Genomic DNA, 46550 nt, shown 5'->3' on the forward strand with positions numbered 1-46550 from the left:
GCCGCCACAGGGTGGGCCAGTGGGCGTGCCGCCGGTAGGTGAGGACGGCGAGCACGTCCCCGGTGATCAGGACCGGCAGCAGCACCCCGGTGGAGGCGCGGGCCGGAAGTACGGCCGCGAAGATCGCGAGGCTGACCGTGTTGGCCCCGCTGACGGCGGTCTTGGAGAAGCCGACCAGCAGGGCCGCGAAGGCGAGCGCCGCGAAGTCCCAGCCGGATATGTGCCAGAGCGTCATCGTGTCCATGCCGAGGCCCGATGCTATGTCCGGACAAGCACCGGGCGAAAGCGCTGTCTCACCAGGTGGCCGCCCGACCGCCGCATCCCGTGGCCCTCTCTCGGCTCAGGCCTCCGCGTACCGCGCCCGCAGCTCCCGCTTGAGCACCTTCATGCTCGGTCCCAGCGGCAGCGCGTCCGTGAACTCCACACGCCGCGGATACTTGTGACGCCCCAGCCGCTCCTTCGACCACGCGGTGACCTCGGCCGCCTCCGGGCGCGCACCGGGCGCGGGGACGACGACGGCGCACACCTCCTCGCCGTGCAGCTCGTCCGGCAGACCGATGACGGCCACCTGGTCGATGCCGGGGTGGCGCAGCAGGACCTCCTCGACCTCGCGCGGGTAGACGTTGTAGCCGCCGCGGATGATGACGTCCTTCTTGCGGTCGACGATCCGCAGGAACCCCTCGTCGTCCTTGGTGCCGAGGTCTCCGGTGCGGAACCAGCCGTCGACCAGCGCCTCGGCGGTCGCCTCGGGACGGCCGAGGTAGCCGGAGAAGACGTTGTGGCCGCGGACGACGACCTCGCCCAGTTCGCCGGGCGGCAGCAGTTCGACGCGCTCCTCGACCTCGGCGCGGGCGATCTCCACGTCGACACCCCACAGCGGGTGGCCGATGGTGCCGGGTTTCGCGCCGAACACCGGCTGGTTGACGGCCGCCGCCGGGGAGGTCTCCGACAGCCCGTAGCCCTCGTAGATCCTCGCGCCGAACGCCGCCTCGAACCGCTCGAGCACCGCGACGGGCAGGGAGGCGCCGCCGGAGATGCACACCCGCAGTTCGGGGAGCACGTCGGCGTCGGCCGCCGCGGCGGCGAGCGAGACGAACATCGTCGGCACGCCGTGGAAGGTGTTCACGCCCTCCTTCACCATCAGCTCGATGGCCCGCGCCGCGTCGAAGCGCGGCAGCAGCACGAGCGTCGCTCCGGCCCGCCAGGTGGAGTTCAGCGACACGGTCTGGCCGAAGGCGTGGAAGAGCGGCAGTGCGCCGAGCGCGATGTCGTCGGGCCGGATGTCGTTGGCGTCGAAGGCGTTGACGGTCGCGTTCATCACCAGGTTGAAGTGGCTGAGCACGGCGCCCTTGGGGACGCCGGTGGTGCCGCTGGTGTAGAAGATCACGGCCGGGTCGTCGGCGGCGCGGGTGACGTAGGACGGCAGCGGGTCGGCGTCGGCGGCGAGCTTCTCCAGCTCGGCGCCCAGCGTGACGACGTCGACCCCGACCCGGCGGGCGGCGGCGGTGCCCGTCTCCGCCTGCGCCGGGTGGCACAGCAGCAGGGCGGCGCCGCTGTCCTTCAGGACGTGCTCCACCTCGGCCGCCGACAGCAGCAGGTGCACGGGGACGACGACCGCGCCGGCGGCGGCGATCGCGTAGTACGCCTGCGGGAACTCGGCCGTGTTCGGCGCCATCAGCGCGACCCGGTCCCCCGGCCGGACGCCGAGGCCGACGAGCGCCCCGGCCTGCGCGCGGGCCCGCTGCCAGACCTGGGCGAAGGTGAGCCGCAGGTCGCCTTCGACGAGGGCGGTCTTGTCGGGGCGGCGCCGGGCGTTCTCGGCGAGGATCGCGGCGACGGAGAGGGTTGCCATGGAGGGGTACTTCCTTTTGGTGCGGCTTCGTTGCGGCTCGGGTTCCCGATGTCCCTTGGTGGCTGATGGCTGGTGGCCCGTGGCTAGTGGCGTTCGACGAGCACGGCGGTGCCCTGCCCCACGCCCACGCACATCGTGGCGAGCCCGCGGGCCGCGCCGGTGCGGCGCATGCGGTGCAGCAGGGTGGTCAGGATGCGGGCGCCGGAGCAGCCGAGGGGGTGGCCGAGGGCGATGGCGCCGCCGCTCGGGTTGACCAGGTCCTCGTCGATGCCGAGCTGGTCGACGCAGGCGAGGGCCTGGGCCGCGAAGGCCTCGTTGAACTCGGCCTCCTGGACGTCGCCGATGCTCCAGCCCGCGCGGGTGAGCGCCTTGCGGGTGGCGGGGACGGGCCCGATGCCCATGACGTCGGGGTGGACGCCCGCGGAGGCGCCGGCGACGTAGCGGCCCAGGGACTCCAGGCCCAGCTCGTTCAGGGCCTCCTCGCTGACCAGGAGAAGGCCGGCGGCGCCGTCGTTCATCGGGGAGGCGTTGCCCGCGGTGACCGTGCCGCCCGCGCGGAAGACGGGCTTGAGGCGCGCCAGCTTGTCGTAGGAGGTGTCCTCGCGGATGCACTCGTCGCCCGCGACGACCACTCCGTCGGGGCGCTCGACGGGCAGGAGTTCGTGGTCGAAGTGGCCGTCCTTGCGGGCCTGCGCGGCCAGCCGGTGGCTGCGCAGCGCGAACTCGTCCTGGCGTTCGCGCGCGATGCCGTGGCGCGCGGCCACCTCCTCGGCGGTCTCGCCCATGGACAGCAGCCCGTGCAGGTCCTTCATGGCCGGGTTGACCAGGCGCCAGCCGAGCCGGGTGTCGTGCGTCTCGACGCGGTGCGGCAGCGCCTCGTCGGGGCGGGGCAGCACGAAGGGGGCGCGGCTCATCGACTCGGAGCCGCCGGCGAGCACGATGTCGGCCTCGCCGGCGGCGATGGTGCGGGCCGCGGCGGTGACCGCCTCGAGGCCGGAGGCGCACAGCCGGTTGACGGTGGCGCCGGGCACGGACTCGGGGAGCCCGGCGAGCAGTGCGGCCATGCGGGCGACGTTGCGGTTGTCCTCGCCCGCCTGGTTGGCGGCTCCCCAGTAGACGTCGTCGACGCGGGCCGGGTCGAGCGCGGGCACGTCGGCGACGAGGGTACGGATCACGGTCGCGGCCAGGTCGTCGGGGCGCACGGAGGACAGGGCTCCGCGCAGCTTGCCGATCGGGGTGCGGCGGGCGGCCGCGAAGTGGACGGGGCGCACGACAGGACTCCTCAGACGGCTCACGGCCACACCGGCCATTAATTAGCACTGCTAGTTTTGGACTATAGACCTCGGACCGGCCCCCTGGGAAGATCCCCCCGAAGATCACCGCGGAGCCGCCGACGCTGCTGGAGGAACCATGTCCGACGCCCGCGAGCACGTCCTCGCCGGAACCCGGGGCACGCTCTTCGTGCACGAGTGGCCGCACCCGCACCCGCGCTACGTCGCCCTCCTGGTCCACGGGTACGGCGAGCACGCCGGGCGGTACGAGGAGGTGGCGGGCGTCCTCCGGGAGCACGGCGCGGCCGTGTACGCGCCCGATCACATGGGCCACGGCAGATCGGCCGGCGAGCGCGTGGTCGTCGCGGACTTCGAGGACGTCGTGACCGACGTGCACACGGTCGCGGACCTGGCCCGGGCCGCGCACCCGGGGCTGCCGCTCGTGCTGGTCGGCCACTCCATGGGCGGCCTGATCTCGTCCCGCTACGCGCAGCGGTACGGCGAGGAGCTCACCGCGCTGGTGCTGTCCGGCCCGGTCATCGGCGGCTGGGAGCTGCCCGGGCGGCTGCTCGCCCTCGACGAGATCCCCGACACTCCGGTCAGCCCGGCCGCGCTCTCCCGTGACCCGGCGGTCGGAGCGGCCTACGCGGCGGACCCGCTGGTGTGGCACGGGCCGATGAAGCGGCCCACGGTGGAGGCGTTCGCACGGACCCTGGGGACCGTCGCCGAGGGCGGTGACGTCGGCCGGCTCCCCGTGCTGTGGCTGCACGGCGACGACGACCGGCTGGTGCCGCTGCCCGGAAGCCGGATCGGCGTCGAACGGCTCACCGGCGGCGGCTCCCGCGGCGGCCTGACCGAGCGGATCTATCCGGGTGCCCGGCACGAGGTGTTCCTGGAGACGAACCGGGCCGAGGTGTTCGCGGACGTGACGGCCTTCCTGGACCGGATCCTCGCCGCCCGAGCCGCCTGAGCGGGCTCACGGGGACGTGCGGGCCGCGCCTCGCCCGCCGTTGTTTGCGGTGGTACGCGCGGGGCACCCGCCCGTTACCGCCGGAGACGACTCCCCAAGGAGAACCGCCGTATGACTGTCGTGAAGAGCACGATCCCCGACTCGGCCCGCCAGGTCACCGGGGAGGCGTTGCAGAGCACGCTCGTGGATCTTCTCGGGCTCTCGCTGATCGGGAAGCAGGCGCACTGGAACATCGTGGGACCGCGCTTCCGCTCCATCCACCTGCAACTCGACGAAGTGGTGGCGGCGGCCCGCGAGTTCGCCGACACCGTGGCGGAGCGCGCCGCGGCCCTCGGCCTGCCCCCGGACGGCCGCCCGGAGACGATCGCCTCGGCCTTCACACTGCCCGGTCCGAAGGACGGCTGGGTGCGCGACACCGATGTCGTGGAGGTGATGGTGGAGTCCCTGGAGGCCGCCATCTCCCGGCTGCGCGAGCGCATCGAGGCGACCGCGACGCCCGACCCGGTCACCCAGGACCTGCTGATCACGGTCACCGCCGAGCTGGAGAAGCAGCGCTGGATGTTCGCCGCCGAGAACGTGTCCCGGGAGGACTGAACCGGCGCCCCGCGCCCGCTCTGCGCGCGGCACGGACGAAACGAGCCCGCTCTCCGCGCACCATGCACGAAAGGGGCACCCGATGAGCGACGCCCTCGAAGACGACGCGCTGTGGGACGAGTTCCACCGCGTGGTGAACATGACCTCGCAGGAGCTCGCGGCCTGGCTGCGGGTCCAGGACTCCGGCGAGCGGACCGAACCCCTGCCCGACGAGGCCGGCTCGCCGATCGGGCAGCACGTCCTCGCCATCCTCCAGAAGCGGCGCATGGACCTGACCGACGGCGACGTCCGCGTGATGCGCGAGGTGGTCGACCTCGTCACGTCGCAGGCGGACCTCGCGAACGAGCCGGAGCCGGAGAGCGCCGAGGAGACCGGCCGCCGGCACCGGCTGATGACCCTCGGCCACGACCCGCTGAAGGCGACCCGGTGAACGCAGCCCGCGACTCCGGCGGCTCCCGCGAGTCCCGGGTGCTGCACGAGCTGATCGACGCGCACGGCGAGACGTTCGCCGAGGAGGCCGGCATCACGCTGAAGGACACCCCTCAGCCGCTGTACCGGCTGCTGGTCCTCTCCGTGCTGCTCAGCGCCCGGATCCGCGGTTCGGTCGCCGTCGCCGCGGCCCGTGAGCTGTACGACGCGGGGCTGCGCGACGCGCGCGGCATGGCCGGGTCCGACTGGCAGGACCGCGTGGACGCGCTCGGCCGCGGCGGCTACCGGCGCTACGACGAGCGCACCGCCACCCAGCTCGGGGACGGCGCCGAGCTGGTGGCCGAACGCTGGGGCGGGGATCTGCGCCGGCTGCGCCGGGAGGCCGACGGGGACGTCTCCACGCTGCGCGAGCTGCTCCAGGAGGTACCGGGCCTGGGCCCGGCCGGCGCGGACATCTTCCTGCGCGAGGTCCAGCACGTCTGGCCCGAGGTGGCCCCCTACCTGGACGCCAAGACGCTCTCCGGCGCGGAACGCCTCGGGCTGCCCAAGGACCCCGGCCGGCTCGTGGAGCTGGCCGGTGACACGGAGCCGGACACCCTGGCGGCGGCGCTGGTACGGGCCGCGCTGGACAAGAAGGTGGCCGAGTCCGTCACCTGATCCTTCGCTCCCTGGGGTCAGGCAGCCGCCCGCGGCAGGTGGAGCAGCCGGGCGATGGTGCGCAGCACACCGTGGTCGTTGTTGGAGGGGGCCAGGTGCCGCGCCCGCCGGACGACCTCTGGGTGTGCGTTGGCCATGGCGAACGACCACTCGGCGGCGTCCAGCATCTCCAGGTCGTTGAGGTAGTCGCCGAAGACCAGGGTCTGCGCGGGGGTGATGCCCAGGTCCCGCTGGAGCCTGCGCACGGCGGCGCCCTTGTCGGCGGTGCGGTTCATGACGTCGACCCAGTGCTCGCCGGAGACGACCACTTTGTGGGTGGCGGCGAACGACGCCAGGGCCGGGGCGGTGGTCCGCTCCGCCGACCCGAAGTCGAACAGGGCGACCTTGATCACGTCGTCGTCGACGGCGGCCACGTCCCGCACGACCCGGTGCCGGACGTAGTACTTGCGGACCTCGGCGAGAAAGGCCTCGTCGGTCCGCTCGACGTAGGCGGACCGCTTGCCGCAGACGACGGCGCCCACATCCACGCCCTGCGCCGCGAGGTCGCGCACGGCCTCGACGAGACGCACGGCGACGGCCGTCTCCAGCGGGTCCGAGCTCAGCTCCTCGCCGTCACGGACGACGTACGTGCCGTTCTCGGCGATGAAGACCATCCCCTCGTCCGCGTCGGCGAACTGCTCGGCCAGCGTGGCGTACTGCCGGCCGCTCGCCGGGCTGAACAGCACCCCGCGGCGGCGCAGCTCGGCCAGCATGGGCCACAGGCCCGCCGGGATCCGCTGGGCGTCGTCGAGGAGCGTGCCGTCCATGTCGGTGACGATCAGCCGTATGTCGACGGGGCCGTCGGCGGCCTCGGGGCCGGTCCCGGCGTCGGTCGCGGGGGTGGTGAGCGGGGGCGAGGAGGTGCTGGGCATGTCCGGGTCTCTGTCGGGGGCGCGAGGGGCGCGCCGGGGCGGGCGGTCGTGCGCCGGCGCCGGCGCCGTGGGTGACGGCGCCGCGCCGATCCCCGAGGCAAACACGTCCGAGGGCTCCGGAGCAAACACGTCTCACGCCCCCGGGGCAACACTCCCGCCGCACTCCCGTCGCGCTCCCGCAGCACTGCCGACCGCACTGCCGAGGGCCCGTCGCCGTCCTCTGCGCCGATTCCCGGGACAGGGTGATCACCGGACGGCACAATGGCGGCGACGGCACCGACGCATCCGCGAGACCGACGACACGGCCGACCACGACACGGGAGCGCAGACGTGAGCGAGAGCCACTCCCCCTCGGGCGAGCCGCCGAGCGTGGACACCGGTGTGGCGCACAACGCGCGCGTGTGGAACTACTGGCTGGGCGGCAAGGACAACTACCTGGTCGACCGGCAGGTCGGCGAGCACGTGGCGGGACTGTTCCCGGTGATCCGGGAGGTGGCCCGCGCGGACCGGGGGTTCCTCGGGCGGGCGGTCCGCTTCCTGGCCGCCGAGCGCGGGGTGCGGCAGTTCCTCGACATCGGCACCGGGCTGCCGACGGCCGACAACACCCACGAGCTGGCCCAGAGCATCGCCCCCGAGTCCCGGATCGTGTACGTCGACAACGACCCGATCGTCCTGACCCACGCCCGCACACTGCTGACCAGTGCTCCCGAGGGCCTCACCGACTACGTCGACGCCGATGTGAACGACCCGGACGCCGTCGTGGAGCGCGCCGCCGCGACCCTGGACCTCGGCCGGCCGGTCGCGGTCATGATGCTCGGCATCCTGAACTTCGTCCTGGACACGGGCACGGCGCGCGACATCGTCCGCCGTGTCATGGCCGCGCTCCCGTCCGGCAGCTGTCTGGCCCTGACCCACCCCACCTTCGACGCCGACCTCGGCGGCGAGGGCAACGTGGCGGCCATGCGCTTCTGGAACGAGAACGCCACTCCTGCGATCACCGCTCGTCCCCGCGCCGAGGTCGCCGCCTTCTTCGAGGGCCTGGACCTGGTGGATCCGGGCCTGGTGCCGTGTTCACGGTGGCGGCCCGAGGCGGGCGTCCCCGCGGCGGTGCCACAGTTCGGCGCGGTGGCCGTGAAACCCTGACGCAGGGCCGCGCACCGCGCCCGAGCCCCGAGGAGGACGCATGACCCGCCTTGCCGATCCCGTCCCCGGCGGGCGTCCCGGTGACGTCGAACGGGCCGGCGCGCTCGCCGGCGAACTGGCCGGCCGGGGCGTGCACGGGGTCGTCCTGGCCTATGTCGACACCGCCGGCATCGGCAGGGTCAAAACGGTCCCGGTGGCGAAGCTGCCCGCGGCGGCGGCCTGGGGCGTGGGAATGTCGCCGGTGTTCGACACCTTCCTGGCCGACGACTCGATCGTCACCACCGACGTCCTCGGCTCCCCGGACGGCGACCTGCGGCTCTACCCGGACCTCGACCGCCTGGTGGTGCTGTCCGCGCAGCCCGGCTGGGCCTGGGCGCCGGTGGACCGGATCACCCAGGAGGGCGAGCGGCACCCCGGCTGCGGCCGTACCTTCCTGCGGCGGATCGCCGCCGACGCCGAGCGGCGCCACGGTCTGACCTTCAGGGCGGCCGTCGAGATCGAGTGGGCCGTGGGCCGGGCGAGCGCACCGGAGGGCGAGTTCGAGCCGGCGGTGTCGGGGCCCGCGTACGGGGCGATCCGCCAGGTGGAGCTGAGCGACTACGGCGCCGACCTGCTGGCGGCCTGCGCGGCGCAGGGGGTGGACGTCGACCAGTTCCATCCCGAGTACGCCGCCGGGCAGTTCGAGATCTCGTTCGGCGCCCTGGATCCGGTGGCGGCGGCCGACCGGAGCGTGCTGGTGCGGCAGACGATCCGGGCGGTGGCCCTGCGGCACGGGCTGAGGGTCTCCTTCTCCCCGGCCGTCCGCGACGTGGGCGTCGGCAACGGCGGCCACGTCCACCTGTCCGCGTGGCGCCGGGGGGCCAACCTGCACGCCGGCGGCGAGGGCCGGTACGGCATGACGGCCGAGGCGGAGTCCTTCACCGCCGGTCTGCTGGAGCGCCTGCCCGCGCTCACCGCGGTGACCGCGCCGAGCCCGGCCAGCTATCTGCGCCTGAAGCCGTCCCGGTGGGCCGGGGTGTTCACCGCGTGGGGCCGGGAGACCCGCGAGGCCGCGCTGCGGGTCGTCACCGGGACCCTGGGCGTGCGCGACCGGGCCGCCAACCTGGAGATCAAACCCGTCGACCTCGCGGCCAACCCGTATCTGGCGCTCGGCTGCCTGATCGCCGCCGGTGTGGACGGGATCACGTCGTCGTCGCCGCTGCCCGAGGAGACCACCGGCGACCCGGCACGGCTGGACGACACGGAGGCGGCGGACCGGGGTGTACGGCGCCTGCCGACCTCCCTCGCGGAGGCCGTCGCCGTGTTCCGCACGGACGAAGTGCTGCGCGCCGCCCTCGGTCCCGTCCTGGCCGACGCGGTGACCGCCGTGCGCGAAGGGGAGATCGCGGCCGTCGCGGGACTCGACGACGAGCAGGTGGCGGCGGCCTACCGGTGGAGGTACTGATGGGTGCGCCGGCCGGAGCCGGGCCGGTCCACGAGGCGCTCGCCGCGCTGCGGCTGGTGGACCACCACTGCCACGGTGCCGTCACGGCCGACCTCACCGACGAGCAGTTCGCGTCCCTCATCACCGAGGGCGAGGCCTGGCCCGGCGTCTCGCCCTTCGACAGTCCCGTCGGCGTGGCCGTACGCCGCCACTGCGCGCCCCTGCTGGACCTCCCCCGGCACGCGTCACCGGCCGACTACCTGGCCCGGCGCGCGGAGCTGGGCTGGCAGGAGGTCAACCGCCGTTTCCTGACCGCCGCGGGAGCCGGGACGTTCTGCGTCGACACCGGCTACGCTCCGCACCCGGTCACCTCCCCCGCCGAACTGGGCCGCAGCGCGGGCGCCGTCGGCCGCGAGGTCGTACGGCTGGAGCAGATGGCCGAGACGGTGGCCGCGCGGGGCGTCGAGGCGGGCGAGTACGCGGCCTCGGTGCGGTCGGCCGCCGAGGAGGCCGTACGGCGGCCCGGTGTGGTGGCGGTCAAGTCGGTGGCGGCCTACCGCACCGGATTCGCCCTGGACCCCGCGCGACCCTCGGACACCGAGGTGACCGGGGCGGCCGCCCGCTGGCTCGCACACGGCGGCCGGCTCACGGACCCGGTCCTGACCCGGCACCTGCTGTGGACGGCCGTCGACCTGGGCCTGCCCCTGCAACTGCACACCGGTTTCGGCGACGCGGACGTACGGCTGCACCGCGCCGACCCCGCGCTGCTCACCGACTGGCTGCACCTGACCGCCGGCACGATCCCCGTCCTGCTGCTGCACTGCTGGCCCTACCAGCGCCAGGCCGCCTATCTCGCCGCGGTCTTCGAGCAGGTGTACCTGGACGTCGGTCTGGCGCTGCACTACACCGGCCCGGCACGCTCCCGCGCGGTGCTGGAGGAGGCGCTGGAGATCACCCCGTTCCGCAAGCTGCTGTACAGCTCCGACGCCTACGGGGTGGCCGAGTTCCACCACCTGGGTGCCCTGTCCTTCCGGCAGGGCCTCGCCGCTCTGCTGCAGAGCCGCGTGGACGCCGACGAGTTGAGCCTGCCCGACGCCCTGCGGATCGCTGCCTGGACGGGCCGCGACAACGCCCGCCGACTCTACGGCCCGCCCGTGTCCGAACCGGCCCGCGACCCCAGCGGGCGCCCCACCCGGAAAGTATGATCAAGCAATGTCTGACATGACCGAAACCACGCCCGGTTGGCTGACCAGCGACGAACTGGAGTCGGCGCGCGCCCGTATGCCGATCCTGTACGTCGAGGCGGTTCCCGTGCGCGTCGACGACAGCGGCGAAGTGACCAGCATCGGCCTGCTGCTGCGCATCGGCCCGGACGGAACGGTCAGCCGGACCCTGGTCTCCGGCCGGGTGCTCCACCACGAGCGGGTCCGCGACGCCCTGCTGCGCCACCTGGAGAAGGACCTCGGGCCGGTGGCGCTGCCCCGTGTACCCGCCTCCCTCCAGCCGTTCACCGTCGCCGAGTACTTCCCGACGGCCGGTATCACGCCCTACCACGACCCGCGCCAGCACGCCGTGTCGCTCGCCTACATCGTGCCGGTCACCGGCGACTGCCGCCCCCGGCAGGACGCCCTGGACCTGGTCTGGTTCAGCCCGCAGGAGGCGGCCTCCCCGGCGGTGCAGAGCGAGATGCCGGGTGGGCACGGGGTGCTGCTGAAGCAGGCGCTCGCGCACGTCGGTTACGTGTACTGAGCCCTCTGTCACGCGTGCTCGGCCCTCGGCCCCGCTCTCAGGGCAGCAGGCGCTGCTCCTTGGCGACGGCGACGGCGCCCGCGCGGGTGTCGACGCCGAGCTTGTCGTAGATGCGGCCCAGATGGGTCTTGACCGTGGCCTCGCTGAGGAAGAGGGCCTTGGCGATGTCGCGGTTGGTCAGCCCGCGGGCCAGCTGGCCGAGGATGTCGCGCTCGCGGTCCGTGAGGCCGGGGCGCGGGCTGCGCATGCGGGCCATGACCCGGTGGGCGACGGGCGCGGACAGCGTGGTGCGGCCGGCCGCGGCGCTGTGGATGGCCGTGAACAGCTCCTCGGGGCGCTCCGCCTTGAGCAGGTAGCCGGTGGCTCCGGCCTCGATGGCGCGGGTGATGTCGGCGTCGGTGTCGTAGGTGGTGAGGACGAGGACGTGCACCGCGCCGGCGGAGTCGGCGGTGATCCGCCGGGTCGCCTCCACGCCGTCCATCCCGGCGCCGAGTTGCAGGTCCATGAGGACGACGTCGGGGACGAGCTTGGCGGCGAGCGCCACGGCCTCCGCCCCGCTGTCCGCCTCTCCGACCACCTCGACGCCCTCGGCGCTGCCGAGCAGCGCGCGCAGTCCGGCGCGGACCACGGCGTGGTCGTCGCACAGCACGAGCCGGACGGGCCCGGTGGAGGACCCGTGCCGCTCGGGGCCGGATTCCGGGTGTGCGTTCGGTGCGGCGCGGTTCATGGCGTGGGGACCTCCACGGTGGCGGGGTGCAGCGGCACGGCCGCGGACACCACGGTGCCCTCGCCGGGCGCGGACTCGATCGTGAGGGTGCCGCCCAGCTGGCCGACGCGGGCGCGGATCGCGGGCAGTCCGTGCCCGCGGACCCCCTCGGCGCGCTCCGGCAGTGCGGCCGGGTCGAGGCCGCGGCCGTTGTCGGCGATGTCCAGACGGACCTGGTCGCCGAGGTGGGTGAGGGTGAGCGCGGCCCGGGTGGCACCGGAGTGCTCCCGGACGTTGGCGAGGGCGCCCTGGGCGATGCGCAGCAGCGCGGAACGCACCCGGTCGGGCAGCGCGCCCGGCGCCAAAGCGCCGTCGACGACGCAGGTCACGGTGCGTGCGGCCGTCGTCTCGCGGGAGGCCAGGCCGCGCAGGGCCGCCTCCAGGCCGCCGCCCTCGGCGAGGTCGGCGGGCGCGAGGTCGTGGACGAAGCGGCGGGCCTCCGCCAGGCTGTGCTCGGCAATGGAGGCGGCGCTGCGCACATGCTCCCGGGCGCGTCCCGGATCGCCGTCCCACAGCCGGTCGGCGGCCTGGAGCAGCATCCGCTGGCTGGACAGGCTCTGGGCCACGGTGTCGTGGATCTCCATGGCGAGGCGCTGGCGCTCGGCGAGAGTGCCTTCACGGCGCTCGGTGGCGGCCAGTTCGCGGCGGGTGCGCACGAGATCGTGGATCAGGGCGGCCTGGCGGGTCGCCTGCCGGTCCATGTGGGTGAAGACCGCGGTCGCCAGGACGGCCACGACCGGTGGACCGGCCACCACGTCCACCTCGAAACGGTCGGCGAGGCGCAGCTGGGCGAAGACCACGAAGGCGGTGAAGAACGCAACGAGCGCGTAGGCGGCGCGCGGCGGGAGGGTGCGCAGCGCGGTGTAGAAGAGGGGCACCGCGCACCAGGCGAAGCTGGGCGCCAGGCCGACCAGCACGGCCCAGACCGCGACCAGCACGCCGAGCCGGGCCATGCCGGAGGCGGTGCGGCCGGCGCCCGCCGTCGTACGGCGACCGACGACGTACAGCACGGCGAGGACGCCGGCCAGGACGAGGACGGCGGGTGCCTCGGGCTGGGCCCCGTGCCGCTGCACATAGCGGGCGAGGGAGGAACCCAGCAGCAGGAAGAACGCCAGATGGACGACGAGCGCCGGGGTGCGGGCCTCGCGGACCTCGTGCGCCTCGCGGGCCTCGCATGCCTCGTGGTCGGTGGCCGGTGGGCCGCCTGGGGAGGTCCGGCTCCTGGACGGCATGGGCTGCTCCTCGCTGCTATCTGCCGAGCCCGGACACCCGCTGAGCTCGGCGAACACTGTCATTCTCGCCCGGGTGCGGCAGAGGCGGGGTCAACCGTTCGGATGACCCCGTCCCCGCCTCGGAGCGGTCTCACGTCCCGGCGCGGCCCTCGCGCGCCTGCCGGTGGAACCGGTGGTGCAGGTCGCGCAGCCGTGCGGCCAGGGCCGGGACGGGCCCTTGCACCGGGAGACCGGGCACCACGTCCTGGATCGCCAGGCAGCGCACCGGGGACGGCTCCACGCCCAGCTCGGCCAGCCACTCGCCGAGCTGGGCCGCCGAGTGCGCGTAGACGATACGGCCCAGTCCGGCCCAGCCGTGGGCGGCCGAGCACATGGGGCAGTGTTCCCCGGAGGTGTAGACGGTGGCCGCCGCCCGCTCCTGTGCGGTGAGGTGGGTGGTGGCCCAGCGGACCAGTTCGAACTCCGGGTGGCGGGTCCTGTCGGCGAGGGTGCGGACCCGGTTGCGGTCCTCCGCCAGGACCTGACCGTCGGCGCCGACCAGGACCGAGCCGAACGGCTCGTCCCCGGCCCGCAGCGCCTCCTGCGCCAGTTCCACGGTGCGTTCCAGGTGCCGCGTCTCCGCGGCGCTCGGCTCGGTGGGGGTCACGACAGCTCCTTCAGGAGGCGGTGGGGGCGCCGGTGACACGGCGCTCGCCGCCGTTGCGTTCCTGCCACAGCCGGTAGACCTCGACCGCGCCGTCGTGGGGCTCGTGGCGCATGGGCAGCCGGCGCTCGTCCCAGCTCTTGGCGAACTCGTCGTAGAAGTTGTCCAGTTCGAAGTACTTGCGGTCGTCGACGTAGTACGGCGCGTAGGCGTCCCGGGTGGTGAGGAAGACCACCGCGTCGGGCGAGCAGTAGTACAGCGCCCCCAGGCACATCGGGCAGGGCTGGGCGAGCACGTAGATCGTGGTGCCGACCAGGTGCTCCGTGCCCAGCTTCGTGCACGCCTCGCGGATGGCGAGGATCTCGGCGTGCGCGGTGGGGTCGCCGGTCTGGGCGACCCGGTTCGGGCTCTCGGCGAGGATCTCGCCGTCCTTGACGATGACGGTCGCGAACGGGCGTCCGCCCTCGGTGACGTTGCCCCGGGCGAGGTCGACAGTGCGTTGCGCGAAGTCCATGAAATGTGTCCTTCGGTCAGGGGAGGTTCAGAAGGGCTTGGTGGGCAGGTACTTGCCGTCCAGGGTGATCACCGCGCGCTCGCCGCCCTCGGGGTCGGCGACCTTCTTCACGTCGAGCCGGAAGTTGATCGCGGAGATGATGCCGTCGCCGAACTGCTCGTGGACCAGCGCCTTGAGCGTGGTGCCGTAGACCTGGAGCATCTCGTAGAAGCGGTAGATGGTCGGGTCGGTCGGGATGCCGCCGGGGATGGAGCCGCGCGTCGGGATCGCCTGGAGCAGCCGCACCGCGTCGGCGTCCAGGTCCAGCAGCTCGCCGACGGCCCGCGCGGACCGCTCGGGCAGGGCGTGCTGGCCGAGCAGGGCGGCTGTGGTGAACGCGACCGACAGGCCGGCCGCGTCCGCGATCTGCTGCCAGGTGAGGTCCTTGCGGATCTTGGCGTCGACCGCGGCGGCGGCCAGGGCCTGACGGGCGGCGGGGTCGAACTGGGCGTGCGTCATGAGGGGTCTTCCTTGCTGGTCGAGGGGTCGGGGGTGGGTGGAGCAGTGGAGCCGCGGTCAGGCCGCGGGCGTGGCGACCGGACCGGCGGGCGAAAGGTCCTCGACGTCTCCGGTGGCGATGTCGAAGACCCAGCCGTGCAGGGTGAGGCCGCCCTCGGCCAGGGCGTGGGCCACCGAGGGGTGGGTGGCGAGGTTGGCCAGCTGGGCGAGCACGTTCTGGCGGATCAGGGAGGCGACGTCCCCGCGAGCGGCCGCACGGGCGCGGGAGGCGTCCGCGTGCCGCAGCCACTGCGCGAGCGTCGGCACGGCGCTCAGGTCGTGGCACTCGGCCAGCGCCGTCATGGCGCCGCAGGCGGAGTGCCCGCACACGACGATGCGGGACACCCCCAGGACGGCGACGGCGTACTCGATGCCGGCCGTCACCGCGTCGGTGCCCGGGGCGTAGGCCGGGACGAGGTTTCCCGCGGTGCGGACGACGAACAGCTCACCCGGCTCGCTGGCCGTGATCAGCTCCGGGACGACGCGGGCGTCGGAGCAGCCGATGAACAGCGTGTGCGGTGCGTGGTGACCGGCCAGCCGGGCGAACAGGTCCGCCTTGGCGGTGTGCACGTCCCGCTGGAAACGCGTGACGCCCTCGGCGAGGTCGCGCATGGGTCACTCCCTTCGATGGGTTACGGCCGAACGGGTTCCGGCCTTCCGGCTCGATGGATCCACCATGCAGGACCTGGTGCTATAGCGTCCAAGACGCAGTACTCATGACTGTCATTGGTGCCATCTATGATGGTGGGCATGGGTCCGGAACTGCGTCACCTGCGCTACCTGCTGGCCGTGGCCGAGCACGGCAACTTCACCCGTGCGGCCGAGGACCTGCGCATCTCCCAGCCCACCCTGTCCCAGCAGGTCAGGCAACTGGAGCGCACCGTCGGCGTGCAGCTGCTGGACCGCACCGGCCGCAGCGTCCGGCTCACCGACGCGGGCGAGACGTACGCGCGCTACGCCCGGCGGGCCCTGCGGGACCTGGCGGCGGCGCAGCGCGCCGTGCAGGACGTCCAGGACCTCTCCCGCGGCCATCTGCGGCTCGCGGTGACACCCACGTTCACCGCGTACCTGGTCGGGCCACTGACCGCCGAGTTGTACCGCCGTCATCCCGGCGTCACCCTGGACGTCAGGGAGATGACCCAGGACCGCATCGAGTCGGCGCTGCTCGCCGACGAACTCGACCTCGGCATCGCCTTCGCCGGCGACCATCTGCCCGGTCTCGCCGTCACCACCCTGTTCACCGAGACCCTCGGCCTCGTCACCGGCGCCCACCGTCCGGGCGCCGACCGCCCTCGTCCACTGCCCGTGCAGGAACTGATGACCTATCAGCTGGCGCTGCTCAGCGGCGACTTCGCCACGCGCACGCACATCGACGCACATCTCGCGGCCCAGCGGGTGCGGCCCCGGATCGCGGTGGAGGCCAACTCCATCCAGGCCATCATCGAGATCGTCCGGCGCACGCCGATCGCCACCGTCCTCCCCGACGCCGTCACCCACGACCACCCCCATCTCACCCCCCTGCCCCTCGACCCTCCCCTGCCCGCGCGCACGGTGACCCTGCTGCGGCGCGGCAGCGGCTACCAGAGCGCGGCCGCGCGCGCCTTCACCCGCCTCGCCCACGATCTGGTCCGCTCCCGCGGCTACGTCCGGACCGGCCCCGAGGACAGTGCGGCCGGCGGTCCGTCATCGCAAAGCTCCTGACAACTACGCGCGTTGACCCTAGGCTGCGGCCACTGGTCTGTTTCTTGATCCGGTCACGTCCGAGGGGGGACCATGTCTCCGATACGTCAACGCCGCCACACCCCGCGAAGAGCCGCCACCACGGCTGTCGCCGCGGCCGCCACCCTGGCCGCACTGGGCGCGCTCGGCGCCGCCGCTCCCGCCCAGGCCGGCCCCGCCCAGGCCCGCCCCGGCGGGCACCCGAGCCACACCACCGACCTGCAACTGCTCGCGCTCAACGACTTCCACGGCAACCTGGAGCCGCCCGCCGGTTCCTCCGGCCGGGTCACCGAGCAGGAGCCGGACGGCACCACGAAGTCCGTGGACGCCGGCGGTGCCGAGTACCTGGCGAGCAGCCTGCGCACCGCGCGCAAGGGTCACGCCCGTTCGCTGACCGTCGCCGCCGGCGACATCGTCGGCGCCAGCCCGCTGCTGTCCGGCCTCTTCCACGACGAGCCCACCGTCGAGGCCATGAACAAGCTCGGCCTGGACGTCACCAGCGTCGGCAACCACGAGTTCGACGAGGGCAAGGACGAGCTGCTGCGCCTCCAGAACGGCGGCTGCCATCCCGTCGACGGCTGCTACGAGACCGGCCGCACCTTCGAGGGCGCCGACTACCCGATCCTGTCGGCCAACGTGATCGACGAGAAGACCGGCCGTACGCTGCTCCAGCCGTACTCCGTCAAGAACGTCAAGGGCGTCAAGGTCGGGTTCATCGGCGTCACCCTGAAGGGCACCCCGGACATCGTCTCGGCCGAGGGCGTCAAGGGGCTGAAGTTCCTCGACGAGGCCGAGACGATCAACAAGTACACCAAGGTCCTCCAGCGGCAGGGCGTGCACGCGATCGTCGCGCTCATCCACGAGGGCGGCTACCCGGTGTCGTCGGCGTACAACTACGACTGCGACGCGGGCGGCAACGGCTCCGGCCTGAGCGGGCCCATCGTGGACATCGCCAAGAAGGTCTCGCCCGAGGTCGACACCCTGGTCACCGCCCACACGCACAACGCCTACGTCTGCACGATCCCCGACCCGGCCGGCCGCCCCCGCCTGGTGACCAGCGCGGCCTCCTACGGACGGCTCTTCACCGAGCTGGACATGAAGTACGACTGGCGCACCCACGACATCGTCCGCACCTCGGTCAAGGGCGCCAACCACGTCGTCGACCGCACCCAGCCCAAGGCCCCGGACCTGACCCGGCTCATCGACCACTGGAGGACGCTCGCCGCCCCGGTCGCCGACAAGGCCGTCGGCTATATCTCGGCCGACATCACGCGCGGCACCGAGGGCACCCCCGAGTCGCCGCTGGGCGACCTGATCGCCGACGCCCAGCTGGAGTACGCCAGGACCGTCGACAGCGGCGTCGACCTGGCCCTGATGAACCCCGGCGGCATCCGCGCGGACCTGGTCCGTGCCGCCTCCGGCGGCGAGGGCGACGGGGTCGTCACCTACGGCGAGGGCTTCGCCGTGCAGCCGTTCAGCAACACCGTCAACGTCAAGACGCTCACCGGCGCCCAGCTCATCACCGTGCTGCAACAGCAGGTCAGCGGCGGCAACGCCGCGGTGCCGAAGATCCTCCAGATCTCCGACGGCCTCACCTACACCCTCGACCTGACCAAGTCGGGCGCCGACCGCGTGGTGGCGGACTCCGTCCGGCTGGGCGGCGAGCCGATCGACCCCGCGGCCACCTACCGCGTCGCCATGAACTCCTTCCTGGCCGGCGGCGGCGACGGCTTCACCGAGCTGGGCAAGGGCACCGACCAGGTGGTCGGCGAGGACGACCTGGCCGCGCTGGTCGACTATCTGACGGCGCACTCGTCGCCGTCCGCGCCGTACACCCCGACGGCCGCCGACCGGATCACCGTCCGGCGGTAGCGGTACCGCACCAACCGGCCCGCCTCACCCCTTCGAGGCACCCGGTGAGGCGCCTGCGCGCCTCCCGGGTGCGCGGGCCGCTCGCCGTGCGCACCGTGGGACTCACGGGTCCGTGACGGCGGTGAGGGGCGATGATCGTATCGGTGGTGTCGATGCCGGAGGGGGTCGTCACTCGTACGGACCTGTCCGATGCGCGTGAGCGTCTCGCCGTCTCCGACTTCCTCCTGGTCGACCTGCAACTGCCCGAGGAGGCGGCGCCCGACGAGCAGCCGGTCACCCGCGGGCTGGGCCTTCCCGCCGAGCACCTGTCCTGGTTCGGCAGGGCGGGTGAACCCGTGCGGGCCGAGTTCCTCGGGGACCGGGCCGGGGTCGTCCTGCCGGTGCTCGAAGGGGGCCGGGTCACCCATGTGCACGCGCTGGTGACGGAGCGGCACCTGATCACGGTCCGCCGCGGACCGGTCGCGTCGCTGGACAGCCTCATGGCACAGCTCGGGCGGGAGAGACCCCACGACACGGTGGCCGTGCTGTTCCTGCTGCTCCAGGAGGCCCTGGCGACCTTCCGCCGGGCCGCCGTGGACGCCCTGCTCAGGGTGGAGGACCTGGAGGACCAGATGTTCGACAGGCGACGCCCCGAGCAGGTCTACCGGCTGGCTCAGCTGCGCCGGCGGGCCGCACTGCTGCACCGCACCCTCCTGCCCTACCTCCAGGTGACGGACGAGACCCTCACCCGGAGGATGCTCAGCCGCAGTTTCCCCGAGGAGCGCCAGCGGCTCGCCCAGGAGTTCCAGCAGGCCGGGAGGCTGGCCCTCACGGACGTCGAGTCGCTCCAGGAGGCCACTCGGCGGGCGTTCGCCAGCTACTCCTCCCTGGTCTCCGGTGAGCAGAACGGGGTGATCAACCGACTGGCCGTGGTGTCGGTGATCTTCCTGCCGTTGTCGTTCCTGACCGGGTTCTTCGGGATGAACTTCACCTATCTGACGGACGAGCTGGAGAGCAAGGACGTCTTCTGGCTGCTGGCCATCGGACTTCAGGTGCTCGTGCTGTTCGTCGCGCTCTACGTGCTGCACCGCACCCGTCTGTGGCGCAGGCTCCGCGACGACGAGGGACTGGAGGACGAGGGCGGCGGACCGGCAGGACCGGCGGGACCGGCGAACCGGTGAACCGGAGGATCGGCGAACCGGAAAACCGGAGGACCGGCGGACCGCGGTGTTCCGGGGTCAGCCGGCTGCCTGCGGCGTTCCGGGCTCCGGTCCCGAGGATGGTCCGGTCCCCCGTCCCAAGGAGGCGGGCCGCGCGGGCGGGGCCCGCTCGTCGAGGAACTCCACGACGGCCATGGCGCACAGCAGCACCAGTGCGATGACGAGGACGACCCAGCCCGTCGGGTAGCTCCACAGGAGATACGTCAGGACGGCCGCGGCCACCAGGATCCAGGTGATCCAGGTCCGGAACCGGTGGACGAAGGGCCCGACCGGGCCCGCACGGAAACCGACGTGGTCCGCCGCGCCGCGGACCGCGCCCAGCCCCGACCGCCATGCCTCCCGCACGAACCCGGCCCGCCGGCCCGGCCCGGTCAGCCAGGCCGCCAGCGCGATGACCACCGCCAGGGCCACGACCCTGCGCACGGAGGTGCGCAGATACCGGGTGAGCGTGTCGTAGACCGCCCCGGCCGCCGGCTGCGAGACGGTGTCCGGCAGCGCGTTGAGATACACCTCCCGGAAGACGGTGAGCGCGAGACCGAGGACGAGCATGGCGACCGCGACCGCGAGCACCGCCGCGACCAGCACGCGCCGGCGGTGCACGGACAGCAGCACACCCGCGACGACGAGCACCACCACCAGCACCGGCAGCCAGAACCCGGCGATCCGGAGCACCCGCAGGTAGGTCTTCAGCTTGCCGAGCTTGTCGGAGCGCAGGACGGTGAAGTCCGTGTGGACCTGCGGAATCCTCGCGGCGGCCGTCATGCCTTCGTCGACGAGACGCTGCTTGACCCGTTCCACGACCGGGGCCAGGTCGACCGTCACCGACTGGTTGTTGATCTTCACAGCGCCCCCGCCGCCGGTCAGCGCCTTGTCGAGGGCGGTGTGGATCCGACGGTTGGCGTTGATCCAGATCCGCCGGAAGGCGTCGGAGGCGATGACGTCCTGTGCCTTGTCGCGGACGAAGCTGCGGACGGCGTTCTCCAGGGTGCCGCCCAGCTTGCCGAGCGCCTTCTCCAGCAGCGGCCGGTCCTCGGGGGCGGCACCTTCGAGCAGGGTCGGCAGATCGATGTGGCTCATCACCGCGTCGGTGACCCGGTTCGCCGCCGCCGCCTGGACGGCGGGGTCGGACGCCAGGGGCGCCACCGTGGCGACGTAGCGGTCGGTGTCGTCGACCTCGTCCGCCGTCCAGGCGGCGACGGCGGCGAGCGGGGCGAGGACGCAGCTCAGGACGATGAGGAGCGCCGAGAAGAAGGACCTCCAGCGGTGGTGGGGCGGCCGTGCCGCCCGGCCCGCCTCCAACGCGGCGACGCGGTCTCTGAGTTGCTCCAGTTCCTCGCGGTCTCCGCCCCTGCCGGGCGACGGCGGCTCCTCGCGGTCGGGGCCCATGGGGTGCTCCTCGGGCAGGTCGGTGTCCCTGGTTCGCGTGCGCCAAGTGCTCGCGGAGCACCACGTCCTCGCGCAGCCGGCGGCACCCGTCCTCCGGCACCACTATCCGCCGCGGTCGCGGCACCCGCCCGGTGGGTACGGCCGTTGCGGTCACCGGCGCCGCCGCCACCGTGTGGTCCACGTCCGCGGGAAGCGGGGCGAGGTCGCGGGCTACGTCGGCCAGGGTGCGCCGGTGATGCGCTCGACCATGGTGGTGCGGCGGAAACCGGGAACGAAATGTTCCAGCACGTCCGCGTTGACGGTCCCGTACGTGGTGTCCGGGCGGTTCCTGAGCCCCTCGACGAACGCCTGAAGGAATTCCTTCTTGAAGTCTCCGCGGGGGTGGACGGCGACGATGTCGTCCACCTGGCCGCCGTCCAGCCCGTCCAGCCCCCAGCCGACCACGTCGGTCAGCACTCCGTAGTTCGTGGCAGCCGTCTCCGGGCCCATCCGGCCGGGGACACCCGGTGTCGTGTGCAGGGCGATGGCCGTCCAGACCACGTCGGCGGAGCTCTCCGGGAACCCGTGGCCGAGCAGGAACCTGCGCGCGTGATCGGCGCTGTCGAGTTCGAAGCGCTGCTCCGTGTCGGAGAACGGAGTCACAAGGCCCGTGTCGTGGAACATCGCGGAGATGTAGAGCAGCTCCGGATCGGGCCGGAGGCCGAGGGCTCGCGCATGGAGGGAGCCGAAGAGGAAAACCCGCCTCGAGTGATGGAACAGGAGGGGATCGACCGTTTCCCGGAGGAAATCCGTGGCCTCCGCGGCGGCCGCGGTCTCGGGAATGTCCACCCCTGCGACGATGTCGGTCATGATGTCCACGCTCTCCCATCCTCGTGCGACGAGAGGACGGTGCTCGGTCCTCACCTTCAACGGTGCCGACCACGAGGCGCTGGGCGCCACTCGCCCGGCGGACGACGGAATGCCCGACGGACGACGCAATGACGGAAGAGGCCGTGCCGGATTTCTCCGGCACGGCCTCCGACCTGCGTCTTCACACGTCGGGACGACAGGATTTGAACCTGCGACCCCTTGACCCCCAGTCAAGTGCGCTACCAAGCTGCGCCACGTCCCGTTGCCCGTCTGACCTGGGGTTTCCCCCGGCCGAACGCGCAGGAAAACAATACCGCACTCGGGCCGATGGTCGCGCACCCCTTTCGGCCGGCGCACTCGGCGAGGGCTTCGCCCGCCGGGGACGACAGCGGCACTTGACCTCAAGTTTGGTTGAGGTCGCACGATCGTACGCATGACGATCACCGAAGAACTCGGGCGCACCCACGGGTACGCCGACCTGCCCCGGCTGATGGGGCTCATGACGGGCGACGAGAAGCACGGACCGGCCGCCACCTCCACGCTCGACGTGCTCTGGGTGCTCTACGACCGGGTGCTGCGGGTCCGCCCGGAGCAGCGGGACGATCCGGAGCGGGACCGGTTCCTGCTGTCGAAGGGGCACGGCCCGATGGCCTACTACGCGGTCCTCGCCGCGAAGGGCTTCGTGCCGGTGGACTGGCTGCCGCGGTTCGGCGCCTACGACTCCCCGCTCGGGCACCATCCCGACCGCGTCCTCGTGCCGGGCGCCGAGATCGGCAGCGGGTCGCTGGGGCACGGACTGCCGATCGCCGTGGGCACCGCCCTGGGGCTGCGCGCCCAGGGGCGTGACCGGCCCCGGGTGTGGGTGCTGACCGGGGACGCCGAACTGGACGAGGGCAGCAACCACGAGGCGATCGCCTTCGCCGGGCCGGCGGGACTCGAGCAGTTGCACACCGTCGTCGTCGACAACGCCTCCGCGAGCCACGCCCGTCCGGGCGGGATCGCGGCCCGCTTCGAGGCGGCGGGCTGGTCGGCGCTGACGGTCGACGGCCGCGACCACGAGGCGCTGTACGCCGCCTTCACCGCACCGCATCCCGGCCGGCCGCACGTGGTGGTGGCCCGGGTCGAGCCGAAGAACGCCTGACCTCCCCTCCTCCTTCCCTCCCTCTCCGTGGAAAGGGTCCACCTCATGGACACCATGCGTGACCGTTTCGCACCCGTCGTCTCCCGCCTGCTCGACGAGGACCCGCGGGTCGCGGTCGTCCTCGCCGAGATCGGCAAGGACGGCTTCGCCGAGGCCCGGCGCCGGCATCCCGACCGGGTGATCAATGTGGGCATCCGTGAACAGCTCCTGGTCGGCGCCGGTGCGGGGCTGGCGCTGACCGGGATGCGGCCGGTGGTGCACACGTTCGCGAGCTTCCTCGTCGAGCGGCCCTTCGAGCAGGTCAAGCTCGATCTCGGGCACCAGGGCGTGGGCGCGGTGCTGGTGAGCGCCGCCGCGTCCTTCGACTGGCCCGCGGGCGGCTACACCCACATGGCGCCGGGCGACGTGGCACTGCTGGACACCCTGGACGGCTGGACCGTCCATGTGCCCGGCCATCCGGACGAGTCCGAGACGCTGCTGCGGCACGCGGTCGCCGCGGGCGACGACAAGGTCTACGTACGGCTGTCCGTGCAGTCCAACGCGCAGGCGCGCCCCGTCGACGGGGAGCGCTTCACCACCGTGCGCGAGGGCCGCTCCGGTGTCGTGGTCGCCGTGGGGCCGATGCTCGACGCGGTGCTCGACGCGACCGAGGGGCTCGATGTGACGGTGCTGTACGCGACGACCGTACGGCCCTTCGACGCGGCCGCCCTGCGGCGGGCCACGCGGACGGCCGGGGCCGACGTCGTCCTCGTCGAGCCGTATCTGGCGGGCACGTCGACCGCCGCCGCGAACGAGGCGCTGTCCGACGTCCCGCACCGCGTCCTGGGCCTCGGCGTGGGCCGCGCCGAACTGCGGCGCTACGGAACCGTGGCGGAGCACACCGCCGCGCACGGGCTCGACGCCCGGTCGCTGCGGGAGCGGATCTCGGCGTTCCTCGGCGGCGGGCCGCTGTCGGGGGGTGCCTGAGAACCGCCGGGGCGGGCCCGAGGACCGATGGGGTCCGGTGCCGTCCGGTGCCGTCCGGTTCCGTTCGTCGGGCTACGGCCTCTCCGGACGCGTCCGCCCGGGTCCGGACGCCGCACCCGGGAGACGGGCGGGAGGCCGCGCGTCGGCGCGTATCAGGTCGCGTATCGCGGGGACCGCGAGCAGCGCGGTCGGTACGACCAGGCTGATCGCGGCGGACACCAGCAGCACGTGGCCGGCGCCCAGGGCCGAGGCGGCGGGCCCGGCGAGGGCCTGGCCGACGGGCATCATGGCCAGGGAGCCGGCCACGTCGTAGGCGTGGATGCGGTTGAGGACGTCCGGCGGGACCTGTGTCTGGACGCTGGTCGCCCACATCACGCCCCAGAACGACATGCCGGCCCCGGCGACCGCGGCGCCCGCGGCCATGAGGGGCACCCCCAGGCCGGCCCCGACGGCCGCCGGGAACCAGACGAAGGCGAAGAGGGCCACCGCTCCGGCGCGCAGCATCCGGCGGGGCCGCAGCCGCAGCGCGAGGAAGCCGCCGACGACGGTGCCCGCGCCGAGGGCGGAGTTGATCAGGCCGTAGGAGCGCGGGCCGTGCTGCTGGACCACTTCCGTGGCGACCAGCGGGACGGTCGGACCCCAGACGGCGATCATGTAGAGGCACCAGACCGCGATGACGCCCCACAGCCAGGTCCGCGCTCTGAACTCCCGCCATCCTTCGACCAGGTCGGCCTTGAACGTCCCCGACCCGTGACCGGCGGCGGGGTCGCTGCCCGCGGGGAGCGGGGGCAGCCTGAGCAGCAGCAGGCACAGGGCGCTGACCGCGTAGGTGGCGGCGTGGGCCGCGAACACCCCGCCGGGCGAGGCGAAGCCGACGAGGAGGCCGGCGACGGCGGGGCCGGCGAGCTGGGCGGCGGACTCGGCGATGCGTATGGCGCCGTTGGCCCCCTGGATGTCGGCGGCGAGCCGGGGCACCGTACTGGCCACGCCCGGCTGGAACACCGCGCCGGCCACACCGTTGGCGAGGCCGATCGCGCAGATCTCCCAGAGCACCACGTGCCCGGAGTAGAAGAGGACGGCGGCCAGGGACTGGGTGACGAGCCGGACCAGGTCGGCGCCGATCATCAGCTTGCGGGTGCTGAACCGGTCGGCGATGACCCCGCCGAAGACCACCAGTCCGGCGAAGGCGGCGGCCGTCGAGGCCATGGCGAGGCCGACCGCCCCCGCGCCGTAGCCGTGTTGCAGCAGGCCCGCGGCGAGCGCGACGGGCAGCATGGTGTCGCCGAGGCGGGCGACGGCCCGCGCGACGAAGAACAGCGCGAAGTCCCGCGACCAGACCGGCCGCTCCCGCGCGCCGTCCTCGGGCCCCGTCCCGGCCCCTGCGCGGGCTCCGGCGCCGGCTCGCCTTCCGGCGGCGGGCGGCGCCCCGGCTCCGGCGACGCCGTCATGCCGTGCTGCCGCCGCCTCCCCTGGTGACGACTGCGATGAAGTTCCGGTCATCCCCTCGACGCTCCCCTCCCCGGCGGAAACCCGCCCTGCCCGTGCCCCGCGCGCCCCCGGCTCCTCCCCCGCGGTGGCAGCCGAGGCCCCCGCGCGCCGACTGCCTCCGTGCTGGGGATCATGCCATGGCCCACTGCCAACGCCCGAGGGGATTTCAGCGGACGGTGGGCGGCCCGAGCTCCGGGTAGGCCTCCAGGAGCCGGGGCGGGGCGGCCTGGCGCCAGGAGTCGGCGAGGATGTCCCGCAGCTCCGCCTCGTCGTCCAGGGCGGCGAGACGGGCGCGGACCCAGGCGAACTGGGACTCGTGGCCCGCGATCCAGAACTTCTCCGGCTCGGCCAGGACCAGTTCGTCGCGCTCCTCCTTGGGACAGCGCACGGCGATGGAGGTCTCGTCCTCCGGCAGGGTGGCGAACATCTTCCCCGCGACCCGGAACGTGGGCATGCTCCAGGCGGTCTTCTCCGTCGTGTCCGGCAGGGACAGGGCGATACGGCGTACGTCTTCGGCATCCGGCATGGCATGCACCGTAGCCGCCGCCACTGACAATCACCCGCCGCCGGCGGCCGTCCCCACGTGCTTGTAGTACAGGGTCGTCGGCCGCAGCACGCCGTCGGGACTCGCCGCGTAGTCGGGGATCGTCCCGGCACGGGTCCAGCCGGCGGAGCGGTACAGGGCCTCGGCGGGGCTGTCGGTCTCGGTGTCCAGGTGGAGCAGCGTGATCCCGGCCGCGGATGCCGCCGCCTCGGCGGTGGCCAGGAGGGCGCGGCCCAGACCGCGGCCGCGGGCACGCCGGTGCACCATCAGCTTGACGACCTCGGCGCGGTGACGGCTGTTGGGCTTGTCCGGGAGGGCGAGGCTCACGGTGCCGGCCGGGCCGCCGGCGTCGTACGCCACCCACACCGTGAGCCGTCCGGCGGCCACGGCCCGCGCGCGCTCCCGCCACCACCGCGCGGCCTCTGCCGGTTCCAGGGGCGCGAGGAAGCCGACGGAGGCGCCGCCGTCCACCGTGTCGACCAGCAGCGCGGCCAACTCCTCGGCCAGGTCGTCCAGTCGGGCCGCGGCCAGGGGTTCCGGGGCCGGGTGTCGCACGGTCACGGCCGCACCACCGCCAGCAGATAGCGCGCACCGGTGTCGTCCGCGCACCGGAACCGCGTCGGCCCCCACACCCGCATCCGCAGGCAGTCACCGGCCCGAAGCCGGTGCGCGGTGTCCCGCTCGGTCACCTCCAGGGCCCCGTCGAGCACCCAGATGTGCTGCTCCAGACCGGCGACGGGCGGGCGGTCGTAGGCGATGTCGGCGCCGGCGGCGAGCCGGCCCTCGACGAGTTCGCCGCGCAGCCCGGTGTGCGGCGGCGACACCGAGCGCCGTACGAAGCCGGAGTCCCGGTCCTCCCACACCGGCTGGTCGGCGGCCCGTACCAGCGGGGCGGGCTCCGCCTCGACCTCGCTGAGCAGCTGGGACATGGTCCGCCCGTAGACGTGGCACAGCCGGTTCAGCAGCGCGGCGGTGGGGCTGGTCTCGGCGCGTTCCGCCCGCGACAGGGTGGACCGGCTCACTCCACTGCGCTCCGCCAGCTCTCCCAGCGACCAGCCTCGCTCGGTTCTCAGCTGGACCAGCCGGGCGCCGAGACGGGCGTCCACCGGGTCCGGGTCCTGCGGGCGCATCCGGTCGGGCGGTCCCACCGGGTCCGGCGGACTCTTCTCGGTTCGTCTCATATCCGGGACAGTATCCCGGACATGAGACGGCCGGGTTACGGAATCCTCACGCCCGGGCGGCCTCGCCCAGCGCGTCCAGCACCGGACGGATCAGCGGGTGCTCCTCCGCGCCCCGGCGCACGGCCGCGAAGACCCGGCGCGTGGGCGCGACCCCGTCGACGGGCCGGACGACCGCGCCCGCCAGGTCCATGCCGCGCAGCGCGGAGCGCGGGACGAGCGCCACGCCCGCGTCGGCCGCGGCGAGGGCCACGACCGCGCGGAAGTCGTCGGAGGAGTGGTCGATACGCGGCTGGAACCCGGCGTTCTCGCAGGCCAGAACGACCACGTCATGGCACGGGTTGCCCGGGTAGGGGCTGATCCACGGGTCCTTGGCCAGCTCGGCCAGCGGCACCTCGGCCGCGTCGGCCACGCGGTGGGTGACCGGGACGACCGCGTCGAAGGGCTCGGCGTAGAGCGGGACGTGGGTGAGGCGGGGGTCGTCCGCGGGCGGGGCGCCCCGGTACTCCACGGCGACCGCCACGTCGACCTGCCGGTCCAGCACCATCGGCAGGCTGGCGTCGCCCTCGGCGTCCCGGACGCGGATGCGGATGCCGGGCGCGGCCTCGGCCAGGCGGGCCACCGCGGGTGCCACCACCTCGGCGATGCCGGTGGCGAAGGAGGCGACGGTGACCGTGCCGGCCGCGCCCGAACCATAGGCCGCCAGCTCGGCCTCCGCCCGCTCCAGCTGCGCGAGGACGGCGTTGGTGTGGCTGAGCAGGATCTCGCCGGCCGGGGTGAGCCGTACGCCCTTCGCGCCGCGCTCCACCAGCCGGTGCCCGGTCTCCTGCTCCAGCGCCGTCAACTGCTGCGAGACGGCCGAGGGCGTCAGGTACAGCGCGGCGGCAGCCGCCGTCACCGTACGGTGGTCGGCCACCGCACGGAGGATGTGCAACCGCCGCGCTTCGATCATGAGATCGATTATCGCAAGACCGCCGGCCGTCCGGGACGCGGCCCGGTCAGCCGTACGCCCTTCAGCCCTCCAGTTCCGCGCGGGCCGCGACGAAGGCGTCGACCGCGCGGTCGACATCCGCGGTGGAGTGCGCGGCGGACAGCTGGACGCGGATGCGGGCCTGGCCCTGGGGGACCACCGGGTAGGAGAAGCCGATCACGTACACGCCTCGCTCCAGCAGCAGCTCGGCCATCCGTCCGGCCTTCGCCGCGTCGCCGATCATCACGGGTGCGATGGCGTGGTCGCCGGGGAGGATGTCGAAGCCCGCCTCGGTCATCCGGGAGCGGAACAGCGCGGTGTTCTCGGCCAGCCGGACGCGCAGGTCGTCGGCCGACTCCAGCAGGTCCAGCACCTTCAGGGAGGCCGCCGCGATCACCGGGGCGAGGGTGTTGGAGAACAGGTACGGGCGGGAGCGCTGGCGCAGCAGGGCGACGATCTCGGCCCGGGCGGCGACGTAGCCGCCGGAGGCGCCGCCGAGGGCCTTGCCCAGGGTGCCGGTGATGATGTCGACGCGGTCCATCACGCCGTGCAGCTCGGGGGTGCCGCGGCCGCCGGGGCCGACGAAGCCGACGGCGTGCGAGTCGTCGACCATGACCATGGCGTCGTAGCGGTCGGCGAGGTCGCAGATCTCACGCAGCGGGGCGACGTAGCCGTCCATGGAGAAGACGCCGTCGGTGACGATGAGCTTGCGGCGGGCGCCGCCCTCGTTCGCCTCCTTGAGCTGCCGTTCCAGGTCCGCCATGTCGCGGTTGGCGTAGCGGAAGCGGCGGGCCTTGGACAGGCGGATGCCGTCGATGATGGAGGCGTGGTTGAGGGCGTCGGAGATGACCGCGTCCTCGGGGCCGAGCACCGTCTCGAACACACCGCCGTTGGCGTCGAAGCAGGAGGAGTACAGGATCGTGTCCTCCTGGCCGAGGAAGGCCGACAGCCGGGCCTCCAGCTCCTTGTGCACCTCCTGCGTGCCGCAGATGAAGCGCACGGAGGCCATGCCGTAGCCCCAGCGGTCCAGGGCCTCGTGGGCGGCGGCGATCACCTCGGGGTGGTCGGCCAGGCCCAGGTAGTTGTTGGCGCAGAAGTTGAGGACCTCGCCGGGGCGGCCGCCCGCGGTGACGTTGACGGTCGCGGACTGCGGGGTGCCGATGACCCGCTCGGGCTTGTGCAGACCGGCGGCACGGATCTCGTCGAGGGTGGCGCGGAGGTCGTTCCGCACGGAGTCGAACATGGAAGGGCTCCTTGAAGGTGCTGGCGGATGAGGGGGCCTACGCGGTCAGGCGCTCCAGTCGAGGATGACCTTCCCGCCCTTGCCGCTCGCCGCGTCGGCGAAGGCCGCCTCGAAGTCGCGGTAGCCGTACCGGCCGGTGATCACCGGGGCGAGGTCGAGACCGCCCTCCAGGAGCACGGACATCGCGTACCAGGTCTCGAACATCTCGCGGCCGTAGATGCCCTTGATGGTGATCATCGAGGTGACGATCCGGGCCCAGTCGACCGGGAACTCCTCGGCGGGCAGGCCGAGCATGGCGATCCGGCCGCCGTGCGTCATGTTGGCGATCATGTCGCGCATCGCCTCGGGACGGCCGGACATCTCCAGGCCGATGTCGAAACCCTCGCGCAGGCCGAGCGAGCGCTGCCCCTCGGCGATCGTCGACTCGGCGACATTGAGCGCGAGGCTCACGCCGACCTTGCGGGCCAGTTCCAGGCGCTCCTCGCTCACATCCGTGATCACGACGTTGCGGGCGCCCGCGTGGCGGGCCACGGCGGCGGCCATCAGGCCGATCGGTCCGGCACCGGTGATCAGCACGTCCTCGCCGACCAGGGGGAAGGACAGCGCGGTGTGCACCGCGTTGCCGAACGGGTCGAAGATGGCGGCGATGTCGAGGTCCACGGGGACGCGGTGCACCCAGACGTTGGACGCGGGCAGGGCGACGTACTCGGCGAAGGCGCCGTCGCGGCCCACGCCCAGACCGACGGTGGCCCGGCACAGATGGCGGCGCCCGGCCAGGCAGTTGCGGCACTTGCCGCACACCAGGTGGCCCTCGCCGCTGACCCGGTCGCCGACCTTGATGTCCGCGACGTCGCGCCCGGTCTCGACGACCTCGCCGACGAACTCGTGACCGACCACGAGCGGCGTGCTGATCGCCTGCTGCGCCCAGCCGTCCCAGGCCCGGATGTGCAGGTCGGTGCCGCAGACACCGGTGCGCAGCACCTTGATCAGTACGTCACCGGGGCCGATGGCGGGCTCGGGAACGTCCGCGAGCCACAGTCCTGGCTCCGCCTTCTGCTTGACCAGCGCCTTCAACGCTACGGCTCCTGTGGTTGGCGCCCCGGGCGGGATCCGGGCATGCCGGAGGGTCCCGCGTCCGGGGAGGGGGGTGGGATCGCACAGCAATCTGCCGTACGACGGCGCGCCGGTCCATCGAGGATTTCTTAAACGCGGCCACAGCTTTCCTTCACACCGCCCTCCCGAGCCCACCCCGCCCTCCCGAGCCCCCCGGCAAGCAGCCACCCGTGCCGTGTCGCCCGGCAGCCGAGGCGACCACCCCCGCCCGTCACACACGGAAGCCGTCCGGCTCCCCCTCCTCCAGCCGCCGGGTGAGTTCGGCCGCCGCCGACTTGATGGTGTCCAGGCCTTCCCGGCCCCAGGGGCGCGGCGTGACGTCGACGACGCACACCGTGCCCAGCACCATCCCTGTGCTGTCGATGAGCGGGGCGCCGAGGTAGGACCGGATGCCGAACTCGTCGACCACCGGGTTGCCCGCGAACCGCGGATAGTCACGGACGTCCTCCAGCACCAGTGCCCTGCGCCGGGCCACCACATGGGGGCAGAAACTGTGGTCGCGGGCCAGATGGCGGCCCACTTCGGGCCGCGGGCCCTCGCCGTCGGCGGGAGCGGGAACGGGGGCGAGGGCGGGGGCGGTCGCGCCCGCCGGAACAGCGGGGGCCGCCGGACAGTCGCCGCCGGCGGGGGCGGCATGAGCGGCGGGGGCGGGAGCGTCGACGTTCAGGACGTCCCGTGCGGGCCGGTGCAGACCGGCGAAGAACTGGCCGTTCTCGTGCGGGAAGTTGACCATCGCGTACGGCGCCCGGGTGCGCTCGGCGAGCCGGTCCGCGAAGGCGTCGAGGGCGGGCTCGGGACGCTCCCCCAGACCGAGCCTGCGCAACCGCAGGGTGCGGGCGGGGGCCTCGGTGTCCTCGGGAGTGAGCAGCAGGCGACCGGCCGGGCGCGGCGGGTCGTAGCTCATGGCCGGGCTCCGGCGCCGTGCGGGGCCTGGGCGAGGAGATGCCGTACGAGGGTCAGCAGGGTCTGCACGCCCGAGCTGGAGATACGGGCGTCGCAGCGGACCACGGGGATCTCCGGGTCCAGGTCGAGGGCGGAGCGCACCTCGTCGGGGTGGTAGCGGTAGGCGCCGTCGAACTCGTTGACGGCGATGATGAAGGAGAGACCGCGCTGCTCGAAGAAGTCGACGGCCGCGAAGCACTCCTGGAGGCGGCGGGTGTCGGCGAGGATCACCGCGCCCAGCGCGCCCTCCGACAGCTCGTCCCACATGAACCAGAACCGCTCCTGACCGGGCGTTCCGAACAGGTAGAGCACGTGCCGCGGGTCGAGGGTGATGCGTCCGAAGTCCATCGCCACGGTCGTCTCGACCTTGTTCTCGATGCCGTCGAGATTGTCGGTGCCCTCGCTGACCGTGGTGAGGAGTTCCTCGGTGCTCAGCGGCGCGATCTCGCTGACGGCGCCGACGAAGGTCGTCTTGCCCACGCCGAACCCGCCCGCCACCAGGACCTTGAGCGCGGTGGGAAACGGGTCGGAGCCGCCGCCCCGGTCGTGCGTGCCGTGGCCGTGCGTGCCGTGGCCGTGCCCGCCGTAGTCGTGCCCGCCGCCGTCGTACCCGCCGCCGCGGCCGTGGCCGCCGCCGTGGTCAGAGCTGTCGTCGTAGTCCATCGAGCACTGCCTCCAGAAGAGCCCGGTCAGTGGGGTGGTGGTGGGTCACGGGGGGTTTCGTGGTGAGGGCGCCGCAGTCGACGAGGTCGGACAGCAGCACCTTGGCCACCGCCGCCGGCAGCCTCAGATGGGCGGCGATCTCGGCCACCGAGACGGGGGCGAGGCACAGTTCGAGCGCCTGCCCGTGCTCGGGGCCGAGATACCCCAGCGGCGTCACCCCGGTCGCCATCACCTGCGACATGAGGTCGAGTGCGATGCTGGGCCGGGTGCGGCCGTTGCTGACCGTGAAGGGGCGCACCAGCCGTCCGGCCGCGTCGTCGAGCCAGGGCCCGTCGCCGGCCGCCGCCGCGCTCAAGGCCGCAGCGCCGGGGGTTCGACGGTGTACTGGCGGGGCGCGGTCACGAGGTAGGGACGGACGCTCTTGACCAGCATCGCCATCTCGTAGCCCAGGACCGCCGCGTCGGCCTCGCGGCCGGCCAGCACGGCGAGACAGGTGCCGGAGCCGGCCGTGGTGACGAACAGCAGGGTCGAGTCGAGTTCGACGACGACCTGCCGTACGTCACCCCCGTCGCCGAAGCGGATTCCGGCGCTGCGGCCGAGGGAGTACAGGCCGGAGGCCAGCGCGGCCATGTGGTCGGCACTGTCGGGGTCCAGACCGTGGACGGACTTCACCAGCCCGTCGCAGGACAGCAGGACCGCGCTGGTGGTGTGCGGTACACGCTGCACGAGGCCGCTCATCAGCCAGTCGAGGTCGGACACTTGGCCGGTCGGCGCATCGCTCGCCATGGTGGATCGACTCCTTGGGGTACGAATGTCTGCGGGAGCGCTGGGGGTGGGGGTGGGGGTGGAAGGGAGAGTGGGGCTGGGAGTGGGAGTGGGGGTCGGCTTGGGGGTGCGGGCGGATTCGGGGGTGGGCGAGAGAGCCCGGGCGGGGACGGACTCCCGCGCTCGTGGGGACGGCGGGACGGTCCTGCCCTCGATTCCGGTGATTCCGGTCGTGCTGGTGCGGGTCATCCGGGCGGCGCGCTCCCGTCGTGCCGGGCGGTGAGGTCGGACGTCGACGGCAGGGGCCCGGACACGGGTGGCAGGGGCTGCCCGGACGTGGACGGCATGGGCGCGGGCCGGGCCTCGGAGGTCGGTGACGCGTCATGAGGTGGTACGTCCAGGGAGGACGCGCCGCCCCTGGACGCGGCCACGGTCGCCGCGGTCGAGGAGCCGGGGCCCTCGTCCGGGCGGTTCGCCATGGTGTCCGTCTCCGCCCGCGTCTCCGTCCCGGTCCCCGTCCTCGTCCCCGCGTCCGCGTCCGCGTCCGCCGGACGCGGTTCCCGGCGTTGCTGGGACTCGGCGAGTCCCATCCCGCGCTGGAAGGCGGCCATCAGACCGGGGTCGTGCCCGGTGAAGACCTCGCCGTCCTGACGGGGCGCCGGGCCGCCGCGCAACTGGGGCACGATGTGCTGCTGCGCACGGCGCTGCGGCAGTTGCGGCTTGCCCATGGTGCCGCGCACCAGGCCGTCGCGCGGGGTGGGCACGACCCCCGCGTTCGCGGCGACGGCGGCGCGGTCCTCGGGCCGGATGCCGGGCACCGCCTCCGCCGGGTTCGCCCGCCCTGTACGGGCACCGCGCCGGGGCAGGGGCGCGGGACCGGCGCCGGCCGCCGGCGGTGCCTGCGGGCCCGTCGGCGGAAGCTCGCGGGCGGACTCCACGCCGGTCGCCGCGGGTCCGTCCCTCCCGTGGTCCCCGGGTGGCGGGACCGGGCCGAGGACGCTCCCGCCGCCCGGGGCAAGCGCACCACCGGTGGGCGCTCCCGCCGGAGGAGGTACGCGGACCCCGTCCATGGCGGCCGGCACGTGCACGCCCACGCCGTCCACGGCGGCCGGCACGTGCACGCCCCCGCCGTCCACGGCGGCCGGCACGTGCACGCCCCCGCCGACAGCACCCCGCCCCGATCCCGACCCGGACGGAGGCGCCGAGTGCCTGTCGGCACGGCCGTCGCGCCCGCCGCCGTCCTGTCGACCCCGGTCACCGGTGCGGCTGTCGCCGCCGTCGCCGCCGTCCCCTCCGCCGCTCGTCGCGGGCGCGCCGGGACCGGTCGTGCCGGCGGGGCCGGTGACCGGGTCCCCGACGACCGTCGGGGCGTAGCCCGGGCCGGCCGCGTACGGCGGTCCTGCCGACGGGGTCCGGCGTGGACCGTCGCCCGTCGCGGGCTGCGGTGGCTGCGGTGGCTGCGGTCGCCGGACGTCCGCGGGAGCGTCGGTGGCCGTCCCCGGTCCGGCCCCCAGCAGTGCCTGCGGGATGACCAGGACGGCCTGTACGCCGCCGTAGATGTTGGTCTGCAACCGGACGGTGATGCCGTGCCGCTTGGCGAGCTGGGAGACCACGAACAGGCCGATCCGGCCGTCCGCGAGCAGACTGGCGACGTTGACCTGGTCGGGGTCGGCCAGCAGGGAGTTCATCCTGACCTGTTCGCCGACCGGCATGCCGAGGCCCCGGTCCTCGACCTCCACGGCGAGTCCGGAGGTGACGAGGCCCGCGCGCAGCAGGACCTGGGTCTGCGGGGCGGAGAACACCGTGGCGTTCTCGACGAGTTCGGCGAGCAGGTGGATGACGTCGGCGACGGCGTGGCCGCGCAGCCGTCCGTCGACGGGCGGGACGAGCTTGACCCTGGAGTACTGCTCGACCTCGGCGATGGCGGAGCGGAGCACCTCGGTCATGGAGACGGGGCGGCTCCACTGGCGGCGGGAGACGGCGCCGCCGAGGACGGCGAGGTTCTCGGCGTGGCGGCGGATCCGGGTGGCGAGGTGGTCGACGTGGAAGAGGCCCTTGAGCAGGTCGGGGTCCTCGATCTGGTTCTCCAGCTCGTCGAGGATGGAGATCTCGCGGTGCACCAGTGACTGAAGGCGCCGTGCGAGGTTGACGAAGACCTCGAGCTTCTGCTCGCTGCCCGCCTGGCTGGAGAGCCTGCTGGCCTGGACGACGGCGGCGACGGCCCCGTCGTGGGCGCGGGCCAGGTCGGCGGCCAGCAGTTCGAACTCGTCGGCGTCGTCCGGCGGTCCGCCGCGCGGCTTGCGCTCGGGCGGGCTCTCGCCGTGGCGCAGCGCGTCGACGAGGGCGCGCAGGTCGCCCTCGCGCCGTGCCGTGCCGCGGCGCAGCGCGTCGATCCGCTCGTTCACGGACCGGGCGGCTCGCCCGGCGGCGACGGCGGCGGTGACGATGCCCGCGAGCGCCACCGCCGACGCCCCGGCGAGCACTGCCCACAGGGCCAGGCCGGGGCGGGCGCCGGTGGAGCGCACGGTGAAGAGCACGGCGGCGCCCGCCCCGAGGGCGACCGCGGTCGGCGGCAGCACCGCGAGGCGGAGCAGTTGGGGCCGTATGTGGGTCTCGGGCAGCGAGGGGACGGTGCGGGCGACCGGCCGCCCGTGCCGTCCGCCCTCACGGCGGTCTGCGCGGGCGGCCGGTGCACGGAGGTGAGACATCTGATCCTCGTACTGGTCCGTCGGGCCTGTGTGCTCGCACGTGGGGCGCGAGCGGGCATGCGCCATCGCTGTGCCGGTCGGCCGGTGCGCGGAGAGCGGCACTGCGTCTCCCGACGGCCACTCACCGTAGTCACCCGCGCATCATGTGCGGTGGGCAGTTGACAAAATCGCCCGGGGATCATCCCGCTCTGGTATGAGGGGTCGTACGGCAGTCCGGAATCAGGGGTCGTACGGCAGACCGATTACCGGGACCCGGCCGCTTGCCGGGCTCGGCCGACGCCTTGGACTCAGCGGCTCTCGCGGCCGGCCGCGAGGTGGGTGACCAGCGGGCCGAGGTCGTCCGTGCCGAGGGCGCCGGTGCCGACGGCGGCGCGCAGGGCCGACTCGTGGGCGGCGGCGAGCGCGTCGAGCCGGGCCAGCCGGGTCCGGCCGCGCCGGGACAGGTGGACGCGGATGCGGCGCCGGTCGGTGTCGGACTGGCTGCGGTAGACCCAGCCGTCGTCGGCGAGCGCGTCCACGAGGCGGGTGAGGGAGGCCTGCGGGACGAGCAGCGCCTGGGACAGCTCGCCCATCGCGCGGCCGTCGGCGGCGAGGGCGCGCATGACCCGCCACTGGTCGACCGTGCAGTGCTCCTCGCCGAGCACGGCGGCCAGGCCCTGCGCCAGCCGGCGCTGGGCGAGGGTGATCACCTCGACGAGCAGGGGTTCGGGGGGCCGCCGGTCGCCGCCCGCCGCGGCGGACGGTGCCGGGGCGTGCCCGGCCGGGTGCGGCCGTACGCGTTCCATGCGTACTCACCTCCTCCGTCGCCCGCGCTCCTGGAGCATACTCGCGGCGTGGATTTCGGCGGGGACTTCGGCGTGGACCTCCAGTCGCGGCTGCTGGAGCCGCTCGACGCGCTGCACGGGCCCCGGGATCCGGCGGCGTTCCGGCTGTGTCTGGTGGTGCCGCAGTCCGGGGCACTGGGGATGATCGGGCCGTCCGCGCTGGACGCCGCCCTGCTGGCGGCGCACGAGGTCAATGCCGGGGGCGGGATCGAGGGGTCCGGGAGCGAGGGGTGGGGGCGGACGGTCGCGGGTGCGGCCGGTGCCGCCCGGCCGGGGCCGGTCCGGTCCGCCGAACGCCGGCTCGAGTTGGTGCTGGTGGACGGCGGCCGTGCGCCGCGTGCGGTGGCGGCGGAGGTCGCGGGCCTGGTCGGGGCCGGGGTGGTGGAGGCCGTGGCCGGGTTCCACGCCAGCGATGTCCACCGGGCCGTCGAGCCGGTGGTGTCCGGCCGGGTGCCGTATGTCTTCACCCCGCCGCACGAGGGCGGCGGCCGGCTGCCGGGCGTGGTGTGCACCGGCGTGGACCCCGGACCGCAACTCGCCGGATCTCTCGCATGGCTGACGCGCTGTCACCGAGTGCGCCGCTGGGCTCTGGTGGGCAACGACTACATCTGGCCGAGGGCCGTGCACGGGGCGGCCCGGCGGGCGATCGGGCGGACGCACGCCGAGGTGGTGCTGGAGAGCTGGGTGCCGCTGGGCGGGGTGGGTCCGGCGTTGCAGCGGCTGGTCGAGGGGCTGCGCCGGCACCGGGTGGACGCGGTGCTGGTGAGCCTGATCGGCCGGGACCTGGTGCGCTTCAACCGGGGGCTGAGGCACAGCGGCCTCGACCGCCGGCTGATACGGCTGTCCGGGGCGCTGGAGGAGAACGGGCTGCTGGCCCTCGGCGGCGACGACACCGGCGGCCTGTACTCCTGCATGGACTCCTTCGCCTCGCTGACCGAGGACCGGGCACTGGCGCTGACCGAGCGGCACCGCGCGCTGTTCGGTCCTTCGGCGCCGGTGCTGGACGCCTACGCGCGCGGCCTGTACGACGGCGTCCACCTGGTCGCGGCGCTGGCCGCGCGCGGATCCCTGCTGCCCGACGACCGGCTGCCCCTGACGGTACGCCGGCTGCTGCACGGGACGGACGCGGCGGCCCGGCGGGCGTGGCGGTCGGCGCCGCTCGGACCCTCGCACCCCCGGATGCACCTGGCCCGCGCGGAGGGCGCGGAGCTGCGGGTCGTCCAGTCGTTCCCGTTCCCCTTCCGCTCCCCCGCGCGGGACGCTCCCGCCCCCGCACCGGACGCTTCCTCCCTCGCGCCTAATACTTCCATCTGGAAATAACCGGCCGTACGCTCTCCCCCGCGGCGCGGGCACCCAGCAGCGAGGAGAACGCGATGACCGAACAACCGGCTCCCGGCTCACTCCAGAGCTACGGCTACCGCCAGGAACTCCACCGCTCGCTGAGCTTCCGGGACCTGCTGGTCTACGGGCTGGTCTTCATGGTGCCGATCGCGCCCTTCGGGATCTTCGGCAGCGTCTTCGAGGGCTCGGGCGGCATGGTCGCGCTGACCTACGCGGTCGGCATGGTGGCGATGATGTTCACGGCGCTCAGTTACGCGCAGATGGCGCGGGCGTTCCCGATGTCCGGCTCGGTCTACGCCTACGCCGGTCGCGGGATCGCCGCCCCGGTCGGCTTCCTGGCCGGCTGGATGATCCTGCTCGACTACGTGCTGGTGCCCGGGCTGCTGTATCTGATCGCCGGGATCGCCATGAACTCGCTGGTGCCGTCGGTCCCCGTGTGGCTGTGGCTGGTGGGCTTCGTGGTGCTCAACACGGCGGTCAACTACACCGGCATCCAGATGACCGCGCGGGTCAACAAGGTGATGCTGCTCGCCGAACTGCTGGTGCTGGCCGTCTTCGTGGTGGTGGGCGTGGTGGCGCTGGCCCAGGGCAAGGGCCGCGGTTTCGACTTCACCGCCGTCTACAACGGCGACACCTTCTCCTGGTCGCTGGTCTTCGGCGCGGTCTCCATCGCGGTGCTCAGCTTCCTGGGCTTCGACGGCATCTCGACGCTGGCCGAGGAGAACAAGGACTCCGCGCGTGCCATCGGCCGGTCGATGGTGGCCGCGCTGGTGCTGGCGGGTGCGCTGTTCGTGGTCCAGACATGGCTGGCCTCCCTGCTGGTGCCCGATCCCGGCACGCTCATCAGCCAGGGCGACCCGGACGGCACGGCCTTCTACGACGCGGCCCGTGCGGCCTCCGGCGAGTGGCTGGCCACCCTGACCGCGGCGGCCACCGCCGTGGCGTGGGGCTTCGCCAACTCGCTGGTGGCCCAGGCCGCCACCTCCCGGTTGCTGTACGCGATGGCCCGGGACCGGCAACTGCCCTCGTTCCTCGCCAGGGTTCATCCGCGCCACCGGGTACCGGTCAACGCGACCCTGCTCACGGCGGCGGTCTCCCTGGGCCTCGGCCTCTACATGAACTCCCGCGACGACGGGGTGACGTTGCTCAGCAGTCTGGTCAACTTCGGTGCCCTGACGACCTTCCTGGTGCTGCACGTGTCCGTGGTCGTGCACTATCTGATCCGCCGGCGCAGCCGCGACTACTGGCGGCACCTGATCGCCCCCGCCATCGGCTTCGCCATCCTGGCGTACGTGGTGGTGAACGCCGACATCGCCGCGCAGCGGCTGGGCTTCGTCTGGCTGGGCATCGGCGTCGTGGTGCTGGCCGGGCTGCTGCTGACCGGCCGGCGCCCGGAGCTGTCGGCCGTGCAGAGCACGGACGAGCCGGTGGCGGCGCCGCCCCGCAACGGATAGCCCGCGCGCCCGGATCGGCGCCGTATTCGGCATTCGCCATTTCCCGCTCGACAGGAGGAACCATCCGCATGAACACGCCCGCCCAGGTGATCACCGTCCCCGACGACCCGCAGCGGTACGCCTACTCGTTCGGCGGCGGGTCGCCCGTGGTGACCGTGGAGCCCGGCAGCATCGTGGAACTGACCACCGAGGACTGCTTCGGCGGCCGGGTGCGCGGGGCGGGCGATCTGCCCAGCAGTGTGTGCACGTTCCCGTACCTGAACCCGGTCACCGGGCCCATCGCCGTCGCCGGAGCCGAACCCGGGGACACGCTGGCGGTGCACTTCGTGGACATCGCACCGGCCCGCGACTGGGGTGTGTCCAGCACCTTCCCGCACTTCGGCGCGTTGACGGCCACCCACACCACGGCCATGCTGCATCCCGCGCTGGAGGAACGGGTCTGGGTCTACGCCATCGACGCCAAGGCCGGCACCTGCCGCTTCGAGGCGACCCACGGCGACTTCGCGGTGGACCTGCCGCTGGACCCGATGCACGGCACGGTCGGTGTCGCCCCCGCCGCGGGCGAGCGGCTGATGTCCATCTCCCCCGGCGTCCACGGCGGCAACATGGACACACCCGAGCTGCGCGCCGGTACCACCGTCTACTTCGGGGTGAACGTGGAGGGCGCCATGCTCGCCATCGGCGACGGCCACGCCCGGCAGGGCGAGGGCGAGGTGTGCGGGACGGCGGTGGAGACCGCCATGCACACGGTGGTGGCCGTCGACCTCGTCAAGGGCGGCGCACCCGCCGTACCGCGGCTGGAGAACGACGACTTCCTGCTGAGCACGGGCCACGCCCGGCCGCTCGAGGACGCTTTCCGGATCAGCCAGCACGACCTGGTGCGGTGGACGGCGGAGCTGCTCGGGCTGGACCAGCTGGACGCCTACCAGTTGGTCAGTCAGGCCGGGCTGGCGCCGGCGGCGAACGTCTGCGACACCCAGTACACGATGGTCGCGAAGCTGCCCAAGCGCGTCCTCGGCCGCGCCCGCGCCTACGACGGCGTCCACGACCGGCTGCGGGCGCTGGGCGCCGACCACCTGCGGCAGCGCTGAGCCGCCGGCGCGAGCGGCGCCGAACCATTTCTTGACGCAGGTGGTCCAGTCCGGCCTCGCGGGCTCTGTTCAGGCGGAGGAGGCCCGGGGTCGGGAAATTGGTCTAGTCCCTTTTTGGTCCAGACCATTGACCCACCCGGTGAGCGGGCGATATCCCATAGGCACCAACCACTCCCCTCCGTACGGGAATTGGCGAAACCCCCCTCCTCACACCGGGACTGACATGAGACTCATGCGTTCCTTCCGCGTGGCCCTGACCGCGGCCGCCACGGCCGCGGCCTCGGTGGGCCTCGCGCTGACGAGCACCGGCACGGCTCAGGCGGCGACACCGCTGCCGAGCCATGTCTTCGCTCCCTACTTCGAGGCCTGGACCGGCGAGAGCCCCGCCGCCCTGTCCGCCCAGTCCGGTGCCAAGCACCTGACGATGGCGTTCCTCCAGACGGCCTCCGCGGGCTCGTGCACGCCCTACTGGAACGGCGACACGAGCATGCCGATCGCCGCCTCGACCTTCGGCAGCGACATCAAGACCATCCAGGCCAACGGTGGCGACGTCATCCCGTCGTTCGGCGGCTACACGGCGGACACCACCGGCACCGAGATCGCCGACAGCTGCACCGACGTCTCGCAGATCGCCGCCGCGTACGAGAAGGTCATCACCACCTACGACATCTCGCGGCTCGACATGGACATCGAGGTCGACTCGCTGGACAAGACCGCCGGGATCGACCGCCGCAACAAGGCCATCAAGATGGTCGAGGACTGGGCGGCGGCCAACGGCCGCAAGCTCGAGATCTCCTACACCCTGCCGACCACCACCAGCGGCCTCGCGGACAACGGCAAGGCGCTGCTGCGCAACGCCGTGAGCAACGGCACCCGGGTCGACGTCGTGAACATCATGACGTTCGACTACTACGACAACCAGCCCCACGACATGGCGAAGGACACCCAGACCGCCGCCCAGGGTCTGTACAACACGCTCGCCTCGCTCTACCCGAGCAAGACTCCCGCGCAGCTGTGGGGCATGGTCGGCATCATCGAGATGCCGGGCGTCGACGACTTCGGGCCGGCCGAGACCTTCAGCCTGGCCAACGCCCACACCGTCTACGACTGGGCGGTCTCCAAGGGCATCAACACCCTCTCCTTCTGGGCGCTCCAGCGGGACAACGGAAGCTGCGCCGGCGGTTCGGCCGCCGACAACTGCTCCGGCATCCAGCAGAACACCTGGGACTTCTCGCACATCTTCGAGCCGTTCACCGGCGGCAGCACCACCCCGTCCAACGACTTCTCGGTCGCGCTCAGCCCGGCCTCCGGCTCGGTGACGGCCGGTCAGTCCACCACCGCCACGGTGAAGACGGCCGTGACGCAGGGCAGCGCCCAGACGGTCAACCTCAGCGTCAGCGGACTTCCGGCGGGCGTCACCGCCTCCCTCAGCCCCACCTCCGTCACCGCGGGCGGCTCCTCCACGCTCACCCTCTCCACGACCTCGGCCGCCCTCAACGGCACGTACACCGTCACCGTCAACGGCTCCAGCCCCTCCGGCAGCCACTCGGCGACGTACGCGCTGACCGTCACCGGCGGCAGCGGCAACCAGTGCACCGCGGCCCCCTGGGACAAGACCAAGGTCTACACCGGCGGCCAGACGGTCTCCTACAAGACCCACACCTGGAAGGCCAAGTGGTGGACGCAGGGCGAGGAGCCCGGCACCACCGGTGAGTGGGGCGTCTGGCAGGACCTCGGTCCCTGCTGACCAGCGGCCCGCTCCCCCGGGACCGCCTCCCCTCTCCCCTGGGGGTGTCTCGGCCCTGATCGACGAGACACCCCCTGGGACCGCCGGCACCCTCCCCCCGGGACCGCCGGCGCCCTCCCAGTGAGCGGCCCGGAGCCTGCACCCCAAGGCAGGCTCCGGGCCGCTCACCCGTTTCCGGCCGGGACGGGCACCCGGTGGCTCAGGCGCGGGCGGCGCCGTCCCGGCGGCCGCGCATGAGCAGGAGGTAGATCGCGGCGGCGAGGATCACGCCGACGGGCAGCGAGAGGTCGGTGCCGTCCAGGGCGCGGGCGACGGGGCCGACGTAGAGCGGCGTGTCGACGCAGAGGGCGGCCGCGGCGGCGCCCGTGACCAGGGCGGTGGCCCCGGCCGGGTTGACGCCTGCGGCGTACCAGAACGGGCCGCCGCGGCTCTCGTCGCTCAGCTCGTGTCCGTCGTAGCGGTTGCGGCGCCACAGCACGTCGGTGACGTAGATGGCCATGTTGGGACCCATGAGGACGACCATCAGCTGGAGCATGCTGCTGACGGTGTCGAGGAAGTTCGACACCAGCAGGGCGTAGAGGGTGAGCGCGACACCGAGGGCGCCGTCCAGGGCGACGCTGCGGGAGCGGCGGATGCGCAGACCCACGGCTTGCAGGGACAGACCGGAACTGTAGGCGGTCATGGCGTTGTTGGCGACGGCGGACAGCACGATCGCGAGCAGGAGGGCCGGCCGGAACCAGGTGGGGACGATCCCCTCCAGGGCACCCTGCGGGTCGGACATGTCGAGCGCCGTGCCGGCGAGCGAGCCGAGCGCCGTGAACAGCACGCTGGGCACGAAGGCGCCGAGCGCGGTCCAGCCGGCGATGGCCCTGGGGCTGGTGTCACGCGGCAGATACCGCGCGAAGTCCGCGCTGTTGCTGTAGGACAGCGGCGCCGAGGCGACGAGCGCGAGCGCGGCGGCCAGCGCGGCGGCCAACGCCCCGCCGTGCAGCGGCTGCTGGGGCCGGTAGTCCCAGTCCACGTGCCCGGACACATAGCCGGCCAGGACCAGGAAGACGAGGGTGAGCAGCACGGTGAACGGCAGGTAGAGCCGGAGGATGGTGGCGTGGCCGTAGACGCTGATGGCCAGGGTCGCCGCGGCGATCCCGACGATGATCACCACCTTGACGGCCGTGTTGGGGTGCACCCCGGCCTCCTCGGCCAGCGAGAACGCGGCCAGTGACCCGGCGGCCCAGCTGAGGGCGAGGTAGCAGACGGAGGCGAACCATCCGGTGACGGCGATGCTCACCCGGTTGCCGCGGATGCCGTACATGGCCCGGGTGATCACCTCGCTGGGCGTGCCCGAGGCGGGGCCGCTGACCGCGATCAGCCCGACGAACGCCCAGAACAGATTGCCGGCCACGGTGACGGCGAGCGCCTGCCACAGGCTCAGGCCCATCAGGATGAGGGTGCCGCCGACGACCAGGCTCAGGTAGCTCACGTTCGGCGCGGCCCACACCCCGAACAGCTCGCTGGGCCGGCCGTGGCGCTCGTCGTCGGGGATGACGTCGATGCCGTGCGCCTCCACCCGGCCGGCCCGGTCGGCGGTCCGCGCGGACCCGGGCGACTCCGCGCGGGAATCGGGGATCGTGGCTGTCATGGAGTCCTCCGCACCGACAGGCCCTGGGGGCAGCCCATCTATTGGTCACGCGTCCAATTGATTATTGGTCGCACATCCAATAGCGTGCGGGGCATGGCGTCAAGCGTTCAGTCGAAACGAGTGCGCAAATCCCCCGAGGAGCGCCGGAGCGAGATCGTCTCCGCGGCGGCGGCGATCGCTCTGTCCGAGGGGCTGGAGTGCATCACGGTGCGCCGGGTCGCCGACGAACTCGAGGTGCGGCCCGGCCTGATCGGTCACTACTTCCCGGTCACGGAGGACCTGGTCGCGGAGGCCTTCGGCGTCGCGGCGACGGCCGAGCTGGACGAGCTGATCCCGGCCGAACACCCCCCGGACGGCCCGGCCGAACGGCCCCCGGGCAGCCCGGACGAACGGCCCCCGGACGGCCCGGCCGAACGCCTGGCCCGCTTCTTCTCCCTGACGGCCGGGGACAGCTACGACGGGATCAGCCGCCTGTGGCTCAACGCCCGCCACCTGAGCCGCTACCGGCCCGCGCTGGCGGACCGGGTCACCCGGCAGGAGGCACTGTGGCGGGACCGGCTGAGCGGGCTGATCCGCGAGGGATCCGAGGCCGGGGTCTTCCACACCGACGACCCCGTGGAGACCGCCGTCCAGATCCTCGTCGTCCTCGACGGCCTGGGCGCCCACGCCAACACGGACCGCGGCGACCGCTCCCCCACGGTGGCGAACATGGCCGTCACCACCGCGGAACGCGAACTGGGCCTGCCGAAGGGCAGCCTCCTCACCCTCATGCCGGCGGCCGGGACGCACCGGGCCCGCTGACGGTCCGACCCGTACGTCCCGACCGCCCGTCCCGCTACGTCCTGACCGCCCGTCCCCCCACGTCCTGACGGTCCGTCCCCCACGTCATACGCCGACGGCGCCGCACCGTGCACCCACCGGGGCACGGTCACCACGGCACGCACCCGCGCCCGCGTCCGCGCCCACCACCGGTCGGCGTGACGCGGGCCCACCCCGCACGCCACCGGCCGCGCTCAGCAGCAGAGCCGTACCGCCGTATCCCCCGACCACCCGCACACCCCCGAACCGCACCCACGCGACCCGCACCCACCCGCCCAGCGCGAAGGAGCCCCACGTGCCCGCCGACCTCGTCCTGCTCTCCGCCCGGCTGCTCGACCCCGTCACGGGCGAGCTGCTCCCGCACTCCGCGCTCGCGGCGGACGGCGGCCGCATCACCCACCTCGGCGACGACCGCGAGACCCGCGCGCTGGCCGGGCCGGCCACCACCGTGATCGACCTCAAGGGCGCGGTGGTCACCCCGGGCTTCGTCGACGGCCACCTGCACCCGGTCTCCGGCGCCGAGCGCACCACGGGCGTCGACCTGTCCGCCTGCGCCGACCTGACGGCCGTACGCGAGGCCCTCGCCCGCGAGGTGACCCGCCTGGCGCCGGGTGCGTGGCTGCGCGGCTGGGGCCTGGACCCCAACGTCTTCGGCGACGCGCCCGTCAGCGCCGCCGCGCTGGAACCCGTACTCGACGGCGTCCCGGCCGCGATCGACCTGTTCGACGCGCACTCCATGCTGGCCAGCGCCCGTGCCCTGGAACTGGCCGGCATCGACGGACCGCGCCGCTTCGATCAGGCCGCCGAGATCGTCTGCGACGCCGACGGGCGGCCCACCGGCCTGCTCCTGGAGGACGCCGCGTGCGGGCTCGTGGACGCGGTGGCGCCCCGGCCCACCGCCGCCGAGCTGCGCGAGCGCACCGCCGACGTCCTGCGCGGCATGGCCGCCGCGGGCCTCACCGGCGGCCACGCCATGGACGCGAACGGCGACAGCCTGGCCGTGTACGAGGCCCTGGAGGCCTCCGGTGATCTCCCGCTGCGCTTCCGCATCGCCCCCTGGTGCCGGCCGGGCGCCGACGCGGACGCGGTGGCCGAGCTGATCCGGCTCCAGGGCACCGGGGGCCGCCTGTGGCGGGTCGCGGGCGTGAAGATGTTCATGGACGGCACGATCGACAACGGCACGGCCTGGCTGGAGCGCCCCGACTGCCACGGGGAGTCCACGCACGCCTTCTGGCCCGACCCGCACGCGTACACCCGGGTGGTGGACGAGCTGCACCGCGCCGGGGTGCCCACCGCCACCCACGCCATCGGCGACGCGGCGGTCCGCCATGTCCTCGACTCCGTCGAGAAGGCGCTCGCCCATGGCGACACCGGGGTGCGGCACCGCGTCGAGCACATCGAGACCGTCCCGGACGACACCGTGCACCGCTTCGCCCGGCTCGGGGTCGTCGCGTCCATGCAGCCGACACACTGCTGCGAGTTCACCCGCGCCGACCACACCGACAACTGGTCGCGCCGGCTGGGCGAGGAGCGGGCCTCACGCGCATGGCGCTGCCGTGACCTGTGGGAGGCGGGCGCACGGGTCGTGCTGGGCTCCGACTGGCCGATCGCCCCCTACCCGCCGCTCGCCGTCATGGCCGGCGGCCGCCACCGCCGCCCGAGCCGCGACCTCACCCAGCCTCCGCACGGCGCCGAGCAGGCCCTCAGCCCGCTGCGCGCGCTCCAGGCCGTCACCGTCAACCCGGCGTGGGCGACCGGCGAGGAGCACGAGGCCGGCCGGCTCGCCGTCGGCCACCGCGCCGACCTCACCGTCCTCGCCGACAACCCCCTCACCGTCGCCGACACCGATCTGGCCGGGCTGCCCGTCCTGCTCACCGTCCTGGCCGGCCGCCCCACCCACCGGGACGCGGGCTTGTGACCCGTCCGGATTGACCCTCCGCGCGGAGCACGATGAAGCCGGGCATGCGGGGAACACGAGAAGGAGATCCCGGAGCAGCTCCCCCAGGAGGTCAGCGATGTTCGAGGCCGGCGACATCCGTGAATGGCGCGGACACGACGTCGTCGATACGGACGGCGGCAAGATCGGCACACTGGAGTCCGTCTACGTCGACACCACGACCGACGAGCCCTTCTTCGCGACGGTCACGGTGGGTGTGCCGACCCGGCGGCGCCTGGCGTTCGTCCCGCTCATCGGCGCG

At 73.4% G+C, this 46550-nt stretch carries 45 protein-coding genes, 1 tRNA gene and 1 pseudogene; 20 read left to right on the plus strand and 27 right to left on the minus strand.

The window, feature by feature from the left end; genetic code table 11:
• The 3 genes and pseudogenes from ABZ484_RS23360 to ABZ484_RS23370 form a co-directional block, all read right to left on the minus strand.
• Positions 1 to 244: pseudogene (locus tag ABZ484_RS23360) on the minus strand (sulfite exporter TauE/SafE family protein); the annotation flags it as partial.
• Positions 245 to 340: 96 nt separating this feature from the next.
• The gene (locus ABZ484_RS23365) at positions 341 to 1852 is read right to left on the minus strand and encodes a long-chain fatty acid--CoA ligase (protein ID WP_358867854.1); all 1512 of its coding nucleotides are present in this window, start codon (positions 1850 to 1852) and stop codon (positions 341 to 343) included.
• 83 nt (positions 1853 to 1935) lie between these two features.
• Entirely contained in the window at positions 1936 to 3123 is a 1188-nt protein-coding gene (locus ABZ484_RS23370; RefSeq protein WP_358867855.1) for a thiolase family protein, read from the minus strand.
• Between the two features lie 139 nt (positions 3124 to 3262).
• Between ABZ484_RS23370 and ABZ484_RS23375 the strand changes: the two genes are divergently transcribed.
• The 4 genes from ABZ484_RS23375 (at position 3263) to ABZ484_RS23390 (ending at position 5773) form a co-directional block, all read left to right on the plus strand.
• Positions 3263 to 4093, plus strand: coding sequence for a lysophospholipase (locus ABZ484_RS23375; RefSeq protein ID WP_358867856.1), 831 nt, complete (start codon positions 3263 to 3265; stop codon positions 4091 to 4093).
• 111 nt (positions 4094 to 4204) lie between these two features.
• Complete coding sequence (locus ABZ484_RS23380) at positions 4205 to 4687, plus strand: DNA starvation/stationary phase protection protein (RefSeq protein ID WP_358867857.1); 483 nt, start codon at positions 4205 to 4207, stop codon at positions 4685 to 4687.
• Positions 4688 to 4769: 82 nt separating this feature from the next.
• Complete coding sequence (locus ABZ484_RS23385; RefSeq protein WP_358867858.1) at positions 4770 to 5117, plus strand: DUF3140 domain-containing protein; 348 nt, start codon at positions 4770 to 4772, stop codon at positions 5115 to 5117.
• Complete coding sequence (locus ABZ484_RS23390) at positions 5114 to 5773, plus strand: endonuclease (protein WP_358867859.1); 660 nt, start codon at positions 5114 to 5116, stop codon at positions 5771 to 5773. Before ABZ484_RS23385 ends, ABZ484_RS23390 begins: the two co-directional genes overlap by 4 nt.
• Before the next feature lie 17 nt (positions 5774 to 5790).
• Here ABZ484_RS23390 and ABZ484_RS23395 read toward each other — a convergent pair whose 3' ends face one another.
• On the minus strand, positions 5791 to 6684 hold the full coding sequence (locus ABZ484_RS23395) for a Cof-type HAD-IIB family hydrolase (protein WP_358867860.1): 894 nt from the start codon (positions 6682 to 6684) through the stop codon (positions 5791 to 5793).
• 330 nt (positions 6685 to 7014) lie between these two features.
• On the opposite strand from ABZ484_RS23395, the gene ABZ484_RS23400 reads away from it, so the two are divergent.
• Genes ABZ484_RS23400 through ABZ484_RS23415 form a run of 4 tightly spaced genes read left to right on the plus strand, consistent with a single transcriptional unit; the run spans position 7015 to position 10999 of the window.
• Positions 7015 to 7827 carry an SAM-dependent methyltransferase gene (locus tag ABZ484_RS23400; RefSeq protein WP_358867861.1) on the plus strand — a complete coding sequence of 271 codons (813 nt, stop codon included), beginning with the start codon at positions 7015 to 7017 and terminating at the stop codon, positions 7825 to 7827.
• Between the two features lie 40 nt (positions 7828 to 7867).
• Entirely contained in the window at positions 7868 to 9271 is a 1404-nt protein-coding gene (locus tag ABZ484_RS23405; RefSeq protein ID WP_358867862.1) for a glutamine synthetase family protein, read from the plus strand.
• Positions 9271 to 10455 (plus strand): amidohydrolase family protein, encoded by a 1185-nt coding sequence (locus tag ABZ484_RS23410; RefSeq protein WP_358867863.1) that lies wholly within the window; start codon positions 9271 to 9273, stop codon positions 10453 to 10455. The genes ABZ484_RS23405 and ABZ484_RS23410 overlap by 1 nt, the downstream gene beginning before the upstream one ends.
• A 7-nt stretch (positions 10456 to 10462) precedes the next feature.
• Complete coding sequence (locus tag ABZ484_RS23415) at positions 10463 to 10999, plus strand: NUDIX hydrolase family protein (RefSeq protein WP_358867864.1); 537 nt, start codon at positions 10463 to 10465, stop codon at positions 10997 to 10999.
• 37 nt (positions 11000 to 11036) lie between these two features.
• Here the strand turns inward: ABZ484_RS23415 and ABZ484_RS23420 are convergent, their stop codons facing one another.
• From ABZ484_RS23420 to ABZ484_RS23445, 6 genes are all read right to left on the minus strand, one after another.
• Positions 11037 to 11726: a response regulator transcription factor gene (locus tag ABZ484_RS23420; RefSeq protein WP_358867865.1), complete on the minus strand. Its 690-nt coding sequence runs from the start codon at positions 11724 to 11726 to the stop codon at positions 11037 to 11039.
• The gene (locus ABZ484_RS23425) at positions 11723 to 12997 is read right to left on the minus strand and encodes a sensor histidine kinase (RefSeq protein WP_358867866.1); all 1275 of its coding nucleotides are present in this window, start codon (positions 12995 to 12997) and stop codon (positions 11723 to 11725) included. The genes ABZ484_RS23420 and ABZ484_RS23425 overlap by 4 nt, the downstream gene beginning before the upstream one ends.
• A gap of 130 nt (positions 12998 to 13127) precedes the next feature.
• Positions 13128 to 13643, minus strand: coding sequence for a nucleoside deaminase (locus ABZ484_RS23430; protein WP_358867867.1), 516 nt, complete (start codon positions 13641 to 13643; stop codon positions 13128 to 13130).
• Positions 13644 to 13653: 10 nt separating this feature from the next.
• Positions 13654 to 14154 carry a nucleoside deaminase gene (locus ABZ484_RS23435; RefSeq protein ID WP_358867868.1) on the minus strand — a complete coding sequence of 167 codons (501 nt, stop codon included), beginning with the start codon at positions 14152 to 14154 and terminating at the stop codon, positions 13654 to 13656.
• 27 nt (positions 14155 to 14181) lie between these two features.
• A complete protein-coding gene (cynS, locus tag ABZ484_RS23440; RefSeq protein WP_358867869.1) occupies positions 14182 to 14652 on the minus strand; it encodes a cyanase in 471 nt (156 codons plus the stop codon).
• Positions 14653 to 14709: 57 nt separating this feature from the next.
• Positions 14710 to 15303 (minus strand): carbonic anhydrase, encoded by a 594-nt coding sequence (locus ABZ484_RS23445; protein ID WP_358867870.1) that lies wholly within the window; start codon positions 15301 to 15303, stop codon positions 14710 to 14712.
• 138 nt (positions 15304 to 15441) lie between these two features.
• Between ABZ484_RS23445 and cynR the strand changes: the two genes are divergently transcribed.
• The 3 genes from cynR to ABZ484_RS23460 all read left to right on the plus strand — a co-directional run bounded on the left by cynR (position 15442) and on the right by ABZ484_RS23460 (position 19442).
• Complete coding sequence (gene cynR, locus ABZ484_RS23450; protein WP_358867871.1) at positions 15442 to 16392, plus strand: transcriptional regulator CynR; 951 nt, start codon at positions 15442 to 15444, stop codon at positions 16390 to 16392.
• Positions 16393 to 16464: 72 nt separating this feature from the next.
• Entirely contained in the window at positions 16465 to 18282 is a 1818-nt protein-coding gene (locus tag ABZ484_RS23455) for a bifunctional metallophosphatase/5'-nucleotidase (RefSeq protein ID WP_358867872.1), read from the plus strand.
• A 131-nt stretch (positions 18283 to 18413) separates the two neighbouring features.
• Complete coding sequence (locus tag ABZ484_RS23460; protein ID WP_358867873.1) at positions 18414 to 19442, plus strand: CorA family divalent cation transporter; 1029 nt, start codon at positions 18414 to 18416, stop codon at positions 19440 to 19442.
• A 57-nt stretch (positions 19443 to 19499) separates the two neighbouring features.
• On the opposite strand, the gene ABZ484_RS23465 is transcribed toward ABZ484_RS23460, so the two are convergent.
• The 3 genes from ABZ484_RS23465 to ABZ484_RS23475 all read right to left on the minus strand — a co-directional run bounded on the left by ABZ484_RS23465 (position 19500) and on the right by ABZ484_RS23475 (position 21978).
• Entirely contained in the window at positions 19500 to 20867 is a 1368-nt protein-coding gene (locus ABZ484_RS23465) for a hypothetical protein (RefSeq protein ID WP_358867874.1), read from the minus strand.
• 210 nt (positions 20868 to 21077) lie between these two features.
• The gene (locus ABZ484_RS23470; protein WP_358867894.1) at positions 21078 to 21716 is read right to left on the minus strand and encodes an HD domain-containing protein; all 639 of its coding nucleotides are present in this window, start codon (positions 21714 to 21716) and stop codon (positions 21078 to 21080) included.
• 188 nt (positions 21717 to 21904) lie between these two features.
• A tRNA-Pro gene (locus tag ABZ484_RS23475) sits at positions 21905 to 21978 on the minus strand.
• A 171-nt stretch (positions 21979 to 22149) separates the two neighbouring features.
• Here ABZ484_RS23475 and ABZ484_RS23480 point away from each other — a divergent pair.
• Positions 22150 to 22857: a transketolase gene (locus ABZ484_RS23480; RefSeq protein ID WP_358867875.1), complete on the plus strand. Its 708-nt coding sequence runs from the start codon at positions 22150 to 22152 to the stop codon at positions 22855 to 22857.
• 45 nt (positions 22858 to 22902) lie between these two features.
• Entirely contained in the window at positions 22903 to 23823 is a 921-nt protein-coding gene (locus ABZ484_RS23485) for a transketolase C-terminal domain-containing protein (RefSeq protein ID WP_358867876.1), read from the plus strand.
• Between the two features lie 72 nt (positions 23824 to 23895).
• Here ABZ484_RS23485 and ABZ484_RS23490 read toward each other — a convergent pair whose 3' ends face one another.
• The 13 genes from ABZ484_RS23490 to ABZ484_RS23550 form a co-directional block, all read right to left on the minus strand.
• Positions 23896 to 25323 (minus strand): MFS transporter, encoded by a 1428-nt coding sequence (locus ABZ484_RS23490; protein WP_358867877.1) that lies wholly within the window; start codon positions 25321 to 25323, stop codon positions 23896 to 23898.
• 154 nt (positions 25324 to 25477) lie between these two features.
• Entirely contained in the window at positions 25478 to 25837 is a 360-nt protein-coding gene (locus ABZ484_RS23495) for an MmcQ/YjbR family DNA-binding protein (RefSeq protein WP_358867878.1), read from the minus strand.
• Positions 25838 to 25867: 30 nt separating this feature from the next.
• The gene (locus tag ABZ484_RS23500; RefSeq protein ID WP_358867895.1) at positions 25868 to 26410 is read right to left on the minus strand and encodes a GNAT family N-acetyltransferase; all 543 of its coding nucleotides are present in this window, start codon (positions 26408 to 26410) and stop codon (positions 25868 to 25870) included.
• Between the two features lie 2 nt (positions 26411 to 26412).
• On the minus strand, positions 26413 to 26985 hold the full coding sequence (locus tag ABZ484_RS23505) for an XRE family transcriptional regulator (RefSeq protein ID WP_358867896.1): 573 nt from the start codon (positions 26983 to 26985) through the stop codon (positions 26413 to 26415).
• Between the two features lie 97 nt (positions 26986 to 27082).
• Positions 27083 to 27985, minus strand: a complete 903-nt coding sequence (locus ABZ484_RS23510; protein WP_358867879.1) for a LysR family transcriptional regulator — start codon at positions 27983 to 27985, stop codon at positions 27083 to 27085.
• Positions 27986 to 28046: 61 nt separating this feature from the next.
• Positions 28047 to 29246: a glycine C-acetyltransferase gene (locus ABZ484_RS23515; protein ID WP_358867880.1), complete on the minus strand. Its 1200-nt coding sequence runs from the start codon at positions 29244 to 29246 to the stop codon at positions 28047 to 28049.
• Positions 29247 to 29291: 45 nt separating this feature from the next.
• The gene (gene tdh / locus ABZ484_RS23520; protein WP_358867881.1) at positions 29292 to 30320 is read right to left on the minus strand and encodes an L-threonine 3-dehydrogenase; all 1029 of its coding nucleotides are present in this window, start codon (positions 30318 to 30320) and stop codon (positions 29292 to 29294) included.
• Between the two features lie 250 nt (positions 30321 to 30570).
• Positions 30571 to 31263, minus strand: coding sequence for a GAF domain-containing protein (locus ABZ484_RS23525; RefSeq protein WP_358867882.1), 693 nt, complete (start codon positions 31261 to 31263; stop codon positions 30571 to 30573).
• A complete protein-coding gene (locus ABZ484_RS23530; protein WP_358867883.1) occupies positions 31260 to 31964 on the minus strand; it encodes an ATP/GTP-binding protein in 705 nt (234 codons plus the stop codon). Before ABZ484_RS23530 ends, ABZ484_RS23525 begins: the two co-directional genes overlap by 4 nt.
• Positions 31942 to 32319: a DUF742 domain-containing protein gene (locus ABZ484_RS23535; protein ID WP_189904055.1), complete on the minus strand. Its 378-nt coding sequence runs from the start codon at positions 32317 to 32319 to the stop codon at positions 31942 to 31944. The genes ABZ484_RS23530 and ABZ484_RS23535 overlap by 23 nt, the downstream gene beginning before the upstream one ends.
• Positions 32316 to 32750, minus strand: coding sequence for a roadblock/LC7 domain-containing protein (locus ABZ484_RS23540; RefSeq protein WP_030176607.1), 435 nt, complete (start codon positions 32748 to 32750; stop codon positions 32316 to 32318). The genes ABZ484_RS23535 and ABZ484_RS23540 overlap by 4 nt, the downstream gene beginning before the upstream one ends.
• A gap of 224 nt (positions 32751 to 32974) precedes the next feature.
• A complete protein-coding gene (locus tag ABZ484_RS23545; RefSeq protein ID WP_358867884.1) occupies positions 32975 to 35437 on the minus strand; it encodes an ATP-binding protein in 2463 nt (820 codons plus the stop codon).
• Between the two features lie 287 nt (positions 35438 to 35724).
• Positions 35725 to 36222 (minus strand): MarR family transcriptional regulator, encoded by a 498-nt coding sequence (locus ABZ484_RS23550; RefSeq protein ID WP_358867885.1) that lies wholly within the window; start codon positions 36220 to 36222, stop codon positions 35725 to 35727.
• A 48-nt stretch (positions 36223 to 36270) separates the two neighbouring features.
• On the opposite strand from ABZ484_RS23550, the gene ABZ484_RS23555 reads away from it, so the two are divergent.
• The 4 genes from ABZ484_RS23555 to ABZ484_RS23570 all read left to right on the plus strand — a co-directional run bounded on the left by ABZ484_RS23555 (position 36271) and on the right by ABZ484_RS23570 (position 41894).
• Positions 36271 to 37581, plus strand: a complete 1311-nt coding sequence (locus ABZ484_RS23555; protein ID WP_358867886.1) for an ABC transporter substrate-binding protein — start codon at positions 36271 to 36273, stop codon at positions 37579 to 37581.
• 53 nt (positions 37582 to 37634) lie between these two features.
• Entirely contained in the window at positions 37635 to 39056 is a 1422-nt protein-coding gene (locus ABZ484_RS23560) for an APC family permease (protein WP_358867887.1), read from the plus strand.
• A 68-nt stretch (positions 39057 to 39124) separates the two neighbouring features.
• Positions 39125 to 40147, plus strand: coding sequence for an acetamidase/formamidase family protein (locus tag ABZ484_RS23565; RefSeq protein WP_358867888.1), 1023 nt, complete (start codon positions 39125 to 39127; stop codon positions 40145 to 40147).
• Positions 40148 to 40370: 223 nt separating this feature from the next.
• Positions 40371 to 41894: a chitinase gene (locus ABZ484_RS23570; protein ID WP_358867889.1), complete on the plus strand. Its 1524-nt coding sequence runs from the start codon at positions 40371 to 40373 to the stop codon at positions 41892 to 41894.
• Between the two features lie 199 nt (positions 41895 to 42093).
• Here ABZ484_RS23570 and ABZ484_RS23575 read toward each other — a convergent pair whose 3' ends face one another.
• Complete coding sequence (locus ABZ484_RS23575) at positions 42094 to 43533, minus strand: cytosine permease (RefSeq protein ID WP_358867890.1); 1440 nt, start codon at positions 43531 to 43533, stop codon at positions 42094 to 42096.
• Between the two features lie 93 nt (positions 43534 to 43626).
• Here ABZ484_RS23575 and ABZ484_RS23580 point away from each other — a divergent pair, with 93 nt between their 5' ends.
• From ABZ484_RS23580 to ABZ484_RS23590, 3 genes are all read left to right on the plus strand, one after another.
• A complete protein-coding gene (locus ABZ484_RS23580; protein WP_358867891.1) occupies positions 43627 to 44334 on the plus strand; it encodes a TetR family transcriptional regulator C-terminal domain-containing protein in 708 nt (235 codons plus the stop codon).
• Positions 44335 to 44647: 313 nt separating this feature from the next.
• On the plus strand, positions 44648 to 46270 hold the full coding sequence (locus tag ABZ484_RS23585) for an amidohydrolase (RefSeq protein WP_358867892.1): 1623 nt from the start codon (positions 44648 to 44650) through the stop codon (positions 46268 to 46270).
• 97 nt (positions 46271 to 46367) lie between these two features.
• Positions 46368 to 46550: PRC-barrel domain-containing protein (locus tag ABZ484_RS23590; protein WP_358867893.1), on the plus strand; the 183-nt coding region annotated here is incomplete at its 3' end.

The sequence above is a fragment of the Streptomyces sp. NPDC006393 genome, from assembly GCF_040628575.1.
In the GTDB taxonomy this organism is placed as follows: Bacteria; Actinomycetota; Actinomycetes; order Streptomycetales; family Streptomycetaceae; genus Streptomyces.

What these genes read in the sequence shown, in the direction of transcription:
- ABZ484_RS23365 (WP_358867854.1), bottom strand. Translation starts at nt 1,852, where the DNA reads ATGGCAACCCTCTCCGTCGCCGCGATCCTCGCCGAGAACGCCCGGCGC.
- ABZ484_RS23375 (WP_358867856.1), top strand. Translation starts at nt 3,263, where the DNA reads ATGTCCGACGCCCGCGAGCACGTCCTCGCCGGAACCCGGGGCACGCTC.
- ABZ484_RS23380 (WP_358867857.1), top strand. Translation starts at nt 4,205, where the DNA reads ATGACTGTCGTGAAGAGCACGATCCCCGACTCGGCCCGCCAGGTCACC.
- ABZ484_RS23385 (WP_358867858.1), top strand. Translation starts at nt 4,770, where the DNA reads ATGAGCGACGCCCTCGAAGACGACGCGCTGTGGGACGAGTTCCACCGC.
- ABZ484_RS23395 (WP_358867860.1), bottom strand. Translation starts at nt 6,684, where the DNA reads ATGCCCAGCACCTCCTCGCCCCCGCTCACCACCCCCGCGACCGACGCC.
- ABZ484_RS23405 (WP_358867862.1), top strand. Translation starts at nt 7,868, where the DNA reads ATGACCCGCCTTGCCGATCCCGTCCCCGGCGGGCGTCCCGGTGACGTC.
- ABZ484_RS23410 (WP_358867863.1), top strand. Translation starts at nt 9,271, where the DNA reads ATGGGTGCGCCGGCCGGAGCCGGGCCGGTCCACGAGGCGCTCGCCGCG.
- ABZ484_RS23415 (WP_358867864.1), top strand. Translation starts at nt 10,463, where the DNA reads ATGTCTGACATGACCGAAACCACGCCCGGTTGGCTGACCAGCGACGAA.
- ABZ484_RS23420 (WP_358867865.1), bottom strand. Translation starts at nt 11,726, where the DNA reads ATGAACCGCGCCGCACCGAACGCACACCCGGAATCCGGCCCCGAGCGG.
- ABZ484_RS23425 (WP_358867866.1), bottom strand. Translation starts at nt 12,997, where the DNA reads ATGCCGTCCAGGAGCCGGACCTCCCCAGGCGGCCCACCGGCCACCGAC.
- ABZ484_RS23435 (WP_358867868.1), bottom strand. Translation starts at nt 14,154, where the DNA reads ATGGACTTCGCGCAACGCACTGTCGACCTCGCCCGGGGCAACGTCACC.
- cynS (WP_358867869.1), bottom strand. Translation starts at nt 14,652, where the DNA reads ATGACGCACGCCCAGTTCGACCCCGCCGCCCGTCAGGCCCTGGCCGCC.
- ABZ484_RS23445 (WP_358867870.1), bottom strand. Translation starts at nt 15,303, where the DNA reads ATGCGCGACCTCGCCGAGGGCGTCACGCGTTTCCAGCGGGACGTGCAC.
- cynR (WP_358867871.1), top strand. Translation starts at nt 15,442, where the DNA reads ATGGGTCCGGAACTGCGTCACCTGCGCTACCTGCTGGCCGTGGCCGAG.
- ABZ484_RS23455 (WP_358867872.1), top strand. Translation starts at nt 16,465, where the DNA reads ATGTCTCCGATACGTCAACGCCGCCACACCCCGCGAAGAGCCGCCACC.
- ABZ484_RS23460 (WP_358867873.1), top strand. Translation starts at nt 18,414, where the DNA reads ATGATCGTATCGGTGGTGTCGATGCCGGAGGGGGTCGTCACTCGTACG.
- ABZ484_RS23465 (WP_358867874.1), bottom strand. Translation starts at nt 20,867, where the DNA reads ATGGGCCCCGACCGCGAGGAGCCGCCGTCGCCCGGCAGGGGCGGAGAC.
- ABZ484_RS23470 (WP_358867894.1), bottom strand. Translation starts at nt 21,716, where the DNA reads ATGACCGACATCGTCGCAGGGGTGGACATTCCCGAGACCGCGGCCGCC.
- ABZ484_RS23480 (WP_358867875.1), top strand. Translation starts at nt 22,150, where the DNA reads ATGACGATCACCGAAGAACTCGGGCGCACCCACGGGTACGCCGACCTG.
- ABZ484_RS23485 (WP_358867876.1), top strand. Translation starts at nt 22,903, where the DNA reads ATGGACACCATGCGTGACCGTTTCGCACCCGTCGTCTCCCGCCTGCTC.
- ABZ484_RS23490 (WP_358867877.1), bottom strand. Translation starts at nt 25,323, where the DNA reads ATGACCGGAACTTCATCGCAGTCGTCACCAGGGGAGGCGGCGGCAGCA.
- ABZ484_RS23495 (WP_358867878.1), bottom strand. Translation starts at nt 25,837, where the DNA reads ATGCCGGATGCCGAAGACGTACGCCGTATCGCCCTGTCCCTGCCGGAC.
- ABZ484_RS23505 (WP_358867896.1), bottom strand. Translation starts at nt 26,985, where the DNA reads ATGCGCCCGCAGGACCCGGACCCGGTGGACGCCCGTCTCGGCGCCCGG.
- ABZ484_RS23510 (WP_358867879.1), bottom strand. Translation starts at nt 27,985, where the DNA reads ATGATCGAAGCGCGGCGGTTGCACATCCTCCGTGCGGTGGCCGACCAC.
- ABZ484_RS23515 (WP_358867880.1), bottom strand. Translation starts at nt 29,246, where the DNA reads ATGTTCGACTCCGTGCGGAACGACCTCCGCGCCACCCTCGACGAGATC.
- ABZ484_RS23525 (WP_358867882.1), bottom strand. Translation starts at nt 31,263, where the DNA reads ATGAGCTACGACCCGCCGCGCCCGGCCGGTCGCCTGCTGCTCACTCCC.
- ABZ484_RS23530 (WP_358867883.1), bottom strand. Translation starts at nt 31,964, where the DNA reads ATGGACTACGACGACAGCTCTGACCACGGCGGCGGCCACGGCCGCGGC.
- ABZ484_RS23540 (WP_030176607.1), bottom strand. Translation starts at nt 32,750, where the DNA reads ATGGCGAGCGATGCGCCGACCGGCCAAGTGTCCGACCTCGACTGGCTG.
- ABZ484_RS23545 (WP_358867884.1), bottom strand. Translation starts at nt 35,437, where the DNA reads ATGTCTCACCTCCGTGCACCGGCCGCCCGCGCAGACCGCCGTGAGGGC.
- ABZ484_RS23550 (WP_358867885.1), bottom strand. Translation starts at nt 36,222, where the DNA reads ATGGAACGCGTACGGCCGCACCCGGCCGGGCACGCCCCGGCACCGTCC.
- ABZ484_RS23560 (WP_358867887.1), top strand. Translation starts at nt 37,635, where the DNA reads ATGACCGAACAACCGGCTCCCGGCTCACTCCAGAGCTACGGCTACCGC.
- ABZ484_RS23565 (WP_358867888.1), top strand. Translation starts at nt 39,125, where the DNA reads ATGAACACGCCCGCCCAGGTGATCACCGTCCCCGACGACCCGCAGCGG.
- ABZ484_RS23570 (WP_358867889.1), top strand. Translation starts at nt 40,371, where the DNA reads ATGAGACTCATGCGTTCCTTCCGCGTGGCCCTGACCGCGGCCGCCACG.
- ABZ484_RS23575 (WP_358867890.1), bottom strand. Translation starts at nt 43,533, where the DNA reads ATGACAGCCACGATCCCCGATTCCCGCGCGGAGTCGCCCGGGTCCGCG.
- ABZ484_RS23580 (WP_358867891.1), top strand. Translation starts at nt 43,627, where the DNA reads ATGGCGTCAAGCGTTCAGTCGAAACGAGTGCGCAAATCCCCCGAGGAG.